The following is a 57,671-nucleotide window of genomic DNA, read 5'->3' on the forward strand; positions in this document are numbered from 1 at the left end:
CGAAGACAATACTACTAGTACCGAACCAATAAACAATAAACTTGGCTTTAACCTATCGGGAAATACAGCCAATGTCAGACACACTCTATTGCAAAAACAAGATGGTAGATTTTATCTGGCACTGTGGCAAGAAGTCGATTCATACGATCGCGTTCGGCTACAGGACATTGCGGTAGAACCCGTAAACTTACAGCTATTTATTGATGAAGATGTCAGGGAAGTAAATTTTTACGATCCCCTACAGCAAAGAAATGCCATTAAGCAAGTTACAGGCGAAAACTCTTTAGAAGTTGCAGTGAGCGATCGCCCGATATTTCTCGAAATTGTTATCGATAATTAAAGTAAGGTGTCAGACTCAGCCTTCTCCGTAGGAATGGGAACCGAGCCTTAGCCTTCGGCTTGCTAAATTTCATCCCAACCACTAACGCCCGATGACATTACATAGCTAGTCACGCCTGCTTCAAAGAAATTCGCCTTAGTATGTCCTGCTTTTTTAGTATCGGAAAAACGTTCTAAATGTTTGTAGGGACTTTTCTGATACTTCTCTTCTGTGTACAGCGGTTCTAAACCGATCGCTTTGGCGCGTAAATTCGCCAGATACTTAGTATACTGTTCGGTACTGGCTGTGGTAATGCCCAAAATATTATCGCCGACAATATGATCCGTCCAGCGACATTCATGTTGCACTGCCGTATCGAACATCGTGTAAATTTGTTCGACTGAATGCGGAAATTGCTGCATCGCTTCAGGCAACAACTTCTGGTAGAGTCGCACGTGAGATAGTTCATCGCGGTTGATCATTTTAAAAATATCCGCGCTACCTGGCATTAGCATTCTCGATGCTAAATTGTAGAAGAAAATGAAACCGTTGTAGAAATATATTCCTTCTAATAAATAGTCGGCTAGTAAAGAAACAAAGTAATTTTCTGGTGTAGGATTATCGACATATTCTTGATAGATTTTAGCGATAAATTCACAGCGGTCTGCTAATACCTTGTCAGTACGCCAAAAATCATAAACTAAATGTCTGCGATCGCTGGGAATGACGGTTTCGATAATATATTGATAGCTTTGATTGTGCATTCCTTCCTGTGACATTTGTTCCGCCATACACAGGCTAATTTCTGGTGCGGTAATGCAGCTTTTAAGATGGGGAATGTTACAGGTTTGTACTGAATCTAAAAAGGTTAAATAACTCAAAATACCGTCATAAGCGCGGCGTTCTTCTGTGGTCAAATTCCAGTAGTCGGTAACATCTTGGGTCAAGTCCAACTTTTGGGGAATCCAAAAGTTCTCTCGCATCTGTTGGTACAAACCAATTGCCCAAGAGTAACGCACATCATTTAACTGCATTAAGTTAGTGGTATTACCAAACCAGATCGAACGATTTTCTACGCGATCGTCACCACTAGGATTAAAAATTGGATTGGCTAACATATTATTTATACTCCTCGGTCATAGTTTTACTTTAAAGCTTCGACTACGCTCAGCTTTAATACCGAGCGTAGTCGAGGTGTTAATTCGCGCACGCTACACACGCATCATTAGACTCTTTAAAATCGTCTTTTTGAACGGTGCGTATATAGTAGATAGCTTTACAACCTTCTTGCCAAGCCATTACTAAAGTATCGAATATATCCTTAGCTTTAATCGCTCTTTCTGGTTCTTCAGGAAAGTAAACTCCCTGGTTGAGATTAAATAGCAGTTCCATAGAAATTCCCGTATCGATCCACTGCTGCATGGTAGCAACGGCTTTAACGACAATTTTTTGATCTAAACTTTTATTTTCGTGATAGTACCAAAAGCGATCGCTAATAAAAGGCGGTGCGATGGGAACGGTGCCTTTTGCCCATTTATCATAAAAGAATTTACTATAAACTGGCAGGATGCTGGCGGTACATCCTTGAACCAGAGAAGATGATGTATTAGGGGCGATCGCAGTAATATGAGAATTACGAATCCCGTATTTTTGAATATTTGCCGCTAAATCTACCCAACGTTCTGGTTGTTTGGAATTAGTCAAAAACCATTCTATCGGCTTGGCTCCGATTAATTTACCCTTACTCCACTCGCTACCAGCAAAGGCAGCATACGCACCTCGTTCTCGCGCTAACTCCATTGAAGCTGTGGTACAGGCAAGAGCTATGTTTTCAAACAAATCGCTAATTTCTGTGAGGCTGGTATAAGTTAGATGGCGTTTTGCCAACCAGTCGGCTAAACCCATACAGCCAACTCCGATTGTACGGTATTTATCGTTGTGTGTTTTACTGGCTGAAAAAGGAGGGTTAGTTAGATCGATGGTATTATCTAAAATTCTTACCGCTAGAGTGGAGATATGAGGAATATCTACTTCTTCGACGTTGGCAAGATTGAGAGATACTAGATTACAACAATGTGCCTCTACCCCTGGTTTGACATTGCTAAAGCTCTCACAGCATAGATTGACACCTGGAATATACCCCTCATGCTGGTTGGGGTTAGCACGATTGATCGTATCTTTAAAAGCTAGATAGGGCATTCCCGTTTCTACCTGAGAACGCATAATGTGCTTGAAAAGTTCGCGAGCATCAACCTGTTTGTAGAGAGCGATCTTATTACCCAATTCGGCTTCAATTATTTTATAAGCTGCTTCAAACTCATCGCCCCAAAGTTCTGCCAGTTCGATACCTAATTTAATTCTGACTTCGTAAGGATCTACCAACGTCCAAAGCTCTCGCTCGACTACCCGACGCATAAATTCATCGACAATTACTAATTGGGGAAAAATGTCGTAGGCTTTACGGCGACGATCGCCATTTTCTGCCTGCATTTCTAAAAATTCGGGTACGTCTAAATGCCAGACATCTACGCCAACCGTAACCGCACCAGCCCTACGCCCTCCCTGATTGACGGCGATCGCCGTATCGTTGAGTAGTTTGATCCAGGGTATAACACCACCCGAAGCGTTGGCTTTACCCATTACCCAGCTACCTGTAGCGCGGATACGAGAAACGTTAACTCCTACGCCACCACCGTTTTTGGAAATTCTAGCGGTGTTGGTAATTTCGGCAAAGATACTTTCTAAATTGTCATCCATGCCCGTAATAAAGCAGCTACTGAGAGAACCGCTAGGTACTCTCAAGTTAGCTAAAATTGGCGTTGCCAGAGAAATTTTTCGTGAGGCGATCGCTTCATAAAATTGCTTGGCGACACTCAGTCGGTTTTCTGGTTTTTCTACAGACGCTAGTAATAGAGCGCAAGTTAAATAGGCTTCTTGTGGCAGCTCGTCGTCGAGCAAATAGCGTTTCATCAGCAAAACCGCCCCTGCCAGATCGTAATCTTTATCCCATTCAGGATTAATCCAGGAGCCAGCTACAGCCAATTCTTCTTCGGAATAAACTAAAATTTTCTTATCGTAGCGATCGGCATTAACCTGCAATTTAACCGTAGCGGGATAATTACCATATCCATAACCCCGACTGACAATAGTATCTTTCCACAGACTCCAAATATGCAGTCTTCCTGCCACATAACGCCAATCGGGTTCTGAGGGACTACACATCGATAGAGCGCAATCGATTAGATTATCTTGAATTTCTCTGGTAGTGACACCGTTTCGCAACCGTGTTGTCAATCCAGCTTCTAAAGTAATGGGATTGACATCTTTTCCCAAACACGCCCATTCTGCAACAGCACGAATCTTAGTAATGTTTAAGGAAGTTGGAGTACCATCTCGTCTCACAACCTGAATATTGGAAGATAAAGTTTTTTCTGAAGAAGAAAGATGCGCGTTGTCTGTGCTGCTGTGAGTTGTTTGTTTAGCATCCTTAATAGATGTACGTTCTGTAGAAAAGAGAGTTGGCTGCATATATCTGAAGAAGAATCGATCGGACTGGATTTATAATATAACCTAACTAAAGCAATATATATAGTGTTTTTAAATAGAAAAATAGCTCCGATCACTCTACATATAGGTTTATTTGAATAATGCAAGCGCACCGAAATAAAGTGAACATATTAAGGTATTATTTGATACATGAGCTTGAAGAGCATCCAGTTTAACTCATCTAAAATGCGCCAAAGTTTTCTTAGGTAGTCATTTTGAGGCAAAGCAAACAAATTTAATAACTAAAAATTTAAATTTATAATAAGTTTAAATTTCTTTGTCTCTAGACTTCTCAAGAATGTCGATAGCTATGGTAACTTTGTCAGAGAGGCTCTTTTAGGAGCTTTTTCTAATTTATTATGGCAACGATAACTATTAAAAAATCTATAGAATATTTTATAAGTGAACACTCAGAGGAACGAAACCTATTTAAACCATCCAACCTTCGGACTGCTTTATAGAATCTGCGCTCTTGATGAAGAGCAGGAAATTTTCACCACTTTGTACGCTCAACGTTTGTTTTTTACAGTAACTATTAAAGTAGACCGCTTTACTTTTGAACCAATGAGTCGTTCTGATGCTCGATTATTAATAGAAACCCGTCTGCGTCGTCTGAGAAACACCTCATCCGAAGAATACCAGCAGCTTTATGAAATATATCAACGTACTTTCCAATAATTTTATTAATGATTGCCAGACAAATTAGTCAAATCGAAGAGCAAATTGGCGATCGCGTTAAGTTAGTAGCTATTACCAAACAGGTGTCGGTAGAACGAATGCGCCAGGCTTATCAAGCAGGAGTACGTGATTTTGGTGAAAATCGCCTACAGGAAGCATTAGCAAAACAGCAGCAGCTTCAAGATTTACCAGACATTTGCTGGCACTTTATCGGTCACATTCAGAAAAACAAAGCTAAAAAAGTTTTAGAAAATTTTGAATGGATCCATTCTGTAGATAGTTTTGCATTAGCAATGAGATTGGAGCGATTGGCAGCGGAGTTATCGCGATCGCCCAAAATTCTACTACAAGTCAAAATGTTACCAGATCCTGACAAATATGGCTGGCACATAGCAGAGTTGTTAGCAGATTTAGCTCGTCTAAATGAATGTCAAAATTTGCATATATTAGGCTTAATGACAATTTTGCCTCTGGGTTTATCTTCCGAACAAACATTAGATGCTTTTCAAGGAGTTCGAGAAGTTGCCCGAGATATAGAAAAACAAAACTGGAGTTCTCTAAAAATGCAAGAGCTATCGATGGGAATGTCTGATGATTATTTACTAGCAGTAAAGGCAGGAGCGACAATGATTCGTCTGGGAAGGGGGATTTTTGGCGAACGTCCGAACTAAGTTTAAATTTTTTAAGCTGCTGTTGCTTAAAATCTCAGAGAATCAGCAATTATTAAAAAAAGTAAAATTATTGGCGCAAAAGGTTTGTACAAATCTGTACAAATAAAGCTTTCTAAAGTAGAATTGAATCGCCAAAACTTAATATCTTACGTTTGGACGATGCAGTTATCTATTATTGTTTTCAGCCAAATAACCAAACAGTAATAACTAATCGTTTTAAATTTTACTTGTGTAATTCGTTGGCAGTAAGTAATATTAATGACAAATATTTGACAGTTTGTTGTTTTAATAGACTTTTATCTCGCTCCGAATTAGACAATTAGTCAAGAGATATTTCACCAACCACCATTGAAGTCGTAAATTAATAGGAGTTTGAAAAATGGGTATTCGAGGAATTTTAGAAGATATTTTGGGTATAGACCATGGTGAAGGAACAGAATACCAAGTAATTGACCCACCGTATGATGATGAAGTAGAAAACACTTCTGTTTTTTCAAATTCAGAATCAGAGCATCCAGAAGTCAGCACCTCAACAGTATCTCAAAGTAGTCGTAAATTTTCTGTAGGAAAAGAAGGAAAAATGAACAACAAAGTAATTGGAATGCCAGGAATAGCCAATAGCAATTCAGAAGTAGTTGTTATCGAACCTCAATCTTTTGAGGAAATGCCCCAGGTAATTCAAGCATTGAGAGAACGCAAATCCGTCGTGCTCAACCTAAACATGATGAATCCCGAACAAGCACAAAGAGCAGTAGACTTTGTAGCTGGTGGTACTTATGCTATGGATGGCCATCAGGAACGAGTAGGAGAAAGCATTTTCTTGTTTACTCCTAGCTGCGTTAAAGTTAGCAGTCTTACAGGAGTAATTCACGACGTACACAATCCCGAAACACACGTTCGCCGCCCTGCGCCCGTTCCCGAAGCTTGGGGAGAAGCGAGCGCGGTAGCTCAGTAAGCAATTCGATCGTATATGACATCTAGTAGTATCCGTCTTGGTATTATTGGTGGCGGGGTAATGGCAGAAGCTATATTGTCCCGCCTTGTCGCACAAAAAATTTATCCAGCAGAGCGAATCTTAGTTAGCGAACCCCAACAACAGCGTCGCGAACATTTACAGCAGCTTGGCATAAAAGTAACATCTGTTAATCACGAAGCGGCTAAAGCTTCAGAGATTTTGCTGCTTGCAGTCAAGCCACAGGTTTTAGATTTGGCGATCGCCAATCTTGCTCCTCATAAAGAAAATATTATTATTTCTATTCTGGCGGGAATACCTTTAAGTAGACTAGAAACTGCTTTTCCTCAAAAACCAGTTATCAGAGTGATGCCTAATACTCCTGCTCTAGTCGGAGCGGGAATTTCGGCACTCGCTCCAGGAACCCATGCTTCTAGAACACACATCGAGCAAGCCAGAGCCTTGTTAGAAGCAGTCGGTGATGTAGTAGAAATACCAGAATCACAAATGGATGCAGTAACGGGATTATCTGGTTCTGGTCCTGCTTTTGCCGCAATTGCTATTGAAGCTCTAGCCGATGGAGGAGTAGCAGCAGGTTTGCCAAGAGCGATCGCCCTGAAATTATCAATTCAAACGGTTTTGGGTACTGCCAAACTAATTCAGGAATCTCAAATGCATCCTGCCGAATTAAAAGATCGAGTAACTAGCCCTGGTGGCACGACAATTGCAGGAGTAGCAGAGCTAGAAAGTGTAGGATTTCGCTCGGCACTGATTGAAGCAGTAAAAGCTGCCAGCGATCGCTCCAAAGAACTAGGTGAATAGTCTTAAAGTGGCAAACACTTTATAGTTTAATCAATCTTAATTTTTTCGGTTTTTCGTAGTCTATAGTTAGCTAAGAGTAGATCGATATAATCTAAATTGTTGGCATTCTGGAAATATGCGCCGATAATTGTCTAAAAGACTGAATACAATATTTAGTTGCCAATTATTGTGGCTTCATTAAATCTTTAGTTTTTATAGTTGAAATTATGCATACGGACTCTGCCAAAATCCTTGTAGTAGACGACGATCCCGCAATTCGCAATTTAATCTTTCGCTTTCTCAATCAGAAAAACTATCAGTTAGAGTCTGCCGCAGATGGCGAAACTGCACTCAAAATATTCGAGCAATTCAATCCAGATTTGGTGATTTTGGATGTTAATTTGCCCGATGCTTTAGGATACAACTTGTGTGAAGAAATGCAGAGTCGTACCGACGTATTTATTTTGATGTTAACCAGCCGTTCTGATGCAGCTGACAAAAAAGAAGGTTTTCTTAAAGGAGCAGACGATTATCTTACCAAGCCTTTCGATCTTTTAGAATTAGAATATCGCGTCAAAGCAATTTTAAAGCGTCAGCGAACGGTTACAACTTCCGAAAAACAGCCCCTTATCTTCAAAGATTTGGAAATCAATCCCGTACGTCGCGAAGTGAAAATTAACGAACGTCTTATCGGGCTTACTGCCTTAGAGTTCGATCTACTGCATTTTCTAGCTACTCGCCCAGGGCGAGTTTGGCGCAGAGAAGAATTAATTCAAAACGTTTGGGATTATGAGTATGTAGGCGATCAGCGAGTAGTGGACGTGCATATCGGTCAAATTCGCAAAAAAATCGAAACCGATCTTGCCGAACCTTGCTATATTCAGACAGTTAGAGGTGTAGGCTATAAGTTTGAAGTTGATTCTTAACTAACCTTCTTTGTTATTTAAAGTCTGTTTTTGCCAATTTTTAAAGCATTTCTTTGCCAATCAGATTGGTGAAACAAGCTTTTTTCGTTAGCATTTTGGATTTGTTTTCATAGCTTTTAAAGTTTTATTTTGCCGAAATATATTAAAGAATAAAGGTAAAACAGGGGTTTGGGAAAAGCAGAGCCTAGCGGCTCAAGTACGGCAGCAAAGCTGCCCGCAAGCGAAGCTTGCTTGGGGCGTAAGCCCCTGTTCGGCGAGGCTTGGCGCGAATGCGCCTGCGTAGCAGCCAGAAGAAAAGGAAAAAAAGATTTAATCGTACCAATGTTTTTTACAGGCAGTCTGAATGCCGAAGGGTTTGAAGGGTTCTTAAGTAGATATTTACTGCCATCGTCAACCAAACCATCAGTATTAATCATGGATAATGCACCGACGAACTTTGTTCGTCCCAGAAGCTTTGCTTCTGGACACAGCAAGTGCTGTGTATCGAAAAAATGTCATCAAATAATTACTCGAAGCGACGGTGCATTAAATAATATTTCTGCCAAAATATTCTCCTGATTTGAACGATATCGAACACGATTTGGCTATGAAAGCTGCGATCGGAGAAATTTACTCTTTACTCTTGCGACTCTGGGAAATCAACCCCGACAATTTTTCCTAACGGATCGAAAATAATCATAAAGCTTCTACTCTCTCTTTCGAACTCAAGATCTACCAGCACGACATCAGAACCAGAAGAACTGTTCGCTACTTGAGTACTCGTACGTTGCTTGAAACCGACATTCCGCAGAAAAGTTTAAGAGAGCAGATAATATTGACGACAATAGGAATTAAAAAACTGAAGAATGTGACTTCGTTCACTAGTAAGATTACTAATTTGTTTGACTCCACCGAAGGAAACAAGATGAACCGACATAAAGCATTGAAAAACCCAACGTAGAGTAGGGGAAGTAGTCGGTTTGCCCAACTGATTAGGAATAGTTTGCCCTGCGGTTGCCAAAGCTAGTCGTAAAGCACGTTGACCCAGACTATAAACTAAAAGAGATAAGCCCATAACTATTGCCAAAGCAGCAATCCGTTTTGGGGATTTAAGAAAAACACTACTGGTAAAGAACAAAGGCTCTTTGAGAAATCGAAAACCTCGCTCAGTAGATTGTTGTGCTTTATACTCAATCAACAATTGGTCATTGCTCAACTGATGTTTGTCCAAGACATTAGTTGCCAGAATAAATCTTCCTGCTTTTCGTTCTTCTAGAGCAATAGCATTTAGATTAGGAATCAAACTAGCATCAATTTGGTAATGAACCTGAGTTGGGAGTTGATTTTGAGGGGGTCTACCAGATTTGCCGTGACTAAAATGTGGAATTAGTTTCACATCATCAAGTTGATAAAATCTTAGTTTTTTTCTCAGATTTTGTACTGCCTTTTCCGCATCAGGCTGACAGGCAAATTTTTGTCGGCATAATTGCTTTAATTGAGTTTGAGCTTGATTTTTCTTTGTTGTTAGACGCTTGGACAATTGATGAAGGTCTGATTGTTTTCGTTTCTTGCTTTCAACGATTAACCAACGTTGTTTTACACTCCCGTAATAGCTACCACATTCAGCAATCAGGTATCCATCTATAGTGCTATGGTCAAACAATTCATCGGGCAATGTCAGTAAAGTAGTAGTTTCTTTAACTGTTGCAGGTACTCGTGAAAGCCATTGTAAAGACTGGATTTGCTGAAGGTTATCCGCGCTATAAAGAGCCGCATCGGCTACGAATAATGTATCTAGATTCCATTCCCGTTTGAATTGTTGAATTAGCTTTGGGAAAACACTTTTGTCTGCTTCATTGCCATCTGCAACTCTGAGGTACAAAGGTACATCTCCATCTCCACTGCACATCAGATCGATAATAAATTGCTTTAAGTCTGGTCGATGATCTCTCGAATAGCCGTATTTGATTCTAATTCTTCCTGGCTCTGGGTCTATTTCTTCTGTTTCAAGATATTCTCCATCGACATGAAATGAACTCGAATCAAGATGTAAACTGTTGAGCTTGACTCCCATCTTCTGGGCTGCGGTCAATGCTACTGTTACAAATACTTTGGTTACTCCCTCTTGGTACAATTTATCCAAGGCTCTACCAAGGCAATCGTCATTAAGATGTTCTGGTAATATTCCTTCCCCCAGTAAATGTTCTGTAGCTTTACCCTCAAAGAATTTTGGGAACAGATATAATGGAGAGCTAATCATGCCCAAGCCATTGATAATCATGGCTTTCACTGCTTGCCCTGTTGTTACTTTTTGGTTGCCATGAGAAGCGATAATTTTGTCTATTTCCTCTACTAGCCCAATTTCATCAATTATTCCTGCGATTATTCCACAGTGATTTAGGTCTTTAACTTTTACTTCTGCTGTTGATGGTGTCATGATTTTTAACATACCATCAACTTTTTCTTTAATTTAACTTGATTTGATATCCAGACTTGATTCTTCCGATAATTATTCAGTTATTTTTTTATTTCTGCGGAATGTCGGTTGAAAGAACCTGTTGTTGCTAAAATCTCCATCCACCGTTGCTCGATAGTTTCGGGCAAAATAGTCTCTTTTAAATCGGCAGCCAAGTATCCTCTTGCTACTCCATAGTTACCATTACTCACAGCATCGACAAACTCTTCTGCATTGTCCTGAATATTGCGAATCCAAAGGAAGTCAACAGCAGTAATTTGGCGATCGCCATTCAAAGTAACCACAAAATCAGAGATAACATTTTCAAAATTGGCAGTTACCAAAACTTTATAGGTATCAAATACTTCTGTCGGACGAATTCTTCTGTATTTGACGAAAGCACCCATGTCATTTACTACTTGTTGCCAAGATCGCTCTAAATCTGTTGCAGACAAGTATTCTTTTAAACTAGTGCTTGTATACTCTCTGGCTTCATCGAATTCGCCTGCAATTAGAGAGTCAAAAAAGTTTTGCGTGACTTCTCTAGCACCAGTTAGCTGGTCGGACTGAGCATTGTCAGATTGAGAAACTTGTGCGACCATCTTTGTTTGTCGGGGAGTTGAAATCGCTCTGTTTGCAGTCGTTCCAAACAGCACTAGGCAGACAGAAAAGTAAAGTAGTCTTTGTATTTTATAGTTCATAATGATCGATGATTTGCGTCTTTTGTCTACTAACAATCACATTAGCTCTGGCTTTAGTATCGACTTGTCTAGCAGCAATATGTAAAACAAAATTATCCGAAAAGCTAAGTAAGTGGGCGTAATCAAATAGAAAATAGTTTTGGCAGGGAACAGGGAACAGGGAACGGGGAACAAAGGAAAATTCAAGTAGTAGGGTTTAATAGATTATTTTGCCTAGCTACTTATTTACTGAGGGAACAAGAGTTGAAATTGAGTTCGCAAAGTCCAATCAGCACCTCCATCTGGTTTAGCAGCATTCCAATAACCTTGAAGAGTTGCATTAACTGGTTGCTTGCCAATGGCAAAAACTCTGCCGAAACCTCCCCCAATAGGTACAGTCCACGTATCGTCAGATGAGGCTTCCCAATTAGCTGTAATAATTGGCGAACTAACGAGATACCACCCATTGGGCAAATTATAGTTAAAGAATGGTTGCAGCAAAAACTGACTTATATCTTCACGGTCTGAGTCGCCTGCAAAAGAGAAAACTTGGTTGACAAGTCCGCCGAAAACCAGATTATCTTTGGTCACCACAACTACAGCACTAGGTCCTATCGACCACTTGCCCGTACCCAAAACATCATCTGTTGCCGTAGGGATTATCAAAGATGGACCTACGCCCCAGGTTATATTACTGGAATTTTTGGGAGAGAAAAAGAAAGTCGGGTTGAGATCGCCCAGACCAAATGCGTCATCTCCACCTGATGACAACTGCGGTTGATAAACTATAGGAAGAATTACACGACTAATTAGCAATAGGTTTTCATTTAGGGAAGAAGGGATAACGGGCTGGATATTAAGAGTGTTCCGAGTGCGATCGAATTCCCCCACACCAAAGTCAGTATTATTTTGAAAGGGTAAACTGATCAAATTTGCTACGGGGTTTTGAGACTGCGATCGCAAGTCTGTATCTCCACCATCGTTATCCTCATCAGCATCTAAATTTGATTGGGCAATTGCTTCTGGGGATCGTCTTTGAACTAAAGTCTCGTTAGGGAAGTCAGATTTAGTTTCTAGAAAAACAGGTAAAAGATCGTTGGCATTAGTGTTTGTAGGTGTGTTTTGTTTTGGTAGATCTTTTTCTAGTATTAAAAAACTAGTATCATCAATAGTGTATTCTTTGGTGTCTGTCAAAAACTGTGGTAGTTTCGCAAAACTAGTTACTGAATTTAAATCTTGCTCCAACGAGATAAGATTTTGCCGTTCAGACTGTACTGCTTCGTTAGCGATCGCTGGTTCTAATAAACTGCTTAACAATATAAAAGCAACCGAAAATTTTAAAGAAAATGGATGAACTCCTCTAACCACGTTTAAAAACTCCTTTAAGCTACCTGACTGATATAAAGCTGAAAAAATTATTTCTTGCCAAACGTTTTTGCCTGAATATCTTCTTTATTTATGCTTTTTAAACTAATTATTCGGTTAAATGGACCTCGTAATAATACGTAAGGGACTATAGAAAGAAGACAAGCAACAATGAGAGCAGTCACCAGATTTAGCGATCGCAAGGCGATAAATTGGTAGATCGAGTCTAGTACTAAAGCGAGAATAAAAACTTTGGAAATTCCTTTCCAGCCATCTTTGAGTAAAAAGCGGCGATGTTCTGGGTTAGTTAAAATCGTCCAACCGTAGGGATCTCGATCTTCCCTGGCATCTGCGCGACCATCGCGGAAGGCAAACAAAGTTGCCATAATTGGCTGGAGGAAAAAGCGAAAGTGCAAAGGACCATCAATACGGGTGACGAGTTCGCTTGCCAAATTTGCCAAAATAATTTTCATAATTAGAGATTTATACTAATGACGGCGATCTCAACCGCTCACTTAAATTTTGATAGCGCGAACTTCCCTAGTCCGCTCATTTTTTTCTAAAATAGAAATTCCCGCAGCGTTTTTTAATGGTAAGCCTACAAAATAATCCATAATTGCCTGCCATTCTTTAATTTCTTTGTTTGCATTATCAGTCGCTGCCATAGAGTTATCTAAGTTAGCATTAGCAGGTAACACATAAGGACTGGTAGATTCTCTTGGGTCGGCAACCGCGTCCGTACGAGTATTAATAGGCGTGCCATCGGCTTTTTTAGGTTGTAGCGGCAACGCACCCTTGCTAAGTTTGGGGATAGCTGCAATAATCGTTCCGCCAAACAGACTAGTGGTAAAGCTGTATAGTGTAGGAAAATCTAGAGCGATCTCTTGATAGCCGTCATCGATGTTGCCCAATTCCAGTGCTGTTACTCGGTCAAAGCGAGGACGATTGGGGTCATAATAAAACCTCAAGCCCGATACTCTGGGAAAATATTCCCCAGGATGGTGGGGGTCATCTACCAGGAAAAATTCCAGGATATTTTTCAATTCCGCTGCTGTAAAATAACCTTTTAATAAAGCACTTCCTGCCGTCGGATCGACAACGCCACCCCCCAGTGGGGCGATAGCAAACACATCGTAAACTGTTTGGACTCCACCACTGTTACCTTTAATTAAACCGGCCCGAATTAGACCGTTGGCGGTTAGAGCTATCTGACTACCTGTAGCTTGGCGTAAAGCATCCGAGACAACATTCGCTAACGGAGTTCCCGATTCAATATCGGGATAATTCATTGGCCAATCTTCCGAAACTACCACCAGCGGTTGCTTAGTTTTATACCCCCTAGAAGCAAAGACAGCTGTTCCAGATTTGCGTAAAAAGTTCTCAACCTGAGCTTGAATGTTCTCATCTCCCTTAATGCGATCGTCGATAGGAATTAACCGATAAGATTCGACCTGAACTCGACCGTTTTCGAGACTGAGTATTAGTTCGCCTAGATTTTCACCGTATTTACCCGTCTGTACTACTGGACGATTATCGACTAATAACGGCTCGTGCAACTCGGTATGAGTATGACCGCCAATCACCAAATCTAGCTCTGGTATGGTTTTTAAGAGGTTAATGTCTTCCCCGGCATCGAACTTGCCGCTCGAACCTTTAGACACCCCTCCGTGATGCAGGGCGATCGCTATATCGACTCGTTCTTCTTGTTTGAGTTTTTGAGCTAGGGATTTAGCCGTTTCAATTGGATCTGCAAAAACCACCCCGCCAGGATCGATAGCGTATCGAAAAGCATCGTAACCAATCAAACCCAACAAACCAAACCGAATACCACCCCGTTCGATGATTTTATATGGTTCGATTGTACCAGCTTTAGCTAATTCTTGAAGGACTTTCAGACGCTCGGAGTCAACACTAAAATCACTATTGGCTGCTAATACTGCTGGTATTGTCCCTGCCATTGTTGACTGTTCGATCGCTTTTCCCAGACCATCAGGACCGAGATCGAATTCATGATTGCCAAAGGTAGTGGCATCGTAGCCCATACGCCCCATTAGCTGGAGTTCGGCACCTAGTTCCCGACAGGCGGCAGCTACGGCAGTTCCCATGCTGAAATCTCCAGCATCCAACACCAGCACTGGTCCTAGCTGCTTCAGTTCCGCTTTGCGTTCGGTAATTAAAGCGCCTAATCGAGAATATCCGCCTTTGGTCTGGTCATCTCCTAAACTGAGAGGTGTATAGTCTTGCAAGGGACCGACACCTACTACATTGGAGTGCATATCGTTGGTATGAAGAATTGAGAAGATCTGCTTACCATGTGTTTGGGCGATCGCTTTAAGCGCATTAAAGTTGATGAGAGCAGTGCTAAACATTAAACTGTTTCCCACGAAAGTCCGTCGAGTCGTCATTGGCAAATCAACTATTACAAGGATAAAGAACTTGCTAAATCCATTTTGGAGATAGGGGGCAATTTTAAAGTGCAGGCTGATATGCAGCTATCGGAAGAGATTAACACGAAGAAGTAAGAGTGAAATAACAACTTATAAGGGAGTTGTAAAGACTGAATTATTATCGATTGTTATATAGATATTTATATTTAGTTACGACTTTCTTATTTCTTAGAGGTATTCTGTCATCTATGCAAGTTTTGAAGATTTATGGTTACTCCTTTGTTTCCTGATTCCTTCTGTCCTCCAAAAATATCGTAAAAAGTTAAGTTGCTTATTAGAAAACAAATAAATTATGAATGTAAAAACTAAAGACGACGAACCAACATCTAAAGCAGAAATATCATTGTTGTTAAAAACGCTTTCTGTATCCCGATGGATTAGTGCGATTCCGGTGTTCGCTTCTTTAGCTGCTTCATTACTTATGCTGCTGTTGGGAATTAAAGAAACCATTGCTGCTTTTGCGATCGCTTTTGAGGGAGGCGCAAATACCATGCCCATAGGTGCGACGGAAGAAGCTACTCTGCGTCTTTTAGAAGCACTGGATGATTTTCTTATTGGTTTAGCATTTCTCTCCTTCTCCTATGGTATTTATGCTCTGTTTATTAACTTTAAAGAAGAAGATTTAGAGATTCCTAAGTGGTTGAGAATTAAAAATATTGCCGCACTCAAAAAAAGTTTATTAGAAGTACTCCTGGTGCTATTGAGTGTAGTATTTGTCAAACGCATCTTAGAAGCTGTCACTCCTAGCGAGATTCAGTGGAAAATTATCATAATTCCCCTGTCAATTGTGGCGATCGCGCTAAGTACCAGATTTATGTCCGAAAGTGAATCATAGCTAAAGATTGAATATATCTTATTAGGAACTTCTTTTTCAGTCCTAAAAGAGCTAATACATTTTTTTTACTCGTCTATCTTATGTCTGATTCCTTTCAATCTCCCAAACCAGAAGAATCTTCCTTTGCTGGAGCGAGCAATAACGAACTTGCTATAACTCGCACCGAGCTTGCCAGCGATCGCACAGATTTAGCAGAAATTCGTACGGATTTGGCAAAAGACCGCAATCGTCTGGCAGCCGAACGCACTTTGATGGCTTGGATTCGTACCTCCCTATCAATGATTAGTTTTGGCTTTGGTATCGATCGCTTTTTTACCTATCTCAAGCAGTCACAAACTGGAACTTCGGTGAATCAGCTTACAGAAGAACGGGTTTTGGGACTGGGTTTAATTGTTCTGGGGGTAGTCGCTCTAGCAGGAGGCACTCTTAACTACTGGCGCGTGCTTAAAAACCTGGAAAGTCCTCGCTATAAATATAATTATGCCTCCACTCGTTCCTTTGCCATAACCATTGCCATCGTTTTGGTGTTTATCGGGCTAGCCAGTTATGTTCCCATAATTACTAAGGACGTGAGCTTCAAGGAGATTATCACCCTTAATAGTCAAATCGTGACAACCTTAGTCTCTTTCTCAGTGTTTGCTATTATGCTCTCTTTGGGTGCGGCATTGTCGGTATCGGACTTATTGGCGTTCTGGCAACAGCCCACTCTTGTAGCGCGATCGCTTCTGGCTATTGTTATTATTCCTCCCATAGTATTGGCAGCTATTCTGTCAGTCACCAAACTTCCCGAAACCTTTGTCTTAGCTCTGATTTTTATGATTGCCGCACCAGGTCCTGCGCTGCTTACTAAGAGGGCGGGAACTGCGGGAGCACGTCTGGACTTTACTCTCAGTCTGCAAATAACTCTGGCACTGCTTGCTATTCTAGTCACTCCGCTAATTTTAAAGTTCTTCGCTGTCTTCTATTCTGGTTCTGAACTAACGGTTAATGCCATGCAGGTTGCCAAGCAAGTAGGACTCGTTCAGTTTTTACCGTTGGGCATCGGCATTGCTATTGCAACTATCTGGAAAGACGTAGCAACAGAAATCGTGGAACTAATAAGCACGGTAGCCAATACGTTATTTATCATTCAGGTACTGATTATTTTCATCATTAGTTGGGAAATCGTTCCAGCATTGGGGACGACAATACTAATTGCAACCGCTCTGATTACGCTACTCGGTTTGGTCATTGGACAAGTTGCGAGTATTGGCTTGGCTCCAAATATTCAGTCGGGAATTGCCGTCGCCACTATCGCTCGCAACGCTGGGCTGGCGATCGCTCTTGCCGCACTTAACGGACAAGCAAACGTTATTCCTGTCATAGTCGGCGTACTAATTGTGGGAATTATAGTTGGTGTTCCTTACTCCGCCTGGATGAAACGTAAGGTACGGACGGCAATGACAGTGGGTACAGCAAGTATATCTTCTTGATGTTGTCAGTCATTCGTTCTTTGGCATTTGTCATTAGTTTTTTATTCTTGGTTTAACAACTAATAACCAACAATTAACGACTAATAATTTAATGGGAAATTATCATGAGCCAACCACCTTTACCATCCAAGCCGCCTAATATTCAAGCCGAACTTGCCAAAGAGCGTAATCGAGCGGCAGCAGAACGCACTCTTATGGCGTGGATTCGTACCAGTCTTTCTCTAATTGGTTTTGGCTTTGGTATTGATAGTGTAGTTAGTGCAATTTTTAGTTTTCAAGCCGTCCAAAATCTCGACAGAGTGCGCTTGACTCGACTGTTAGGATTGGCATTTATTGGACTGGGAATATATGCTCTGGTTACTGCCGCCATCGAACATCGTCAAGAACTGCTAAAAATTCAGCGTAACGCAGATTACTTCTATAAATCTCGTCGTTCTCTAGGTTTGACTGTAGCCATAGGTTTAATTTGTATAGGAGCGATCGCTTTTGTTGGCATTTTATGGAAAGCAATAACTTAAATAATTTAACTTTTATTCTCTGTCATGTGTCTACTGCCAAAACCACTAATCGATAACCAATCCTATGAGTTCAATACCACCTAGACCTACTAATGTTACTACTCAATTAGCCAAAGAACGCAACCGTGAAGCTGCCGAACGCACTATGGCAAGCTGGATTCAAAACTGTATTGGAATTATTGGCTTTGGTGCGGGGTTCGATAGTATTTTGACTGCGCTACATCAGGCGTTTCCCGAACAAGATCGAGCATTTGACCTGAATCTAGTTCACATCATTGGACTAGCGGCGATCGCGATCGGCATCTTATTGTTGGTTCCCATAATTATTGCCTATAAGCAAGAGATACGCTATTTAGAGAGAGAAGATTATTTAGCAGAATTGCCTCGTCTTTCTAATCTCGGCGTTGTTGTCAGTTCTATTATTCTGTATGGTTTGATTGCCTTCGTTGCTGCTTTATTCGTTCTTCCCTGGCGATAGCTGTTAAGTTGACAATACCCGTCGAACAGTTTCTTTAAGTTTTTCGTATTTCACGCTTCACTTTAAATATGACTTCATTATCGCTTATCCCCCTTTTCACAGATTTGCCTTACCGTCTTCTAAGGGAGTAAGCCTAATTATTACGTCAGTTGGGCTTTGGCGAATCAGTTGGATAAAATTAGAGGGTGTTTCCCATTCTACCAGTACGGATATTGGTTGAGGTTCGCTGACAGGTGGGTTAGCAGGTCGGGCGAAGGTTTCACTATCGACCAAACTAAATTTAGGAGGTTTTCTAGTTTGTTGAAGTTGACCTACCGCACGAGAAGGACGACCAAACCTTTGTTTGAGTTCATCAACTAGACCTACAGTATTGCCTTGGGATACAAAAACTATTTCCGATAGCTGTGGTTCACTGCCAATAAAATTAAACAAAACTTCAAATTGATACTTACCCGAATTCCAATCACTTTGTAGTAAAGTTTGTTGTCCGTCATCTGTCATTTTGGGATTTTTCACAGGAACTGCTGCCCCCTCTGAAGCTTGCAAAACTTCTTCAGCACTCATACCCCATTGGGTGTACTCCCATTCTGCTCTAGCAGGGCGAATTGTGAAATACTCGACAGCGGTAAAAATTGGCAACAGTAGCAAGAACGATAATATTTTTTTCATAGTATTGAATCTAATTAGCAATGACTAAATTTAAGCAGCAAATTTATGATACTGCTGGTTGCGAGCGGCAGGGCTATTAAGTTCTGTTAAAATTGCAATTAAAGTTTTTATAAGCAATACAATATGTAATTCATTGTCGTTTATCAAGATAAATGTTAACTAGGCAGGCGATCGCGCCAAAGTAAATCACACTCACACATAAAAATGGAAATATTTTAGACTATTCAAATTTTGCCGAATGCTGAATAATTTAAATGCAGTAGAAACTATTTTGTGAGGAGTTTACATGAAAAAATTAGCGTTATTGTCTATGGTTGCATTGAGCATGGTATTTACATTTAATCCCAATACAGTCAGATCGCAAACCAAATATAGCATCGCTGCTCAGCTTCTAGCGCAATCGCAACCAGAGCCACCATCGCCAGAAGAGTTTATCGATAGCCTCGACCTTGACGACGAACAACGAGAAAATATTCAAGAAATCCTAGATAATTATCGACCAGAAGTCCGTAAAACATTTAATAAGCTTCAACGGGAATTACAGAATTTGAGAGATACTACCGTTCCTACAGCTTCAGCAGACGAAATCCGCATCGCTCGGCAGGATGTCATTCACGTCAGACAACAACTTGGAGATTTGCTGTTTGAAGAGTTATTGGCGATTCGCGGTGAGTTGACAGTCGACCAACGGGGGCAGATAAACCAACGCCTGCAAGAACTCTATAGTCAGTCAAATTAATTAAAGCGATCGCCTACTGACTTTAGAAAAATTTGACTTGTTTAATAATCTAACTGTTAAGTCTTCGCTCTTTTTTGACAATCAAACATTGCTTGTAATCTTCGGCAAAGCTCCTATAGCTCTTAAAGAATTAATAATAAACTGTACGGCAAGTGCCGACTGTAGTACCGCAAAAACCCAGCCAATAATTTGCAGAACTGGAGGTGGTAAAACTTTAAAAATCTGTCGCGCCAATAGCATAAAGATTAGATTTAAAACCATAATTACCAGAAGTAGACCTATAATTGCTGCTAAACCTGGCTGACCTTCATCTTGAGCTAGAGCGACAATTGCCACGATCGCTGCAATGCCTGGAGCGGTAACAATAGTGGGAATAGCCAGGGGAAAAATGGCAATATCTAAAGATGGTGGAGATATTGACTTACTATCAGTACTTTTAGGTTTGGGTGGGAATGATTGATTGACTGCCGATAGTGCCAAGTTAAATAGTATAATTCCACCAGCAATTCCTACAGCAGGAGTAGAAACACCCCACTTACCCAAAATATTGATGCCAACAATAGCAATAACCACTGTAATTATTGTGGCGATCGCCGTAGCTCTTAAAGCCACCGTTCGGCAAAAACCAGGAGCGGCTCCCCTAGTCTGCTGCACGAAAGCACCAATAGTTTTTAGCGGTCCCAAGGTAATAAAAAAAAGCGTAAATATTTCTGATAGCTCTAACATGGATTGAGGTGGCAAAAAAGCAAATTACAGCTCACAATATCTAAACAGCTATTAAAAGATCTCAAGCACAAAGACCGTACCCGTCCGAGCATAATTCTGTGAGTTTTAAGATATTTGTTCCCCAACGGCAGGAGTAGTTTCTCTTACTACACGCGGCTCGGCAAAAACAGTGCGATAAACCCATCCAGCAAGTATTGCTCCTAAAATAGGGGCTACCCAGAATAACCATAGTTGACCGACTAATTCTACTCCAGCAAACAAGGCAACTCCCGTACTACGAGCGGGATTGACTGAGGTGTTGGTGACGGGAATGCTAATTAAATGAATTAAAGTCAAAGCCAGCCCAATTGCCGCGGGTGCAAATCCTACGGGGGCACGAACATCGGTAACTCCTAAAATAATAATTAAAAACATAAAGGTTAAAACTACTTCAGTTATCAGGCAAGACAACAGCGGATAACCACCAGGAGAATGTTCTCCATAACCATTAGTTGCCAGAGGATTGGAACCAGAAAGACTAAATTCGGGATTGCCACTGGCAATAATCAGAATAATTAGTCCAGCCACAATCGCCCCTAACACCTGAGCGATAATGTAAGGCAGTAACTCTCCACCAGAAAACCTCTTACCCGCCCAAAGCCCAAAGGAAACGGCAGGATTAAAGTGTCCGCCAGAAATATGTCCGACAGCATATGCCATAGTCAACACTGTCAAGCCAAAGGCGAGAGCAACTCCGACAAAACTAATTCCAAGAGGGAAAAAAGTATCCTGTCCGATTACAGTATCTTCGGAGGTGAATACGGCTGCCAAAACAGCACTACCACAGCCACCAAGAACGAGCCAAAAAGTGCCAATAAATTCTGCAAAGCATTTTTTAAAAATTGACATGGTTTACCTCTATTTACTTTGTTGCTAACTAGAGGATGAGAACGAACGAAATTCTGTTTATGATTGCAATCGTAACCGCACTCATCCTAAACAAAAAACTGCATCAGTTATCGTGCAGCTTAGAACAAAAAAATAAGAGCGAGATACAAATTTATATGAAAGTTATAAAAAAGATTTTACTAAATCGTTTTCGACCGAGCGTAAAAATATAAGACTTACGCAGTGTTACAAAACAAAAAGGGTTTGAGCGATTTCACCCAACGCAAAATCAGGGTTTCATGTTTTAAGTGCGTAAGTTTTAGAATATTATTTTTGAATTGGGCTATTCATAAGAGCGAAATTCTTTTTAAGCTGTCTTACTCTATTTTTTTCACCAATTTAGTAGCTTGGCAATTTGAGTGGGCAGAGAGACGGGATTAAACGGTTTGGCGATCGCTCCGATCGCCCCAATTTCTTCTAGTTGTTGTTGGGTAAACCAACTAGCTCTGGCTGTAATCAAAACGATGGGAATATATTTCCCCGAAAACCGTTTTAGTTCTTGAAGCAATTGCAAACTATGAGCTTCTCTCGAAAGCCGAACATCTACCAGGATAGCATCGGGTGGCTCGCTGTTTACCCTCGCTAATCCCTCTGGAATAGAAGTAGCTAAAATAACCTTCCAGCCGCCAAAATCCTTCAAACAGTGACTCAAAACCTCTCGAACTCCGACCTCAAAGTCAAACAGTAAAATAGATTTAGTCGCCATGGCTATATTACATAATTTTTTAGAAGTGTTATAAAATAAATCTCAATCTTATTTAGAACTAAAGACAGTTACGACCTGATAAATTAGCGAAACCCGAAACAGAAGTCCCAAATTTTCTAATTCAGCCTACTTTAGTATTTAGTTTTAGTAAAAAAAAATAAGAAACTTATAAGTAAATCTATGATGTCCAACCTAAAAGTGCTGCAACTTGAGTCCAAACGGTAGTCGGATCGAAGGGTTTAGCAATTGACCCAGCAATTTTCATCTGGGCAAATTTGGCGCGATCGCCTGGCGTGACCTTTGCAGTTAGCAAAACGACTGGAATAGCTTCGGTTTGGGGGTCTAACTGGAGACGTTCGACAAATTGAAATCCATCCATTTCAGGCATCGATACATCGAGAATAATGCTGTCGAGTTTTTCGGTTCTAGCTTTAGCTAACCCTTCCTTACCAGAACTCGCCGTCACTGCTTTCCAACCTGCGAAATCTTCAAAAACTCTTTGCAAAACAAATAGTATTTCTGGTTCGTCATCGACAATCAGCACCCGTTTATTCATAGTTCGACAATGGTAAGGTAAAGAAAAACGTACTGCCTATACCCAATTCACTTTCGACCCAAATTCGTCCCCCGTGTTGTTCGACAATGCTCTTACAAATAGCCAACCCCAAGCCCGTACCTTTCTTGTCGCGAGAGTCGGAAATGTTTACTTGTTGAAAGCGATCGAATATGGACAATAATTTATTTTGGGGAATACCCTGTCCTCGATCTTTAACTTGAAACAGGATTGCCTTTGATTCCTCTTCAAAGTCTTTTGATTCTAATTTGAGGAATAGGGATGAGAAACTGTTAGTAATTAGCTCTGCTGTAAGCCAGATAGTCGAACCAGGAGGAGAGAACTTAATCGCATTGGTTAAGAGATTAGTCAAAGTTTGTACGATCGCGTTGGGTGCGGCTAAGATCTCGTAGGAACAGGAATTGACAATAAGCTCGATGCCATCTCGATCGGCAAGTATTTTAACCGACTCAGTTGCCTGGTGAAGCAAAGTAGAAAGATCGCATTTTTCTTTAACCAACTTAAATTTCCCTGACTCCAACCGCTCCAGGTCTAAAATATCGTTGACTAAGCAAACCATACGTTCGCTATTGTTGTGGGCAATTTGCAATAGTTCTTTTGCCGTATCTGATTTATCATTGTAAAATCCCGTATTGAGTAGACCCAAAGAACCATTAATTGCGGTTAGGGGAGTACGAAGTTCGTGGCTGACAATCGAAATAAATTCATCTTTGAGTCGGTCAATTTTGTCGCGATCGCTAAGATCTTGAATTTGAGCGATAAAATAAAGCGGTCGAACTTTAGAGTCTTTTACTAAAGATAAGCTGAGCAAACAGCTAATAGTATTGCCAAATTTATCTACACAGCAGATTTCTCTTTGAGTAACTCGCTCGTTGTCGGCTAACATTTGTTGCCTGATTTCTGAGACTCGCTGTCGATCTTCAAGGGCAGTTATGTCGTGTAGGGTAGCAGTGAGCAGTTCTGATTTTGTGTAACCAACAATATTACACAAAGAACTGTTGACTTTGAGAAACTTACCACTACAGGAAACAATAGCAGTGCCAATTGGCGTGTTTTCAAAGGCACTGCGAAACCGTTCCTCGCTTTCTAGAAGTTCTAGTTCTGCTGTTTTGCGTTCTGTAAGATCTCGAAGCACGATTAGTACATCGTCTTTGTCTAGAGGTACTACTCTTGCCTCTTGCCAAATTACTCGTCCATCGTCTAGCAAGGGAAACTCATCAATTTGAGCTTTGCTGCTTTGTAGTGCCTCTTTAGTAGCTTTGAGGAGCTTTCTTGCCAATTGTGGAAAGAGAATACTGCGGTCGTTCTTTCCTACAGTTGCTGGCAATATCGTTTTTAAAATGGCATTTGATAGCTTGACATTAAGATACGTTCCATCACGATGCATCCGAATTATCGAATCGGGCAGTGCTTCGATAATGGCGCGGTTTAATGCTTCGCCTTGTCGAATGGCTTCGGTTTGACGGGTAACCTGGCACTTCAACTCTTGTTCGTAACCAGCACGTAGTTCTTCTGTATGGCGACGTTCGCTAATATCCTGGAAAACATTAATAGCATAAACCACGTCGCCAGCTTCATCAAAAATGGGAATAGTACGAACTTCTAGCGGGATTCGCTTGCCCTCAACTTCTATTTCGAGATCGTCTAATACAGTTGATTCTCCTTTTAATGCCCTGATTGCAGGTAATTTATTTACAGGATAACTACGGTTAGTTCCAGCGACGTAAATAGGCAAATCTCGCGAAAATTTTGCTGATAATAAGGGATTTAGTATTTCGTTGCGTCCTAAAATTTCTTTTGCTGCTCGATTTAGCAACACTGCCTTGCTATCGCGATCGAAGACGGTAATTCCCAAAGGGATACTTTGCAAAAAAGTTTCAAACTTTTTTTCGCTGGCTTGCAGAGAACCAAAGGTATCGTCTAGTTGCTGTGCCATCCGCTCGAAAGCGATACCCAGTTGCGCTACTTCCCCTACTCCACCTACTTGAATTTGTCGCTTTAATTGTCCTTCGGTAATAGCCGTTGCTGCCTGCTGTAAGCGGTGAATGGGGGTAGCGATCGCCCGTGATGTCCAAATCCCCGTAACTGTCGCCGATAGCAAGGTTAGCCCGCAAAGTAGTAACGTCCGTTGATTGTTTGCCTGGATATCTGCTAAAAAATCTGTTTCGGGAATCGCCGTTACTATTAGCCAGTCAAGTCCATAACTATTCTGATATGGCGTAATTTGCACGAACTGACGCTGCTTGTCTAAGAGAAAGCTAAAACTCTGGCTGGCTCGAATTCGGTTTAAGTCTTGCCATTTAGCGATCGCTTCTTGAGCTACGGCGCGAGTTAACAAGTTCTGGCTATCTGTACTCTGCATTCGGATTAGTTCTTTTCCCTGCCTGTGGAAAAGTCGTTCTTGAGTAGAGCTGGCGATTAATTCTCCTGTTGGCTCGACGATAAACGTTTGACCAGATGGAGAAAAATCTAGAGAATCGAGAAATAAACTAATATCTTCTAGCAGTAAATCCGAATTAAGAACTCCTTGCAATTCTCCGTTTATATAGACGGGAGTTACCGCAGAAATTATAGTAATAGGTAAGTTTAGAGCGGGAAAAACTGGAGTCCAGGTTGGTTTGCCAACTTTTAAAGCAGTTTTGTACCATAAAAGTCGGCGAGAATCAAAATTGGGCGTAACGTGTATTGTTTTTAGGCGATTTCGTTTTTCATCAATTTGGTAAAAGCGGCGTACTCCAGGTGCGGCTCCTCGCTTATCCCAGAGCGTAATAGTATTGGGAGTAGTAACAACACCATGGCGATCGCGACCGACTCCTAGAACTTCTCCGTCAACATTGCCAAAGCTAAGAGTAGTCAGTGAGGGGAAAATTTGTATTTGCTGGTAAAAATACTGTTCTAGTTTGGCAAAATCTGCTACGTCTATTTTTTCCTTGGCTATCGCGACTCGATTTAGTTCTACTATCTGCTGAGGAGTTGCTAAATATAGTTCGAGACGCTCGACAATCCGCACCGATACCTGATTCATTAATTGGTTAGCCAGGTCATTAACCGCTCTTTCGCCACTGCGATTAGATAGATAGGCAACAAGCCCCACTGCTCCCACCAACTGGAGCAGAAAAGGAATTGTCAGTAGTATTCCCAGGGAAATTTTAGTCAAAAATTGCCGCTGAATCTTCATAGAGAATACAAGCAATAGGTGTTTCCGCCTCGCCATTTTGCCGCTTGTAGTGCCTGGTTAGCGGTATTCATAAAAGTGCTAACGCTATTATTGGCTGCGGGAACGGTACCAACAATTCCCAAACTCATAGTCAAGCGATCGCTCAAGGTAGAGCTTTGGTGAGGAATATTTAACTCAAAGATCTGCTGCTGAATTGTCTCGGTTAATCTTACTGCTGTATCTAAATATGTTGAGGGCAAGCAAATGGCAAATTCGGCTCCGCCATAACGGGCTACTAAGCCCGAAGCAGGAATACACTGTTGTAAAATAATTGCCAGTTGCTGCAAACAGGTATTGCCTGCGGCGTAACCACAGTCGGAGTTGTATGCTTGAAAGCAATCAATCTCACTTAAGATAACGGCGATGGTTTTTTGTTCTCGCTTTGACTGTTCCCACCCTTGTTGAAGGGAGTATTGGAAAGATTGGCGGTTTGGAAGTTTGGTTAACGCGTCGGTATCGGTTTCTATAGATTTATTAAAACTTAATTGCTTTTGAGACAATTGCTCTATGCGATTGACTACTCTACTGACTAGTTCGGGACCGAGAATTGGTTTGCTAACAAAGTCAATTGCTCCTGCCTCAAATGCCTGTCGCAAATAATCTGGTTCAGTTCGAGCAGTGAGGACAAAAATTGGTAGACTGCAATAGAGAGCATGGGAACTAACCGCTTGACAGATTTCAATCCCATCGAATGTAGGTACGTCTAAATCTAGTAGGAGTAGCAGAGGTAATTGGGAAAATAGAGCCTTCCACAATTCTTCAGGTTTAGTTACGCAAACTAATTCGATTTTTTTTGTCTCTAATACTCGTTGCAAAGCATCGGAAGTATTTAAGTCTCCGTAAAAGAGTACTTTCGTCCGCGATGGTTCGAGCCGCTGACTTGAGTTTTGCAGAGCATACTGCTGGGAGGCTGGCGACTCTATAGCATATGGCAATACTCTGGCTGTGGTAGCAGTAAGTTTGGGACGATCGCCTGACAAAAACTGCTTGAGAGATGCGAGTTCTCGTGAGAAATCTCGAACTATTGTCAGTTCGTTCTTTCCTTTCTCACTCAAGAGTTGCTCTATCTGGCGAACAAAAGCTACAGCTTCAGGGTAGCCGAATGTCCCCAATCCTCCTACTAACTTGTGTGCCTCTTCTTTGGCTCGCTCTCTTTGGGGTTCGGTTAGGGTATTGGTTGACAATCCCCGCTCTACCTCTTCTAAAACCCTGATTCTTCGTTCTAAACCAGAGTCAAACGAGGCTTTAGCTTCAGCAATCGCTTTAATTCCCGATTGTTTGCTTTTTGACTGGTGATTGGGGACGGGTTTTAATCGATATCCTATGCCAAACACTGTCTCAATTACTTCCTCGACTATACCTACTTTTTTCAGTCGTTTACGTAAATCTTTGATCAGATTGGTTACCGCTCCTTCTGTCGGATAATTATCGCTCGTCCACAGGCGATCGATTATGGCATTACGACTAAAAACTTGGCGAGGATGTTTTAAAAACAACTCTAGCAATTTATATTCTCTTGGTTTTAGCTCGATTTCTTGACCCTGGTAGCTAGCTTGCAACGATACTGGATTTAAAGTCAATTTACCCCAGGACAACAGCGAGGAAAGCCTGGGATTTTTGCCTCTTCTTAACAAAGCTCTAATTCTCGCTAATAATTGCAAAAAAACAAAAGGTTTGGTTAGATAATCATCAGCCCCAGCATCCAAACCTCTTACAATATCATGAGTAGAATTCTTGGCAGTAAGCAGTAAAATTGGCATTTGGTAGCCTTGAGAACGCAGACATTGGCAGACCATAATTCCATCGAGTTTAGGAATCATTATGTCTAGCAAAATTATGTCGTACTGCCACCGATTAGCTAGTTCCAGACTTGTTTGACCATCTCTGGCAAGGTCTACGGTATACCTTTCACCGCTTAAGGTTGCTGAGAGAACTCTGGCAGTAGATAGATCGTCTTCAACTAATAAGATTTTCATGGAAAACTATCTTGACAAGCGTCTAAAAAAAATCCTGAATCGCAGCTATCTTGCAACTTCTAGCTTTTGGTTGTCTTTTCGAGGTAATAGAAAACAGAGAATAAAAGTTAGATATAAAACTAAAGTTTTCTGAATATACAAATATTGTTACTCAGATTTTAATTTAATACATCGGCAGTCGAATTTTAAGCCAATTAAAATTTTTTGTTAGTAAGTTTTTATTCATTGACTCTAATATTTTTGTTTTAAGATAGAGTTATGGCTATAGTAATCTTTGTTTTTTCTTAATTTAGCTTGGGAGTAGAGAAGTTAAAACAAACATAATTTTTATTTAAAACTAAATTAATTTTCTTTGTTCACTAATACTACAACATTTTCATTAATACAATATTAAATGTTAGAAAAATTATATGAGTAGTAAACATAGAAAATAAAAATCAACAATCTCGACCGAATGATAAAATTGATACAGAAAGTTATTAGACTTCTTACATAAATACGATTTTTCATTGTTTCAGCAATTACATAGAATTCTCAAAAACTCTTGTCTTTTAAACTACTCAGAGTTTTCTTAAAATATTTTGTGCAAAAGTCTACTTAATACGTCGATGACGAGACGTTTTGTTGCGTAATAAATATATAAAGTGCCCTGTTAGATATCCCCCCCAACCAGGAATAGCAAGAGAAGTAGCCAAAATTGTGGTTGTGGCACTAAGTCTGCTTGATAGTGTCCTTGCCTCTTCCAAGCCTTGAAAGATAAAACTAATCGTAACAATTGCGGCAAATACTCCTGCTGTCAGTCCACTAACGCTTTTAATAAATTCTTTGGGATGAGGAATACCAGATCTTGCTTTGTTCGAGCTAGAACCCAAAAAAAATCCCGAGACAATACCAGCTATGGCGAGAAAGCCAACCATAGTAACTCGGGTTTCTATTGTATGAGTAACATTTGTCTGAACCTTTAAATAATCTGCTAGTACAGAACCTGTACCGACAACGCTTCCTGCGATCGCTGCCACACTCAGCCACCAAAAAAATGGTTTGTGTAGACGCGTACTGGCATAAGCCGAAAAAGCGATCGCCATGGAACAGAGAATAGCAGAAAGCAACAACTGTAAGTTACTGCCGATGATATAAGCTAAGATACCTCCCGTTACTGCTCCAGCAAGCCTATAAAGGTTAGTTCTGATTGGTTTAAAATGATGGCGTTCATACCCGTTCGTGTTTCGCATTTCATTGGGAATTTTCTGGTTTTGTCAGTAAAAATTTGAGCTTCAACTCTTAAATTCAACCTCGATTTTGATATATTTTCAAAAAACTTTAGAAATTTTTATTAAAAGCTGTCATTAAAAAAATTTGTTTTTCATGATGAAAAAACTATTAATAAGTACAATCGCTACTGGCATCATGGTTAGTTTTGCCACTCCATCGCTGGCGTTATTATTCGATCGCCCCGATTTTTTCGAGGAAGGAAAAGAGCAATTTGACCGAGAAATCGAGCGATTTCAACAACAAGCACCCGAACCAGGTTTGAGTATTGAAGGAGAAGAACAAGAACAAACCTGGCAACATCTGGTTTCGCGAGAGGGAGGCTTTAGTATTTGGGCACCTCGCGGCACTATTGTTCAAGAAACCAAAACCTTACAAACAGAGGTAGGAAATATCGAGTTTAGAGTTTTAGCTACTAATCCCCAAGCTTCGAGATTTGTTGTTGCCTACTCAGAAGAACTATCTTCTACTCAGTTGGAAAACCCCAGGGCTATTTTAGCGGGGTTGCGGGAGCGACTAGTCAGCAACACGGCTTTCGATCTTATCGACGAGCAGCCTATAACCTACAAAGAATATCCTGGCAGGCAACTGAGACTTCGAGATTCTGAAGAAACTATTACCTTTAGAGTTTATTTAATTGATGAAACAATCTATGTTCTAGGCGCGAGCCAGCCACAGCAAGGCGAGCTTTCAGAAGCGGCAACTGCTTTTTTTAATTCCTTTGAAGCGATCGAGTAAGTTACTGTGCTGTAATTTGCAGCAAGAACGAGTGAGTTTGCTTTAACTAATTCAATTGGCTGAGAATATTTTTGTAAATTATCCCATCTTTCATAATTACAACAAAATTATTGCTCGGCTCTTCAATTAACTCGATGTTTTCCAGTGGGTTGCCGTCTACCAGCAATAGATCGGCTAGCGCACCTTCTTCGACAACGCCTAACTTACCAGGATAGGGATTGCGAGGACCAGACAAGGCAAGCAGTTCGGCATTGGTACTGGTTGCCATTTTAAGTACCTCAGCAGAAGTATACCAGCGTATCAGCTTTGCTAGCTTTGCGCCTTGGCGGGCGGCTCCTTCAGTACTGTATAAAGTATCGGTACCCCAGGCTGTTTTTAAGTTGTACTTCTTAGCCAAGTTGTAGGCAGTGTCCGTTCCTGCTGCCACCTTTAGCTGGTTAGCTCGGTTCTCAGATCCCTCTGGATAGGGATTGGCATCCGCATCATCTAAAAAAGGCTGAATACTAAGCCAAACGTCATTTTCTGCCATAATTTGGGCGGTTTCTTCATCCATTAGTTGACCATGCTCGATACATTTTACCCCTGCCCGAATCGCCGTCTGAATCGCCCTGGGAGTATAGGCATGGACGGCGACGTAGGTGTTCCAATTCTCAGCCGCTTCTACCGCTGCTTCAAACTCTGCTTCAGTATATTGACTGACATCGATTGGGTCATAGTCTGAAGCAACACCGCCTCCAGCCGCTAGCTTAATTTGGCTGGCTCCCATCATTAACTGCTCGCGAACGCGGCGCAGCACTTCGGGAACCCCATCAGCGATCGCCCCAATTCCATATTTTTCGCCCAAACTAAGTTCGGAGGTTGCTGTTCTGGGCAGTTCTGTTAGAGAGCGAAAGTCTCCATGACCGCCAGTTTGAGAAATCATGGCACCTGAAGGCCAGATACGCGGTCCCACTACATCACCGCGATCGATCGCCTTTTGTAGCTCAAACACTGGTCCCGCCATATCCCGCGCACTGGTAAAGCCACGCATCAGCATAGCTGTGGCATTTTTTCCTACCTGCTGAAACAGCTTTTCGGGGGACGTTTTGCCCAGCATTATCAGTTCTTCAACCGAACCACTCTCCAAAAATAAGTGGGTATGGGCATCGATTAGCCCTGGCATTAGCACTCGACCTTCACCATCAATCCGAGTTAAACTGTTTTCTTCTGGTATGGAAAAAGGTCTGGTAGAAATCTTCTCTATTTGGTTGCCGACCACTAACACTGTAGACGGAGCAGACAGTCGCTCGGAGATGCCATCAAATATTCGCACATTCTCAAACAAGACATTGGTAGACTGTCGACCTTGACTAGTGCTAGGAGGTGGATTTTGAGCAAAGCTAATTCTTGATATAAACCCGATTAGCAAGATTAGCAATGCTCCTAAGATAATTAAGTGGCGCGATCGCATCTGCATAGACATTTACCAGTATCATGAAATTATCTTATGCTTACATTTACGGGTAAGAGATAAGATCGAAGGAATTAATGGTATATTAAACCATCAAAGCTAGTTTTAAGACGAGATCGAGTTTTTCTAACTACTAAGGCATAATCGGTTAGCCAAAGTTGATGAAGTCTGCCGAGTGAATTGACCAAAACGGAAATTTAGCGACCTCAATGCTATAAAGCAAGACTTGATATGAAATACTTGAATGTTCGCTACGGAAAGGTTCTAAAAAGATTCTTATTTCCTAACTCCTGTTTACTAATTCAAGGTTATGTGTAGCGTTCTTTTTCAGATTTCATATAACAACCGCTAAAGCCGTTTCAAGCAGGTAACACCGTAAATAATGTCTTGAGACTAGTAGCCACTGACGAGCGGTATTTCTAACAGTTGCCTGTTGGAAAAATTGACGATCTTCTTTTTAAGTAAAATTCTAAAGCTATGTGAGAAAAAAAGAGATGGTATCTAAGTTTTGGCTTGTTGGCGGGCTGGCGATCGACATAGTTTTGTTTGTAAATGTGGCAGAAGCAACTGCCAGTGAAACATTTACAAAAATAAGCTTTGTTGAAGTTGCTAACCTGAAAACGGCAGCGGCAATTCCTCAGTTTCTCGCTGCCACCGAACAAAATTATGCAATATCTATATTGTCCGAAAATTGTTGTTCTCGGTTGCCTGCTATTGAGTCTTCGACTATCGAAGCGGTGACATTACTAGCGTTAGAAAACGAACTTTTCTCTCTTAGTCCGCTCCCTGCCACCAAAATTCCCCAAGCGTGGAAATTTAATGAACTCAACATTTATACAAACGGTAATATTAAAGAAAATTTTAAACTTGAAACTGAATCCGAATCAAAGTTAGTAACTCAGGAAGCTACAGAGCCAAAAACTCGAAACTGGTCTTTCAGCTTCACGCCCTATTTTGTGGTTCCCTTAGAACTTTCGGGGGATTCAAGCATTGCCGAAGTAAGTGCCGATCTTGATGTTGGGTTGGGCGATATCATTGGAGCTTTAGATTTTGCTCTTTTTGGACAGTTTGAGGCTTTTTATCGCGATCGCTTAGGATTTTATTTTAATGGTTACTATACTAATCTTAGTTCTGATAGTTTTGAAACTGCCAGCGGTAGCGGATTGTCGGATCTAGGAATTAGCATAGAGGCTAAAGCAGAAAATCAACAAGCCTACTTTGACTTGGGGTTTACTTATCGCTTCGATTTAGATGATAATGCTCCTTCGCTACAGATACGTCGCCAAAAAGGAGATACCTTTTTGGATTTAACAGGAGGGATGCGAATCCAGTATCTCAATCAAACCATCGATCTCGATATAAGCGGTAACGATCCTTTGCTTGAAAGTCTCGGTATCGATCGCGAAAACCGTCTGGGTAGTGATAATACCTGGGTAGAGCCTTTACTCAGAACCCGCTTTGGATATGCATTCAATGAAAAACTGGCTCTTTTTACAGCTGGTGAAGTTTCAGGTTTTGGAATCGGTGACTGGTCGCTTAGTTGGCGAACTTCAGCAGGTATTGACTGGATTTTTGCGGGAGATACTTCTTTTATTGGCGGTTATACTGTCTCTGGCTTTGATTATGAGTCTGGTAGCGGTAGAGAACAGTTTGGACTAGATGCGATCCAGCACGGACCCTTTTTTGCCTTTAGGTTTCGCTTTTAGGTTTTGTTGATTCAACTAAAGCAACCAGATGGGGCGGTAATGTATAAAAAAAATGTTGTAAGTTCGATTGACTTTATCTAAGACTCTGTATTACCAACAATGAGGAAAATCGCCAGATTAATCAAGCTAAATGCAGGGATTTGTATCGGTGTAATACTGCTAACAATTTTAAAAGCCAAGCCTGTTTTCAGTGCGGAGCGAGTTATTTTTTCGATTCCTGTTTTGGGCGATTTTTACGTTTCTGTAGACTCTCTAGAAACTTTTGCCAAAACAGGGGAAATCACTTCAGACTTTGAGTTCTATGCCAAACGCCTCCAGCCGCACGCTCTAAACCAACTGCGTCAGGTATTGCGCCACCGTCTCGATATTTCGCCAGTGACCGTCTCGCGCCTAACCAACATGCCCATGGGTGAAGACTACCTCAAGCGGGTAGGTCAAATCGTCTCTACCCATCGCAAGCGCAATGGGATGTATGCGCTGCGGTCGGCTTTAATTTTAGCTGCTGCTGACCCTGACGGGTTGAGCCTGCTAAATATCATGCGTCAGTTTCCTACTCAAGATATGCGGATCGATAGCAATTTAGTTTTCTCTTTGATTAAAGAATCGGCAAATTACCTGGAATATAACAAAACTACGGTAGAGGCGATCGCACAAGAAGCAGAAGCAGAGTTAAATAAAACGCAACTATCTCAGTCTCAAGATTTGCGACAACGAGGTGCATATCAAGTTGTCAAAGAAACTAGAACTTTCCAAATCGATCGCGTTCGTCAAACCCTAACTGGTCTATCTAGTTTTTATCGCCTGGATGCCGATCTTTATTTTCCTCAAGACTTTGGCAAACCAGCACCACTAATCGTGATTACTCACGGCTTTGGTTCCAATCGCTTCAACTATTCCTATCTAGCCGAACATCTTGCCTCTCACGGTTTTGTCGTTGTCGTTCCCGAACATATTGGCAGCGACAGCGAGTATCAACAGGCTTTCTTAAGAGGTGAATTAAGCGTCGATGTTAGTCCGATTGAATTTATTAGCCGACCTCTCGACGTAACTTACTTGCTCGATGCTTTAGAAAGCACAGCAGCTAAGAATCTTGAATGGCAGGGAAAAATTAAGTTCGACCAAATTGGGGTTATCGGTCATTCCTTTGGTGGAGCTACGGCTCTACTGTTGGCTGGAGCGGAATTAAACCGAGCGCGATTGCGTCAAGAATGCGATCGCTACCAGTTCACCCTAAACGCCTCCCTGATGCTTCAGTGCCGCGCCAGATATTTGCCGCCTGGAGAATATCGCCTCCGAGATCCGCGTATTAAAGCAGCGTTAGCTGTTAGTCCAGTCACCAGCATTATGTTAGGACCAGAAGGGATGGGAGAAATCGAAATCCCAACGATGGTTTTGGGGGGAAGTCAAGATATAGTAGCTCCCTTTATTGCCGAACAAGCACATCCTTTTTTATGGTTGAATGCTACTCACAGGTATTTGGGATTGATGACTAATGGAACCCATTCATCGACCAGCAATGCAGAGGAAGTAGCTAAGATGGCTAAAATAATGCAAGGTCCGCGACCCGACTTGGGCAGAGGTTACCTTAAAGCTTTGAGTCTGGCATTTATGGAAGTGTATGTGCGCGATCGCTCGGATTACCAGCCATATTTGTCTACCTCTTATACCCAAACAATTAGCGGCGATGCTTTACCTTTACATCTTATTAAGTCTCTTACTCCCCAACAGTTAGAAAAAGCCTATGGTGATGTTCCACCCAAACCACCCATACCAGAACCCGTTGTAGCAGTCGAACCCCAAGCCGATGAAATATTGGCAGAAATTAGAAGAACGGGAGTTTTGAAAATAGCGATGAGAAGCAATGCTCCGCCTTTTGGCTATATAGATCCCCAACAAGATCTTTGGACGGGTTATTGTTCCGATCTAGCCGATGCTTTGGGTACTTATCTTGCTAACAAGCTCAACTTAGGCGCAGGAGTAGAAGTAATTAAGCTACCGTCTACAGCAGAAAATCGCTCGGAGTTGGTTAAAGATACGGTTCATTTGGAGTGCGGACCCAATACAATTACTGAAGATGCAGAAGTAAACTTTTCTAATGCTTTTTTTATCACTGGAACTAATTTCTTAGTCGAAACTGACAAAAACATCGAGATTACTCCAGAAGACGAACTGAATGATTTAAGCATTGGGGTGTTGGAAAATACACTTACAGAACAATTTATCAGACAAAATTATCCCCAAGCCAACATCGTATCTTTTTCAGGGGAAAAAGGTCGGGCTGAGGGAGTGAAAGCGATCGCCACAGGCGAGATCGATACTTTTGCTAGCGATGGAGTTTTGCTAGCAGGAGAAGTGGCACGACAAAACCTGGAACCAAAACAGTTCCAGCTAGTTCCAGAGAAACCTTTGACTTGCGACTTTTACGGACTGATTCTGCCCCAGAGCGATCGCCAGTGGCAAAGTACGGTCAATAGTTTTTTGAGCGATCGACAACTAGAACTGAGAGAAAAGTGGACTACTGGCTTTTCTGACAAATTGTTATCCGATCTCGATTATTGTGTGAACCAGCAGAGATAATATTATAGTAAATCTGGCGATCGCAACTTTTAATACACAGCGATATCTATAAAACTTTTTGGGTGAGCGATATGTTGGAAAAACGCTGGAGAACAATTATTCTAGGATTTTGTTTGGCTCTAATTCTGGTAGTTACTCCAAACGGACTCACTCAACCCGACTCAAGATCTTCTCCTGCAACAGAAAACAGTATATCTAGCGTAACGGTCGAGTTAGACGATCGACCTTTGCTTGTTGTAAAAACAAAAGGGCTTGCGCCTTCTATTGATGAGCGAGCTTCGGACATCAAGCGAAGAATCGAGCAGTTTGCTAAATCTACAGTTTCAGTAGAGGCACTTAACACTTTGGATACTGAAGGAGCTACTCTCGTAGGAGCAGAAAATGAATTGCTGTTTGGCATCACTGATGAAGATGCTAAAGCAGTTGGCAAAACTCGCCAGGCTCTAGCTAAAGAATCTCTTCAAAAGCTACGACAGGCTGTCGAACGCTACCGCGAACAACGCAGCATCCAATCTCGAATCAGAGCTTCGATTATAGCTATAGTTAGTACCATCGGACTGTTGCTGTTATTAACTTTGTTAAATAACATAGCTCCGCAAATATATCAGTGGCTAGACGAGCAACGGAATCGCCGCATACCCAATATTCGCATTCAGAGTCTAGAATTAGTTTCTTCCTCTCAATTATCAGGATTTTTAAAAATACTCACCAAACTGATTCTTAGAGTATTGGCGTTGCTAGCTATTTTTTGGTATCTCGCTCTAGTACTTAGTTTGTTTCCTCTTACCCGCAAGCTTGGCACGAGGATGTGGGGGTGGTTTGGGAGTCAGTTAGAGCGGTTTAGCAAAGGTTTTATCGATTACTTGCCAAATTTGATGACCATTTTGCTGATTGTCGTCATTGCCTATTGTGCGATTCGTTTTTCGCGTTTTTTCTTTTCTGCATTGTCTAGAGGAGTCTTTACTCTGCCAGGGTTTTATCCAGAATGGGCGCAGCCAACTCACCAGTTGCTGACTTTTGCGATTGTTGCTCTGGCATTTGCCAGTTCGTATTTCTACTTGCCAAACGCCGAATCTCCAGCTTTTCAAGGAGTTTCGATTTTTTTAGGAGCTTTAGTTTCTTTTGGAGCTACCAATGCCATTAGCAATATTTTTGCTGGCATAACGCTGATTTATACTCGTGCCTTTATAGTAGGCGATCGCGTCGAAGTAGCTGACAAATTAGGGGACATAGAAGATAGAACCCTGCTGGTGACCAGGATTCGTACCGTAAATCGAGAGTTAGTGACAATTCCCAACAGCATTTTGCTAAGTAGCAGTATCGTTAACTACAGTGCTTTAATTAGAGAGACGCATACTTCTCTGACTTTACAAACTACAATAACGATCGGCTACGATGTTCCCTGGCGAGAACTCCACAATGTATTGATAGCTGCTGCCCTTGCCACAACTGATATCTTAGACAACCCAAAACCCTTTGTCCTGCAAACTTCTCTCGACGATTATTACGTCAGCTACAGACTTAAGGCATTTACCAATCATCCAGAAAGAATGCAGTTTATCTATTCAGAATTGCATCAAAATATTCAAGATAAATGTAACGAAGCAGGCATCGAAATTATGTCACCTCATTACACTACTCTTCGCGATGGCAACCGAACCACTATTCCCGAAAATTATTTACCACCAGACTACACAACACCTGGTTTTCAAATCGATTCTCAAATGTCGCCAATAGATCCTTCGAGCAGAGCATCAGATAATCTTAATTCCTCAAATTTCCCATAAGCGCAAGCAACCTAATGTATACTGCTCGGTCGAATGGAAATTTTTAATTACTCAAAGCATTTTATTGCAAGTATAGTAAAACCTAAGATTTAAAACGATCGGCAGTAAATAATGATGAAAAAAGAACGGTTATTGCCCTCTTTTTTTAAGTCCATCATCATAACCTTTATCGTAGTCTGAGGAGTTGCGAGGATTGTCGTACCTTTCGCCGTTGACTCCATCTTGAACGCCTCGGTAATATTCTTGCTCTGGCGGGACTGATTTGTATCTGTCTTCTGTCGCCCGTTGATTATTTTTGTTGATAACTAAGCCAGTTGCGGCTCCCACTCCCACACCAAGCATGACATCACCAAAATCGGCTCTAGCTGGCGAGGGAAGACTAACAATACCGACTGTCAATGTAGTCAATCCGATTAAAGTTGCTTTATTCATGGAACACCTCGAATTTTAATGTAAGTAGTTTATCTATATAAATATAAATCGACTTATGGTTGTTCTGATTCTTCGGTAGAGGGACGCTCGGATAGCCATCCTTCAAGGGTAGCAGAAACAATAGTTGGTTTTTCATTCACCATCCCGAATCTTAAGGTATTGATACTTCCAGATAAGAGTCTCGTTCCCTCTTGGTTGGTAACTTCTCGGAGACGATAAACGGTTGCAATGCCAAATTCGCCGTCAGTCGAAACTGAAATATCTACTTTCTGTTCTAGCGTCTTGCGGTTTTTAAAGCGATTGTACGATTGAGTTAATAAATTGCGATGTTCTTCTATACCGACCACTGTAGTTGTTAGCAAGGTATTTCCCATATTCAAGCTAACTTCAGAATGAGCAAAGGGAGCGACGTGTTCTAAAATTTCATCGACATTCTCTTGCTCTCCAGCATCTTGGATCTGGGTTAATACTTGACGGATATTCTCTGCTGTTAGTTGACCTGTAGCTTCTTCAATAGGTTGTTCTGTTTCTGCTTGAGCTTGCTTAAAATCGCTATTAGTATTAGACTTTATCGATCGCGACGAAAATGTTGGTTTGTTTAGTCGCTCTATTGGAGCGGCCAATGTAGAACTGGTAATGCTACTGACGATGAAGAGCAGACCGATACCTATTATATTTTGTTGCCATTTCCCGTTCATTAATTGCACTCCTCTCAAAAATTTAATCTTTGAGACATTTTTTTAGATAGATAAGAGCATATCTCTAAAAGATAAGAAAGTTATAACCAAATATATGCTGTCTAAATTTTTTAAAGGCTCAAATGAATCGTACTTTTGCTGGTTTATAGTCAATTGTTTTCTTGACACTCTACATTTTTAGCCTTTACAATCGTGCAAACATTTTTTTATTATCTATGATAAAAGACAGCCCTAATTAAAGAATCTGTTTCTAATATTCTGTTCCATAGTCTAAATTTTTTCTTTCAGTATCACGGTGGTCATCATTTCTTATTTGAGACTTTTGTGCGCCTGTTAGTTTGACTGAGTTAACTAAACTTTAAGCGAAAATTTAAATATTGCCTAAATCGATCGCATCTATATTACCAAATACATTAGCCGTTACGCCTACATTTAAGGGTAGAGGTATGTAAAGTAAACTGAATCTATATTTGCCAACCATCATCGAGTTACAAGTTTGAAAAAGGCTCTTGCCCTTTTGGTGTTAGACGTGAAGGAAACGGAACTGGCGTTGTTACGGTAACTAAGCCAAATGGTCATACCCGCGCTATCTTCTTTGAGAATGGAAAGGCAACAAGGTACGAGGTGCCAGAAGTAGATCCTAATGAATTTAGCGTCGAGAAGCAAGCCGATCTAAACGCAATTCGTATCGGTAGGGAACGCTACGAGATCTCCGATGCAGTTATTTTTGGAGGTTGATACTTTACTTTTCAACCGAAACTTGGCAATAATTCTTCTCTTAACCAAATTAAGTGACGAACGAGCGAATTGCTGCGATCGCGGTTTTTATATTCAAATAGGGCAGTATAAGGGAATACGAATTATAGCGATCGCTCTCTCAGATAATTTACTCTACTTTTAAAACTTATTTAAGCTCTAAGCTATTCAGTGCTAAAAATCGAATTAGATATACTGTGGCTCAAACAGATAAATAGGCATCAAGTGATTGTAATAGAAGTCCAAACATAGAGTGCAAGCTATTTTTGATTCACATTAAACGTAAAAGACAAAATTTTAACATTGTTAAAACTTCTTTTATAACTCTCTTACAAGTTCATATGTGAGCTTTATTTCTTTGTCGTATTTTTTTAGGGGTTACGACGACTCAACAATGAAAGAGACATTCTTCTAATGAGATCTATTGCTTTTGCTCATATAACAGTTTCAAAAACTAAAAAACTGCGTATAAAGTTACTCAAAATTTTCAAGATTACGATCGCATCAGCTATATTGATGCTGTTTAATTTTGGTATTTTCAACAGTAACGTAGCTTTTGCAGCAAATTATGCTTCTAGCAATATCAAACCTGCATCGCAGGAAATTGCTCAACTGACGACTACTACTAAAAGCCCCAAAAAACCCAATATTATAATTATCTGGGGAGATGACATCGGACAGAGCGATATCAGCGCCTATACTAAAGGTTTGATGGGCTTTAGTACTCCCAATATAGATCGCCTGGCAAAAGAAGGAGTTACCTTCACCGACTATTATGGCGAGCAAAGCTGTACCGCAGGGCGATCGGCTTTTATTACCGGACAGAGCGTTTTCCGCACTGGCTTGAGTAAAGTAGGTCTTCCTGGTGCTGACACGGGTTTGCAAGATGAAGATCCCACCATTGCCGAAATGCTGAAGGCTCAAGGTTACGCCACCGCTCAATTTGGTAAGAATCACTTAGGCGACAAAGATAAGTTTCTGCCCACCGCTCATGGTTTTGATGAATTCTACGGCAACCTCTATCACCTCAACGCCGAAGAAGAACCAGAACTGCCCGATTATCCCAAACCAGAAGAGTTTCCCGACTTTAAGAAAAATTTCGGTCCTCGCGGCGTACTCCACAGTTTTGCCAAACCTGGTGGCGGACAGGAAATTGAAGATACGGGTCCTCTGACTAAAAAACGGATGGAAACTATCGACGACGATGTTGCCAATCGTTCTGTCGAATATGTTAAGAAGCATGCAGAATCGGGAGAACCGTTCTTTATGTGGACTAATTTTACCCACATGCACTTCCGCACCCATACTAAGCCTGAAAGTTTGGGTCAAGCAGGACGCTGGCAGTCTCCCTATCACGATACGATGATCGACCACGACAAAAACGTCGGTCAGATCTTAGATGCGATCGACGAGGCGGGTATTGCCGATAATACGATAGTCATGTATAGCACCGATAACGGTCCTCACATGAACTCCTGGCCCGATGCGGCAATGACTCCTTTCCGCAGTGAAAAAGATACGGGCTGGGAAGGTGCTTTTCGCGTTCCTGCTTTTGTACGTTGGCCAGGTCATATCGAACCAGGTTCCATATCCAACGAGATTGTCTCTCACCTAGACTGGATGCCTACTCTAGTGGCAGCAGCAGGAGAGCCAGAAATCAAAGACAAACTATTGAATAATTACCGAGTAGGCAACAAAAGATTTAAGGTACATTTAGACGGTTATAATATTTTGCCCTATCTCACGGGTCAGGAAGAACATAGCCCTCGCAATGAGATGTTCTACTTCTCTGATGACGGCGATTTGTTGGCACTGCGATATGACAACTGGAAAGCCCATTTTGCCCAGCAAAGAACTCCTGGGACTCTAGCTCTCTGGGGTGAGCCATTTGTAGCAACCAGACTTCCCTGGCTCTACAATCTCCGTACCGATCCCTATGAGAAAGCTACGATTACTTCCAATACCTACTGGGATTGGTATCTCGACCACGTTTATTTATTGCTACCTGCAAATAAATATGTAGCTAACTTTCTAGAAACCTTCAAAGAGTATCCTCCACGCCAAGAGGCAGCTAGCTTCACAATCGACCAGGCACTTGAGAAGTTAAAACCTCCCAGTAGCTAGCAATAATGATTTGGTTGTTGGCTATTTGTCATCGATCTTTTGTCATTAGTCACTCGTTTTTTAAATAAAGCCTAAAAGACTAATGATGTTTAAAGCAGGAAAATGAGAAATCTCTTTCCTGCTTTGTCTATAAGTCGCGATCGCCACTATATTCTTTCTCTGTACTTATAGTGCTGGAATGAGAGAAATTATCCCTTTTGTATTACAAGTCGAATTGTAAAAATGTTTATCAAAAACTATTTTTCGAGCCAATTAGTTGGCTTAAGTATCGCTATGGCGATCGCTCTTGTAGGTTTATTGAGTTTTCCTTTGTCAGTTCGGGCTAGCAACACCTCTTCCTGTCCAGAGGGGATGGTGTTTATTCCAGGGGGTTCTTTTACCATCGGGGCAGATAATTCTGAATTTATCGAAGAAAAAGCCGCTAAAGATGTTTCGGTAAAATCTTTTTGCATCGATAAACACGAAGTAACCAACGCCGAGTTTGCCAAGTTTGTCGAGGCAACAGGATACATAACTATAGCCGAACGTCCCCTATCTAAAGAACAGTTTCCCGACTTGCCCGACGAACAAAGGACAGCGGGTTCTTTGGTTTTTCAGCCTCCTGCCGAAGATAGCCGACAAATAGCGTATTTAAGTTGGTGGCACTGGACTCCAGGTGCCAACTGGCGACATCCTTTTGGAGTGGGTAGCGACATCGAAGGTAAAGAAAATTATCCCGTAGTTCACATTGCCTATGAAGATGCCGTCGCCTACGCTGAATGGGCGGGAAAAACGCTGCCTACTGAAGCCCAATGGGAATTTGCGGCGCGGGGAGGATTAAAAAATAAGAAATTTACCTGGGGGGATGAGTATTCTGCCAAGAAAGCCAATACCTGGCAGGGAATCTTTCCCTTTTTCAACACTAAAGAAGATAACTACGTGGGAACTGCTCCCGTTGCTTCCTTTCCCCCCAATCGCTATGGCTTATATGACATGACGGGTAATGTTTGGGAATGGACTTCTGACTGGTTTGCAGTTAGCCATGCCAGCAAAGCCCACAGCAGCGATCCTACAGGACCTGCTAAAGAAGTAAGTTTCGATCCCAAAAAACCTGCCGACGGAGCCATGCACGTAGTCAAAGGCGGTTCATATCTGTGTGCCAAAAACTATTGCAGTCGCTACCGCCCTGCGGCAAGAGAATCCCAGGCACCCGATACGGGAACTACACACATCGGGTTTCGCGGAATTGTAGCTTTGAGCGAATCGTAATGTTGTTAAACTCTTTAGCTCCATAACTATAAATTAGTCAGGCGATCGCTATTACGTAAATCAAAATGTTTTCTCTAATACATTTATCCTCAATCTGCTACGCTACTCGCTCATTAAAGCTTTAGATTTACTTACAAAAAGAATATTTCTGTCAATAAATAAATGCCCGAATCGTCCTTGAAATCGGTGTTTTTGTTGCAGTTGAATTAGCGATCGCTCTCTTTCTTTATAGGTTCTTATATAGCTCTTATATCTTTGTTCTAGTCTAGATAACTGTAAAAAGATGCAAATGAATTGCTCTAGCACGCAGAGTAACACCTATTGTTGGTTGAATTTTAAATCTACAAAGTTAATACAATAAAATCTTCAGTCCATGAAACATTCATTTTTCTATCGGTGCGGCAAATCGCTTGTGACGATCGCTCTAACTATAGCCTTAGTACTGATAGGTAATTTGCCTTTTGGTAGTGTTGCGATCGCGGCTGACTATTCTGCCAACAAATTTAATTTCAATAAAGCCCCTCAGACGGTTACCCAACTCCCCAAACCCGACCCCGTATTTAAAGGTAGAGTCGGCAAAACCTATAAAGATTCCGTTCCTAGTTATCCCCAACCGTTGGAGGCTCCCGAAGGAGATCCCAATGTGTTGATAATTCTGCTAGATGACGTAGGTTTTGGTATGACCTCTACTTTTGGAGGACCCGTACCTACTCCAAATCTAGATAAGTTAGCTAGTAACGGAGTTTCTTACACTCGCTTCCACACTACGGCTCTGTGTAGCCCCACTCGCGCCGCCTTGCTAACAGGACGGAACCATCACAGCGTCGGCACGGGAGTCATTACCGAGATGGGTACGGGCTATCCAGGCTATACGGGCATCATTCCCAAAAGTACCGCTCTAGTCTCAGAAACCCTCAAGGACAACGGTTACGCTACGTCTATGTTTGGCAAATGGCACAATACCCCAGAGCCAGCCATCAGCCCTGCTGGACCTTTTGACCGTTGGCCCACTGGACTGGGATTCGACTACTTTTATGGGTTTAACCAAGGAGAAACTAACCAATATTATCCGACTCTTTACCGCAACACAGTTCCTGTCGATCCTCCCCAAACTCCCGAAGAAGGCTATCACTTTACTGCGGATATAACCGATGAAGCGATCGCCTGGATTCGTAACGTACGAGCTGCCGATCCCGATAAACCTTGGTTCACCTACTTCAGCACGGGAGCAGTTCATGCGCCCCATCACGCGCCCCCAGAATGGCGAGAAAAATTCAAGGGCAAATTTGACTATGGCTGGGACAGGCAGAGGGAATTGACCTATCAAAAGCAATTAGAAATGGGCATCATTCCAGAAGGGACTCAATTAACCCCCCGTCCAGAGGAAATACCTGCCTGGGATGAAGTGCCTGACGAAGCCAAAACGGTATATACCCGACTAATGGAAAACTATGCTGGATACATGGCGCATACCGACTATCACGTCGGTCGATTGATTGACTCTCTGGAGCAGTCTGGAGAATTAGACAACACGCTGATCTTCTATATCATCGGCGATAACGGAGCCAGTGCCGAGGGGGGACTAGAAGGAACCTTTAGCGAACTTGCCAGCTTGTTTGGTATTCAGTTGGGACTAGAAAGCACCATCAATCGCCTTGACGAAATCGGCGGACCAAAGAGTGAACCTCACGTGCCTGTAGGCTGGGCATGGGCGATGGATTCTCCCTTTCAGTGGACGAAGCAGGTCGCCAGTCACCTTGGCGGAACTCGTAACCCGATGGTGATTCACTGGCCCAAAGGTATTCAGTCTAAAGGCGAAATTCGTAACCAGTTTCACCACGTTATCGACGTAGTGCCAACAATTTTAGAGGCAACTAAGATTGCCGAACCAACAGAAGTAAACGGTATTGCTCAGAAGCCAATTGAAGGAGTCAGTATGGCTTACTCTTTTGACGAGCGAGCTGCTAAGGACAAAAGAACCACCCAATACTTCGAGATGTTTGTCAATCGGGCTATCTATGATGATGGCTGGATGGCTTCGAGTCACTTTGGTGTGCCTTGGGATACGGCGAGTCGCTATGGCGATTTCCAAGATGCCCCTTGGGAGCTATACAACCTGGAGGAAGATTTTAGTCAGGCTAATGACCTTGCCGCAGAAAATCCCGAAAAACTCAAGAAATTACAGGCTAAATTCGTCGAAGAAGCCCAGAAGTACGATGTTTTTCCCCTCGATCCCCGATTTTCCGAACGGCTCGATCCCAAACTCCGAGTAAGCGGCGAACCGCCAACTAGCTGGACTTACTACGGTAATAATGTGCGTATGCCAGAGCCAGTGGGACCGCAACTGTTCCCCAGAGGGCATACTATCACTGCCGATGTAACCATACCCCAAAAAGGAGCAGAAGGGGTTATTACCTGTGCTGGTGGTTTTTCCGTTGGCTGGTCGCTGTACGTCAAGGACAATAAACCAAACTTCCGCTACGCAGTGGTTGATATTGGAAATGTCACCATTCCAGGAACGGTAACTTTGCCCAAGGGCAAAGCGACCATTAAAACTGAGTTTACCCCCGACGGCTCTCCAGAAGGAGGCGGCACCCTCAATCTATTTGTCAATGACAAGCCAGCAGGGGAGGGCAAACTAACTCGCTCTTTGTTCCGTCACGGTTTAGAACCGTTTGAGGTCGGTCGCGACTCGATTACGGCGATCGACCCTGCCTATGAAAATAAGGGCAAGTTCGAGTTTACAGGCAAGATCGATGAAGTTAACTTTGCGTTGAAGTAACCTGCGATCGCGCTTGGGGCGGGTAATAAATTTCCCGCCCGATTTCTTTGCAGGTTCTTATCGCTAATTCAGTAAGATCTTCCGACCCATGAAACTGACTCGCTCTCAGTGCTTAAAGGTCATTACCTCCGCAAATAAATCTATATCTATGGCTAATCCTAACGATCTGGTAGCTACATCAGATCCTCTACCATCCTGGCGAGAGGGACAGATTAAATCCGCCATTTTAGACTTCGTGCAGCAAGCCACGACAAAGGAAAGTAAAGGTTATATTCCTCCAGGCGATCGCACCGCTACTTTCGACAATGATGGTACTCTTTGGTGCGAACAACCCTTGGCACAGGGCATGTTTGTTATCTCTTTGCTTAAAAAACAGATTAAGACGCAGCCAGAATTGGCAGAGCTACCTGTGGTAAAGGCACTACTAAAAGGCGACTACAGCTATTTCGATCGACCCGAAGCGATGGCAGAGCTGGTCAGGCTCCTAGCTGAGATAAGTGCCAACATATCCCAAGCAGAGTTTGAGCCAAAGGCGCGAGCTTTTCTAGAAACTGCCACTCATCCACAGTACAAAGTCAAATATACCGAACTAGCCTATCAGCCACAGGTCGAACTGCTGACCTATTTACGTGCTAACGGGTTTCAGACCTGGATTTGCACTGGTGGCGGTATCGACTTTGTACGGTTAATCTCAGAGCCTATGTACGGCATCATTCCCCAACAAGTTATTGGCAGTTATTTAGAAAAAGAATATCGCTCTATTAACGGCAGTAATGTCATCTGGCGTTTACCCAAAATTGTCCATATTAACGATCGAGCAGGTAAGCCAGTCGGAATCGATCGCGCCATCGGTCAACCCCCCGTTTTTGCCTGCGGTAACGTGCGTAATGGCGGCGATATTGCCATGCTGACCTACAGTCAGAGTTCGCCCTATCCTAATTTTCAACTTTTGATCGACCACGATGATCGGGAGCGCGAATTTGCCTATAGCGAACCCAACAATGCTTCACTCAACGCTGCCCGACCACAGGGCTGGCAGGTAGTCAGCATGAAAAACGATTGGCGACAGGTTTTTGCCTGGCAATAATCATGCCGACCGATTTGTCGAACAGGTAGCCTTTTAGCACCCTGGGTTGAAATTATATTATCCGTCTCTATTGGTCTCGCCCACAAATCCTCGATCGCTTCTGGACATTTCCCAAAGCCGAGCCAATAACATCTTTATGGTGTTTTGAGATGATGAGAAGCCTGCCGTTCTTCTTCCTTTTTTCTTATAACAACTAATGTTTGGACAAAAATAAAAATGATTAAATCTTTTTCCAAGACCATTGCCTCAATGACGATCGCAATTATATTCATGCTGCAAATTGCAGTATCTCCTGCGATCGCCTTAGAAAAAATTCCCCATCCACCCGAACCCTTTGCAGGAAAAATCAATCTGACCTTTGAAGGCTCGGAAGCAGTTAAGTCCGAACTCAAATTGCCTGAAAATCTCGGCATCGACAATGCACCGAATATCTTACTGGTGCTAATTGATGACGTGGGTTATGGTCAATACGGTAGCTTTGGTGGCGGCATTCCCACCCCGACGATGGATCGGGTGGTTAAAAATGGATTACAATACACCCAGTTCCATACCACTGCCCTCTGTTCTCCCACTCGCGCTGCCCTGCTGACGGGTCGCAATCATCACTCGGTAGGTACTGGTGTCATTGGTGAGTTAGGTACTGGTTTTCCTGGTTATTCGGGTGAAATTCCCAGTAACGCCGCTACTTTTGCCAAAATTCTGCAAGAATACGGTTATGCCACTTCTTGGTTTGGCAAAAACCATAATATACCCGACTGGGAAACGAGTCTTGCTGGTCCCTTTGACCATTGGCCCCCAGCGGTAGGATTCGACTATTTCTATGGCTTTGTTGGTGGCGATACCGACCAGTTTAGCCCTGCCTTGGTAGAAAATCTCAATCGTATTGAAGCACCAAAAACCAATGCCGATGGCTCACCCTACCATCTAACAACCGATTTGGCAGACCACGCCATCAACCACATTCGCCAAGTTAAAGAGATCGCGCCACAAAAACCTTTTTTTGCCTACTTTGCTACTGGTGCTACCCATGCACCCCACCAGGTTCCAGAACAGTGGATCGACAAGTTCAAAGGGCAATTTGACATGGGTTGGGATGAGTATCGCCAACAAACTTTTGAAAGACAGAAACAGCTTGGAGTTATTCCCGCAAATACTAAACTTACTCCCCGACCCGATTCTCTACCAGCCTGGAATTCTCTCTCGGCTGAAGAACAAAAAGTCTATGCTCGGATGATGGAAGTGTTTGCTGGCTTTACCGCCCAAACCGATTATGAAGTTGGACGTGTCGTGGATGCCATAGATGACCTGGGAGAGTTAGACAATACGCTGATTTTCTATATCGCTGGTGACAATGGCTCTAGCGCCGAAGGAGGTTTAGAAGGACTGTTAAATGAAAACACAGTTTTTAACGCCTTAAGCGAACCCTTAGATCGCAAACTAGCTGCCGTTGATGACTTGGGTGGTCCCAAATACTTCAACCATTTCCCTGCTGGTTGGGCTTGGGCGATGGATACCCCCTTCCAGTGGACGAAACAAATTGCTTCCCATTTTGGTGGTACTCGCAACGGTATGGCAATTTCTTGGCCCGCCAGAATTAAGGACAAAGGCGGCAAACGCTATCAGTTTAGCCATGTAATTGACCTGTATCCTACCATTCTAGAAGCGGTAGGAATTGAAACGCCTTTAGAAGTCAATGGTATTGCCCAAAAGCCAGTTGAAGGAACCAGTATGGTCTATACCTTTGATGATAAAGATGCCCCGTCTAGACATACCAAACAGTACTTTGAAATTGTCGGCAACCAAGGTATTTACGATAATGGTTGGATGGCCAGTGCTTTGTTCTCGATTCCTTGGAATGCTAATCCACCAAAAGATAAAGATATTCTCAACGGAATGGATTGGGAGCTATATCACATTGACGAAGATTTTTCTCAGGCGAACAACTTAGCTGAGGAAATGCCCGATAAAGTTTTAGAAATGCGCGAGCTATTCTACGCCGAAGCTGCTAAATATAATGTATTGCCTTTAGACGGACGTAGAACCGAACGCTTTCGGGTAGAACTTCGTCCGAGTTTAACTCAAGGACGTACTAACTTTGTTTACCCCGATCATCTGCGAGTAACTGAAGGAGCGGCTCCCGATCTCAAACACAAAAACTACACCATTACTGCCGAGGTAAATATACCTGAAGAGGGTTCTGAAGGTGTCTTGGTCACTCAAGGTGGACGCTTTGGCGGTTATGGTCTGTTCGTGAAAGATGGCAAATTAGTATATGTTCATAACTTAGCTGATGTGGAGCGTTATCAGGTAGTTTCCGATAAACCTCTACCGACTGGTGATGTGACCCTCAAGGCAGTCTATAAGTCCGATAAAGACGTGCCATTTTCAGGCGCAACGGTAACTCTCTACGCCAACAATCGCAGAATTGGCGAAGGACGAGTTGAAAAAACTTTACCGAACCGCATCTCTATTGATGAAACGTTCGATGTTGGTTATGACACGGGTACTCCTGTTACCGAAGACTACGAAACTCCCTTTGACTTTACAGGCAAGCTTAAGGAAGTGGCGATCGATTTAAACACTTAATTTTTAAATTTGAGTAAGGGAGAAGCTTTTTAGTTTCTTTCTTACTTATCTAAACTGTTGATTCCAGCCCAGAGCTATGTAGCAGATTTTCTTAACAGTTTTAGAGGCAGATCTAGCGAAGATATTGTTGGCACATGCTCTACAATAATATTACTAAAGTCTTACCAATGACTAAAGTTAATACTTTACGTTGTTGTAGCACTATTAAGATCCGTAAAGGTTACTTTCACCAGTAATATCCGAGCATCTTAAAAATAAAATTGAATTCTATAGATAAAGTTACGATCTACAACCGCGATCTCTAAGCAAAGATTTAGCGATCGCCTCTATTGGTGATTAAGCTAACCCCGAAACAGGGTAATTACGAGAGCGGTCGGTTTCAACTTCACTCTCAACTGCTGCTCGATAAGTATCCACTACGTGATTGGGCATAAAATCTCCATTCTGAGATAAAAATGACCACTCTTGCCCTACATGAACATAGGTTCCTACAGATTGAGTAGGAGGCATTAAGGGCATAGGATCTGCTAAATTAACTATGCGGTAGCTATTGGGGACTTGCTGAGCGTGGAGTGTGGCAAAAGAAGGATTGCCGACACGAGAACAGGCATAAGTATAGAGCTGTATTTGCTCCCTTATTTGAGGAGTAGTGAGAGCGATGTCTAAAGCCGCTAAAACTGCCAAAGCTGCCCCCAAACTGTGTCCCGTAATGTAGCAGGGGATAGTGGGATCGAGTTTTTGGGCGACTTCACGGGGGATAGGATCGACAATCCTTAAGTAATTTTTAATAAATCCTTCGTGAATTTTGCCGAAATATTGCCTGGAAGTAGGCTCGGTGTAATCTTTTTGAACGGCAGTGACATTATTAATCCATTCTACTCTGGTTTGGGTTCCTCGAAAGACAATGATATTGTTTTCTGGAGAAGATAAGACAAATCCTAAATAAACGGGAATTTCTCTGGTCAGTTTTACCATTTCCTCAATTGCTTCTTCCACCTGTTCTTCAGCCTTGTCCAAATTTTCTTGAAGCAGATCTGAGGAATTGCTAGAGTCAGAGTTGGACACATTGACCGCAACGGTTTCTGATATCTGTGCCTCTTTGCCTTGAAAAGAAGCTACTTGAGTATAGCGATCGAGGCTCGGTGTATAAGCGGCAAGCTCTTTAATCGAACCATCATAGGTGGGGATAGTCTTGCCCGTTAAATATTGTTGCGTAGCTATCTTACTACAATTGATTAAAATCTTTGATATCTCTCGATCGTAAGGAATAGTAGGCGGAGTTAGGGTTAAAGAATCTATAATTTTCTGCCCCTGGTAGATTTTCTCCGCATCAGCTTGAAAAGTAGCTTCTAAAAGGCTTTCTCGATCCGCAGGCATCTGGTTTTCTGCCAAAGCTCGTAACTGCTTTTGCTTTTGACGAGTTCGATAATTAGTTACTGTGGTAGCGGCAATTCCCGCTCCCACTCCACCAAGTAAAATCTGTCTGCGGTTGAATCTCATACTAAATCCGATTTGCAAAACATACTTAATAGACATGAACTTGAAAAAAGTTCAAAATCTTTTTACCTTACATAACCTAATAAGTAGCATATCTAAACAGGATTTAGTATCACTTTACTATCTCCCGACCGATCTTATTTGACTACTAGCATAAAATTGATTAGTGCTTTGTCCTACTATCCAAGTTAAAGTAAACAAAGCAGCAGCCAGCTTAAAGCTGCTTACATAGGGAACGTATAGTCCAACTGCCACCAAAGTTAACCAAGCCATAAATGCCATAGCTAAAGCACCAAGCAAACCAAAAATATAACCAGCGATCGCCAGAATATCTTGTCCTCCAGCAAATTTCCACTTCGCTCCCAGATCCCAGAGCATCTTAAGGAGCAAACCTAAAGCCACTAACAATTTTGGTGTCAGCAGATCGGAAATTGGTATTAGTCCTAAAATAGATATGCCCAGAGCATAATCTAAAGCTAAATTGCGAGTTTGCTTTTCGCGACGGAGATAATTGGGAATTTCCTTCATAAGTTATATGATTTAGCCTCTTAGGGATTTCGATTATTATTGAAGATTGCTATTAATGAGGAAAACCAGAAATTTTTCTTAGTTTTATTAATCCCAAACCTTTTCGAGTTCTCCGCTGTCAATTTTTTCGTAGATTAGCTTTCTAACCAACTCAAGTTCTTCAGAACTTACTTTTTTATCTGCGCGTATGGCAGCCTTAATAGTCTCGAATTCTACTCCCGTCAGCTTGCCATCTGCTTAAAATTTATAACTTAAAGCTCAACGGCGGACTTATAATGCTAAGAAATTGAATTTTCATCGTCAGTTTTCTTTTTTTCTAGCTCGTATTCTGTTTCTAGTTCCTTACCTAGGAAGTAGTTGAGAAACGTTCGGATTATGGCAATTAATCCCAATTTACCCAACTCTTCAAGTGAAGGAGCGACCGTTGTTGCTAGAATGTCAGCCCCTAGCTGAAACTCTAACGCTAGAGCCAGCCAGATACCGAAGCGAAGCCGAATTTGATTGAAAGGAAAGGGAGTATGACGGCGGTGGCGGCGAGAAAGAGCGATCGCCAACTGGATCGTTTTAATCAGCCCTGTAATCACACAGATAACCGAAATTGTTTCTAAAACAAACTCGGTCACAGTTACTAATCTTTCTAGGTTAAAAGTTAAAAATTCAATCCATTCCATTTTTAGCGCTCGCCCAACAAATTTCACAATAAAACTAAAGATTGGGAAGAGATGGAGTTTCTGGTTCTCGATTTTCGCCGCCATCTGAATTAGGCAGTTTAGGAAGATTAGCTTCTTTCTTGCGGCATTTTTTAGTAACGCTATCGCAGATGTAGGCAGTACATTTTTCTGTAATACTGCTTTCCTCGGAGCATTTTTTACAGATTATTGCTGCTGCACTTGCCGCTTGACAGTCGTAGCCTAGTTTATCCAAGACAGAAGTAGTGACGTTGGTAACGCCTTCTAATTGGTCTAATTGAGCGATAGTAGTCGAACTCAGAGTTTTATTAGGTGATAGAAGATTTACAGAACTAAAGCCTAGTACTAAAGTTAAAAAATATAGTGTTTTCATAAATATATTAAATGGGTATTTTTTTTGTAAGGACAAATATCTTGCTGAATCTATTTTGGTAATAGTCATGTAAGCGTTAAAGCCGTAGGCTAAATTCAGCTAATTTTTTTACAGCTATCTCAGAAAGGTTAAGTCAAAAAAGTAAGAGCGAGATAAAAATTTATAAGAAAGTTATAAAGACTAGATCTTTATACCAATTTAAATAGGGCGTGTAATCAATTAAGCCAGACGACAGAAGAAGCAAGATAGATAGAAGCCAAAAAGTTGACTGCTGTTTTGTCGTAGCGAGTTGCGATCGCTCAGTACTGTTTGAGCTTGGCAAAAAAGTTTTCAATTAGGTGACGAGCCTGATTGCCTGACACATCTCAGTAAAGATCAGTTGGAATGACATCTAACTTCTTGTATCCGACTAAACCAAATAGCATCGTAGTAATGTTTCTTGGCTTTTCGGGAAGCAAAGCAAGGTTGAACATCTTGGGAAAATAAAGTGGTAGCAGAGAACAAACTACGACCTTTAGACAAAACACCCTTAAGCCACCTGAGACCAATTTTTAAGTAGCTAAGACCTCTTTTCCAGTGAGGATCTACCTGAGTTCTCAGTCCTTTCAATTGAAGTGCCATACCATGACAAGTAGCAAACAGAAGAGCTAGTGCGACAATTAAATACAAGCGTTCTAATGCTTGAGCATGGCGGATTTTTGAGTCTTCTAATTGAAATACTCCTGATTTGGAATCTAAAAATAATTCCTCGACACGAAAACGCAGTCGGATTGCCTTCGGCTGGCAAATCGCTCCACGCGATTGCCAAAGAGTCTGTAGCGATGGATTTTCATCGGTAATTACAGCCCAAGGCTCTTTGACTCCCCTAACATTTGCTAGAATAACATTGCAACGGTATTTACCATCGAGCCATAAGCCAACATCATGACACACGACTGCTTCAGCTTTTTGCGGAAACAGATACTTCAATTCAATCGGATGTTTTCTGACTCCATGTAAAATTACATCGCAAGGCAACCGTAGGCAATAATGCCATTTGCTGTCTTGCAGCCAATACATATAAGCTTCGGACGCGAATTCGCTGATTACTGACAAATCTTTGCCATCTTCGCTCAAAACTTTGGGCTTTGGTCGCCCGACTAGGAATGTAGCATTCCCACTCACTCAGGCTAATTTTGTCATTGGTCAAAACACAGAATTTATCTAGCATTAGACACTACCGTATTGTGGAATCGATATTGCATGATTCATCTTTCTTTAGTCTGTGGTGGCAGAGCCATTCCGTTTCTGTGGCAAGTAGAAGAACATAACAGTGCCACAATTGCTTTTGCTGCCTATCAGCCATTGCTGAGAAAAAAGCATCTTGGTTGTTGCATCATCACCATGACGTAATGCTCTTGGCAGACTGAGGCTTTGCCCATCAAAAACTATTACAATGGCTCAAGCAAAGAACATGGCACTATTGCCTTCGCATTCCTAGTAACACTTTAGTTCATGGAGTTCACCGTTGGCATGCTTGTCCTGTTGGAGCCGCAGAACCTTGGACAGTTATTACAGATGAATGAAATTCCAACTCTTCAGACTTTGAGGCAGTATGGTCTGCGTTTTCGAGTTGAAGAGCTGTTTTTGGATAGCAAATCTGGTGTTTTTGGTCTGGCTGATTCTCGTCTACGTGATGTTTCCAAACTAAGTCGTCTTTACTTAGTTGTTGCCATAGCAATTCTCTACAGCACGGTGATGGGAACTACAGTTCAATTATCGGGATTAAGGACACAGGTTGATGTTCATTTTCGTCGGGACTTAAGTTATCTCAAAATTGGACTACGTTGGTTAAGAGGAGGTATTTACAAAAATCGGAGGTTACTCCGTTTATTACCTCTGCCTCATCGAGAGCTTGAACGATGTTTTGCCAGTCATCGCTCTAAAATTGATTACTATGAACGACTGCTATTTTCTCGTATACGCTCTTTACATTGTTCTGTTTGACTTTTGACTATCATCTAGATGAATCCATCAGTCAGATTACCGGAGTTAGAAGCAAACTTCTACTTATTTTTATAAAATTGTTTTATTGTTAAGAGTAAATCGATAGTGCAATTATTAGTGATGACTGGCTTACTTCAATTAAACGTTACTTCTACTTCAGTAGGCACTCAAGTTTTTGTGGTTTTAATTGTTGGTTTGTTAATTGCTTTTGCCGTTCAACTATTACTAACTAATCTTGGATTAACTTTAGGTATTACTGCTTTAAAATTGTTGCCTTTTAAAAAATCACAAGAACCTTCTGAATTGAATAGTTCTAAACAATCGAGTAAGGCGGTCGCCAAAATTAGTTTTTTAGCAGGTATTGGTATCTTATTAACATTAAATTCAGTTTTATTTATCGCTTCTTTTTTAGCAATTAAATTTAGTCAAGCTAGCGAACCAATTGCAGGGGCAACTTTAGGTATTGTAATTTGGTCCGCATATTTTATTATTTTAATTTGGTTTGGTTCTAGTACAGCAAGTTCGGTATTAAGTTTGATTTTAGGTTCTGTAAGCAAAGGAGTAAAGCAATTATTAGATACAATAGCAACATTAATTAACCGAGAAGAAGATGAACCACAGGTTTTGACAGAGGCAGCAGCAGCAGATTTAATTCAACAAGAAATTCAAATTGCTTTCGATCGGTTCGATCTGCAAAAACCAATCGAAGATTATTTAGAAACAATTCCTAAGTCACAGCTAAATTTAGAAGAAGTAGAACAAAGCTTTGAAGAGTTGTTAACTCAAAAATTCGATAAATTTATTTTGGTAGATAGTCAGATCGATAGTCAGATTATAGAAAATTTAATTAACGATAATAGTAATTTACCAGACTCAGAACGAGAATTACTAATCGAGAGATTAAAAAATGTTTGGCAAAAAATTATCGACCGCAATGCAGAGACAGATGTTAGTGCAGAATTATTAAAATATATAGAATCTAGCAATCCAGAAGATTTAGACTTGGAAAAATTTAGCGAGCGCTTAGAAAAAATATTAAATAAATCCGATTCCACTAATATTGTTTGGCAAAATTTACGTCAGTTTAATTGGAGCAAAATTAAAAATTATTTACTAGATAGAGCCGATCTTAGCGATTTAGATTTAGAAGACATATGGCAAAAATTACAAGCTTTTTCTGATTTAGATGTTGAAGGTAATAACGAGAGAGAATTGTCAGAGTTTAATACTAATACAATTAAAAACGATCTTGAGAATTATTTATTAAACTCCTCTACCTGGTATCTTAAAACCGAACGAGGACTCGAAGATTTTAAAGAGGTAATTTACGATCCACAAGCCAATTCAGAGCAAGTGCGATCTCAATTGAACGAGATTACCAAAGACGATTTAGAGGGATTTTTACAACAACGAGAAGATTTAAATTTAGAAGAAGTAGAACAAATTGCCGAAGCTTTAGAAGCAGTCAGACAAGAAGTTTTTGAATTATTAGAAAATAATCCAACTGATGGGATAGATATTAAAGAGCGGGTTATCAACTATTTACAAACGATAGATAAAGAAACACTACTCAATCCTAATTTACCAGATGAAATAGAGAAAGTTTTAATTGGTTCTGGGGTAGGAATGGTAGCAATAAGCCAATTTGTAGAAGGCTGGCATCAAATTGATTGGCAAAATTTACTTCAACAAAGAAACGACCTCAAACCCAAGCAATTACAGCAAACTACAGAAAAATTATCACAAACTAAAAATCATCTTGAAAAAAAAGTCCAACAATTTCAAAAAGAAATCATTTTTACTTCTAAACAGCTACAAAAAAAAATGGAATCTTATCTCCGTTATACAAATCTCGAACTAATTACTCCAAAAGCGATTGAAGATAAGTTAAACCAATTATTGCCAGAAAATTCCAATTTACCCGAACTACCACCAATTAAAAAAGAAAAGCTAGAAGCAATTTTAGCAAAGAGAAAAGGCGTAAACAAATCAAAAATTGAATCCATCGGCGAACAAATTGAAACCAGCTGGCAAAATTTAACTACTACTTCAGAGCGAACCTTAAACAATATTCAAAATGAATCAGTCGCTCTAACTAAAGATATTATCGATCGCGTACAAACAATAATAGAAGAAAATTCAAATTTAGCGCAGATAAAACAAGATTTACAGCAAGTAATCAAACCTGAATTACTTCAACAAATCTTAGTTCTAGATTGGGATGAAATTACCGAAAAAATTCTAGAAAATGAGCAATACAGTGAGACTCAAATCAAGAACGCTATCAAAAAAATCAAACAAGTCCTTCGTAAACTATTGAAAATGCCACGAAGATGGGCGATTCGTACACAGAAACAGTTTAAAAATGAACTAGAAGATTTTCTCAGTTATGGCGACAAAAACGATTTAACGCCACAACAAATCGAGCATAATCTCGCAAAAATACTCGATTTTTCTTTGGGAAACGAAATTAGAAAAAATATAACTCAACAGACTCCCGAACATATTCATAAAATTCTCTCGCAACGAAGCGATCTCAGTGAAATTGAAATTCAACATATTAGCGATCGCGTTAATTCGATCGTTCGACAATTATCTTCTCAAATCGAACAAACCAAAGCTCAAAGCAACGAACTTTTAGCACAAATTAATGAATATCTAAACTCTTTAAACCTATATCAACTTGACTACGATCGACTTAAAACCAATTTAGCTAATTTTGATTTTAAACCTTTAAATAGCTCTGTAATTCAAATTTTAAAAGATGTTCCTGTTGAAGAAATGAGCGATCGCTTAGGAAAACTGAGTTATGAAGCTTTAATTAATCTTATCAAAGCAAATAAGATTGTCACCGAAGCAATTCCCGCTCCGATCCTAAATCAAATTCAAGGCGTTGGAGATTATGTCACTCAACAAATTGATACTACGAAGCAAACAGCTTTAGATAAGGTAGAAGCCCTTAAACAACAAATGATTAAACAAGCAGAAGAAACTCAAAAGGCAATCGCAGTTGCTACTTATTGGTTATTTGCGATTACTTTTACCTCGATTGTTAGTTCGGTTGTTGCAGGAGTTTTGGCAACTAAAATTGCTTGGTAGTCCTTACAGATATGACGGAGCAAGCAGCGCTCGCTAGAAAATACGAAGATTTACCCACCTTGGGCTAGAGCATATTCCAAACTTTTTTCTTCTTGCCATAAACCGAGAATGCTAATTCTAGAGCCATATCTTTTTGCGGTTTGTTCCATCAATTTTTTAAGTTCGTTCTTCTTGAAGACAAGTTTCTATGTATTCGATATCTTCTGCTTTCCACTTTACTTTTGCTCCTCGCCCTTTTGCTTCCCATAACCCTGCTAGACCCTTTGTTTCCCAGCGTCTAATTGTCCCTCTGACTGTATGTTCGTGACAATTAAATATTTTCGCTATCTCTGGTACATTTTTCCCTTGAGCATTCAATTTGAGCATCTGCGCTCGGTCGCGAGTTCGATATGGAACTGAACTTGCCTTTCTTAATTCGGGCGTTGGTAATTTAAGATATGATTTTTAGACATGCGATCGCTAACTAAATAATCAACCATAGTTAAATGTCAATGCAATGCCCTGAATGTAAATTTACTCATATAAACAAAAATGGCAAAAAGAAAGGTAAACAAAACTATATTTGTGTTGATTGCCAAAGGCAGTTTTTAGACTGTTATCAAA

47 protein-coding genes and 4 pseudogenes (2 of these 51 cut by a window edge) are annotated in these 57,671 nt (G+C 41.3%); 26 read left to right on the forward strand and 25 right to left on the reverse strand.

All coding sequences use genetic code 11. The features are described from left to right. Positions 1 to 340: the end of a hypothetical protein gene (locus KV40_RS17055; protein ID WP_036484021.1), read on the forward strand. 1,031 nt of this gene lie to the left of the window's left edge; the window shows 340 of its 1,371 coding nt (coding positions 1,032-1,371); its start codon lies off the left edge, out of view; the stop codon is at positions 338 to 340. A gap of 62 nt (positions 341 to 402) precedes the next feature. Here KV40_RS17055 and KV40_RS17060 read toward each other — a convergent pair whose 3' ends face one another. After that, positions 403 to 1,437, reverse strand: a complete 1,035-nt coding sequence (locus tag KV40_RS17060; RefSeq protein ID WP_036484022.1) for a ribonucleotide-diphosphate reductase subunit beta — start codon at positions 1,435 to 1,437, stop codon at positions 403 to 405. A gap of 79 nt (positions 1,438 to 1,516) precedes the next feature. Continuing rightward, positions 1,517 to 3,847: a ribonucleoside-diphosphate reductase subunit alpha gene (locus tag KV40_RS17065; protein WP_036484026.1), complete on the reverse strand. Its 2,331-nt coding sequence runs from the start codon at positions 3,845 to 3,847 to the stop codon at positions 1,517 to 1,519. Positions 3,848 to 4,267: 420 nt separating this feature from the next. On the opposite strand from KV40_RS17065, the gene pipX reads away from it, so the two are divergent. From pipX to KV40_RS35005, 6 genes and pseudogenes are all read left to right on the forward strand, one after another. Continuing rightward, positions 4,268 to 4,543 carry a transcriptional coactivator PipX gene (gene pipX / locus KV40_RS17070; RefSeq protein ID WP_036484028.1) on the forward strand — a complete coding sequence of 92 codons (276 nt, stop codon included), beginning with the start codon at positions 4,268 to 4,270 and terminating at the stop codon, positions 4,541 to 4,543. Positions 4,544 to 4,551: 8 nt separating this feature from the next. Then, positions 4,552 to 5,214 carry a YggS family pyridoxal phosphate-dependent enzyme gene (locus KV40_RS17075; RefSeq protein ID WP_036484031.1) on the forward strand — a complete coding sequence of 221 codons (663 nt, stop codon included), beginning with the start codon at positions 4,552 to 4,554 and terminating at the stop codon, positions 5,212 to 5,214. Positions 5,215 to 5,593: 379 nt separating this feature from the next. Further along, on the forward strand, positions 5,594 to 6,169 hold the full coding sequence (locus KV40_RS17080) for a cell division protein SepF (protein WP_036484035.1): 576 nt from the start codon (positions 5,594 to 5,596) through the stop codon (positions 6,167 to 6,169). A 15-nt stretch (positions 6,170 to 6,184) separates the two neighbouring features. After that, positions 6,185 to 6,988, forward strand: a complete 804-nt coding sequence (proC, locus tag KV40_RS17085) for a pyrroline-5-carboxylate reductase (RefSeq protein WP_036484038.1) — start codon at positions 6,185 to 6,187, stop codon at positions 6,986 to 6,988. Between the two features lie 206 nt (positions 6,989 to 7,194). Further along, positions 7,195 to 7,893: a response regulator transcription factor gene (locus tag KV40_RS17090; protein WP_036484041.1), complete on the forward strand. Its 699-nt coding sequence runs from the start codon at positions 7,195 to 7,197 to the stop codon at positions 7,891 to 7,893. 279 nt (positions 7,894 to 8,172) lie between these two features. After that, positions 8,173 to 8,325 (forward strand): annotated as a pseudogene (locus KV40_RS35005) (IS630 family transposase); the annotation flags it as partial. A 364-nt stretch (positions 8,326 to 8,689) separates the two neighbouring features. Here KV40_RS35005 and KV40_RS17100 read toward each other — a convergent pair. The 5 genes from KV40_RS17100 to KV40_RS17120 form a co-directional block, all read right to left on the reverse strand. Further along, positions 8,690 to 10,309, reverse strand: coding sequence for an IS1634 family transposase (locus KV40_RS17100; protein ID WP_036484208.1), 1,620 nt, complete (start codon positions 10,307 to 10,309; stop codon positions 8,690 to 8,692). Positions 10,310 to 10,389: 80 nt separating this feature from the next. Beyond that, a complete protein-coding gene (locus KV40_RS17105; protein ID WP_036484045.1) occupies positions 10,390 to 11,028 on the reverse strand; it encodes a DUF3887 domain-containing protein in 639 nt (212 codons plus the stop codon). Between the two features lie 225 nt (positions 11,029 to 11,253). Beyond that, positions 11,254 to 12,375 carry a hypothetical protein gene (locus tag KV40_RS17110; RefSeq protein WP_052055714.1) on the reverse strand — a complete coding sequence of 374 codons (1,122 nt, stop codon included), beginning with the start codon at positions 12,373 to 12,375 and terminating at the stop codon, positions 11,254 to 11,256. 47 nt (positions 12,376 to 12,422) lie between these two features. Next, a complete protein-coding gene (locus KV40_RS17115) occupies positions 12,423 to 12,845 on the reverse strand; it encodes a hypothetical protein (RefSeq protein ID WP_052055715.1) in 423 nt (140 codons plus the stop codon). A gap of 42 nt (positions 12,846 to 12,887) precedes the next feature. Continuing rightward, positions 12,888 to 14,741 (reverse strand): bifunctional UDP-sugar hydrolase/5'-nucleotidase, encoded by a 1,854-nt coding sequence (locus KV40_RS17120; RefSeq protein ID WP_052055716.1) that lies wholly within the window; start codon positions 14,739 to 14,741, stop codon positions 12,888 to 12,890. Between the two features lie 370 nt (positions 14,742 to 15,111). Here KV40_RS17120 and KV40_RS17125 point away from each other — a divergent pair, with 370 nt between their 5' ends. The 4 genes from KV40_RS17125 to KV40_RS17140 all read left to right on the forward strand — a co-directional run bounded on the left by KV40_RS17125 (position 15,112) and on the right by KV40_RS17140 (position 18,122). Then, on the forward strand, positions 15,112 to 15,654 hold the full coding sequence (locus tag KV40_RS17125; protein ID WP_052055717.1) for a YqhA family protein: 543 nt from the start codon (positions 15,112 to 15,114) through the stop codon (positions 15,652 to 15,654). Between the two features lie 80 nt (positions 15,655 to 15,734). Then, positions 15,735 to 17,126, forward strand: a complete 1,392-nt coding sequence (locus KV40_RS17130) for a DUF202 domain-containing protein (protein WP_036484047.1) — start codon at positions 15,735 to 15,737, stop codon at positions 17,124 to 17,126. A gap of 104 nt (positions 17,127 to 17,230) precedes the next feature. Then, complete coding sequence (locus KV40_RS17135) at positions 17,231 to 17,644, forward strand: YidH family protein (protein WP_036484050.1); 414 nt, start codon at positions 17,231 to 17,233, stop codon at positions 17,642 to 17,644. 64 nt (positions 17,645 to 17,708) lie between these two features. Further along, positions 17,709 to 18,122 carry a YidH family protein gene (locus KV40_RS17140; RefSeq protein ID WP_036484051.1) on the forward strand — a complete coding sequence of 138 codons (414 nt, stop codon included), beginning with the start codon at positions 17,709 to 17,711 and terminating at the stop codon, positions 18,120 to 18,122. 96 nt (positions 18,123 to 18,218) lie between these two features. Here the strand turns inward: KV40_RS17140 and KV40_RS17145 are convergent, their stop codons facing one another. Beyond that, entirely contained in the window at positions 18,219 to 18,791 is a 573-nt protein-coding gene (locus tag KV40_RS17145) for a hypothetical protein (protein WP_036484053.1), read from the reverse strand. Between the two features lie 325 nt (positions 18,792 to 19,116). Between KV40_RS17145 and KV40_RS17150 the strand changes: the two genes are divergently transcribed. Further along, positions 19,117 to 19,530, forward strand: a complete 414-nt coding sequence (locus KV40_RS17150; protein ID WP_172657303.1) for a Spy/CpxP family protein refolding chaperone — start codon at positions 19,117 to 19,119, stop codon at positions 19,528 to 19,530. An 81-nt stretch (positions 19,531 to 19,611) separates the two neighbouring features. Here the strand turns inward: KV40_RS17150 and KV40_RS17155 are convergent, their stop codons facing one another. The 7 genes from KV40_RS17155 to KV40_RS17185 all read right to left on the reverse strand — a co-directional run bounded on the left by KV40_RS17155 (position 19,612) and on the right by KV40_RS17185 (position 28,888). Then, the gene (locus tag KV40_RS17155) at positions 19,612 to 20,256 is read right to left on the reverse strand and encodes a MarC family protein (RefSeq protein WP_036484059.1); all 645 of its coding nucleotides are present in this window, start codon (positions 20,254 to 20,256) and stop codon (positions 19,612 to 19,614) included. 105 nt (positions 20,257 to 20,361) lie between these two features. Beyond that, positions 20,362 to 21,144 carry an aquaporin Z gene (aqpZ, locus tag KV40_RS17160; RefSeq protein WP_036484062.1) on the reverse strand — a complete coding sequence of 261 codons (783 nt, stop codon included), beginning with the start codon at positions 21,142 to 21,144 and terminating at the stop codon, positions 20,362 to 20,364. 370 nt (positions 21,145 to 21,514) lie between these two features. Continuing rightward, a complete protein-coding gene (locus KV40_RS17165) occupies positions 21,515 to 21,889 on the reverse strand; it encodes a response regulator (protein WP_036484064.1) in 375 nt (124 codons plus the stop codon). Positions 21,890 to 22,067: 178 nt separating this feature from the next. Then, positions 22,068 to 22,445 carry a response regulator gene (locus KV40_RS17170; RefSeq protein ID WP_036484067.1) on the reverse strand — a complete coding sequence of 126 codons (378 nt, stop codon included), beginning with the start codon at positions 22,443 to 22,445 and terminating at the stop codon, positions 22,068 to 22,070. After that, entirely contained in the window at positions 22,438 to 25,641 is a 3,204-nt protein-coding gene (locus KV40_RS17175; protein WP_036484069.1) for a PAS domain S-box protein, read from the reverse strand. The genes KV40_RS17170 and KV40_RS17175 overlap by 8 nt, the downstream gene beginning before the upstream one ends. Beyond that, the gene (locus KV40_RS33465) at positions 25,638 to 27,656 is read right to left on the reverse strand and encodes a response regulator (RefSeq protein WP_036484072.1); all 2,019 of its coding nucleotides are present in this window, start codon (positions 27,654 to 27,656) and stop codon (positions 25,638 to 25,640) included. The genes KV40_RS17175 and KV40_RS33465 overlap by 4 nt, the downstream gene beginning before the upstream one ends. A gap of 593 nt (positions 27,657 to 28,249) precedes the next feature. Next, positions 28,250 to 28,888 (reverse strand): hypothetical protein, encoded by a 639-nt coding sequence (locus KV40_RS17185; RefSeq protein ID WP_036484074.1) that lies wholly within the window; start codon positions 28,886 to 28,888, stop codon positions 28,250 to 28,252. A 133-nt stretch (positions 28,889 to 29,021) separates the two neighbouring features. Here KV40_RS17185 and KV40_RS17190 point away from each other — a divergent pair, with 133 nt between their 5' ends. Continuing rightward, complete coding sequence (locus KV40_RS17190; protein WP_156114064.1) at positions 29,022 to 29,663, forward strand: hypothetical protein; 642 nt, start codon at positions 29,022 to 29,024, stop codon at positions 29,661 to 29,663. A 46-nt stretch (positions 29,664 to 29,709) separates the two neighbouring features. Here KV40_RS17190 and KV40_RS17195 read toward each other — a convergent pair whose 3' ends face one another. Continuing rightward, positions 29,710 to 31,113 carry an amidohydrolase family protein gene (locus KV40_RS17195; RefSeq protein ID WP_036484219.1) on the reverse strand — a complete coding sequence of 468 codons (1,404 nt, stop codon included), beginning with the start codon at positions 31,111 to 31,113 and terminating at the stop codon, positions 29,710 to 29,712. Between the two features lie 494 nt (positions 31,114 to 31,607). Here KV40_RS17195 and KV40_RS17200 point away from each other — a divergent pair, with 494 nt between their 5' ends. The 3 genes from KV40_RS17200 to KV40_RS17210 all read left to right on the forward strand — a co-directional run bounded on the left by KV40_RS17200 (position 31,608) and on the right by KV40_RS17210 (position 37,183). After that, the gene (locus KV40_RS17200) at positions 31,608 to 32,819 is read left to right on the forward strand and encodes a hypothetical protein (protein WP_036484079.1); all 1,212 of its coding nucleotides are present in this window, start codon (positions 31,608 to 31,610) and stop codon (positions 32,817 to 32,819) included. Between the two features lie 99 nt (positions 32,820 to 32,918). Further along, complete coding sequence (locus tag KV40_RS17205; protein WP_052055718.1) at positions 32,919 to 35,396, forward strand: alpha/beta fold hydrolase; 2,478 nt, start codon at positions 32,919 to 32,921, stop codon at positions 35,394 to 35,396. Between the two features lie 71 nt (positions 35,397 to 35,467). After that, positions 35,468 to 37,183, forward strand: a complete 1,716-nt coding sequence (locus tag KV40_RS17210) for a mechanosensitive ion channel family protein (protein WP_036484082.1) — start codon at positions 35,468 to 35,470, stop codon at positions 37,181 to 37,183. A 129-nt stretch (positions 37,184 to 37,312) separates the two neighbouring features. Here the strand turns inward: KV40_RS17210 and KV40_RS17215 are convergent, their stop codons facing one another. Together KV40_RS17215 and KV40_RS17220 are read right to left on the reverse strand one after the other, a co-directional pair. Continuing rightward, entirely contained in the window at positions 37,313 to 37,615 is a 303-nt protein-coding gene (locus KV40_RS17215) for a hypothetical protein (RefSeq protein WP_036484086.1), read from the reverse strand. Between the two features lie 53 nt (positions 37,616 to 37,668). Continuing rightward, positions 37,669 to 38,313, reverse strand: a complete 645-nt coding sequence (locus KV40_RS17220; RefSeq protein WP_036484088.1) for a hypothetical protein — start codon at positions 38,311 to 38,313, stop codon at positions 37,669 to 37,671. 715 nt (positions 38,314 to 39,028) lie between these two features. On the opposite strand from KV40_RS17220, the gene KV40_RS35010 reads away from it, so the two are divergent. From KV40_RS35010 to KV40_RS17245, 6 genes are all read left to right on the forward strand, one after another. Next, the gene (locus KV40_RS35010; RefSeq protein ID WP_156114065.1) at positions 39,029 to 39,214 is read left to right on the forward strand and encodes a hypothetical protein; all 186 of its coding nucleotides are present in this window, start codon (positions 39,029 to 39,031) and stop codon (positions 39,212 to 39,214) included. A 371-nt stretch (positions 39,215 to 39,585) separates the two neighbouring features. Continuing rightward, positions 39,586 to 41,193, forward strand: a complete 1,608-nt coding sequence (locus KV40_RS17225) for an arylsulfatase (RefSeq protein WP_172657304.1) — start codon at positions 39,586 to 39,588, stop codon at positions 41,191 to 41,193. A 273-nt stretch (positions 41,194 to 41,466) separates the two neighbouring features. Then, positions 41,467 to 42,441: a formylglycine-generating enzyme family protein gene (locus KV40_RS17230; RefSeq protein ID WP_052055723.1), complete on the forward strand. Its 975-nt coding sequence runs from the start codon at positions 41,467 to 41,469 to the stop codon at positions 42,439 to 42,441. 373 nt (positions 42,442 to 42,814) lie between these two features. Then, entirely contained in the window at positions 42,815 to 45,223 is a 2,409-nt protein-coding gene (locus KV40_RS17235) for an arylsulfatase (RefSeq protein ID WP_036484093.1), read from the forward strand. Positions 45,224 to 45,371: 148 nt separating this feature from the next. Next, positions 45,372 to 46,310, forward strand: coding sequence for an HAD family phosphatase (locus tag KV40_RS17240; protein WP_052055719.1), 939 nt, complete (start codon positions 45,372 to 45,374; stop codon positions 46,308 to 46,310). A 216-nt stretch (positions 46,311 to 46,526) separates the two neighbouring features. After that, positions 46,527 to 48,896, forward strand: coding sequence for an arylsulfatase (locus tag KV40_RS17245; RefSeq protein WP_036484097.1), 2,370 nt, complete (start codon positions 46,527 to 46,529; stop codon positions 48,894 to 48,896). Positions 48,897 to 49,232: 336 nt separating this feature from the next. Here KV40_RS17245 and KV40_RS17250 read toward each other — a convergent pair whose 3' ends face one another. The 6 genes and pseudogenes from KV40_RS17250 to KV40_RS36725 all read right to left on the reverse strand — a co-directional run bounded on the left by KV40_RS17250 (position 49,233) and on the right by KV40_RS36725 (position 53,147). Further along, a complete protein-coding gene (locus tag KV40_RS17250; protein WP_036484232.1) occupies positions 49,233 to 50,396 on the reverse strand; it encodes a DUF2974 domain-containing protein in 1,164 nt (387 codons plus the stop codon). A gap of 117 nt (positions 50,397 to 50,513) precedes the next feature. Further along, the gene (locus tag KV40_RS17255; protein ID WP_036484100.1) at positions 50,514 to 50,921 is read right to left on the reverse strand and encodes a hypothetical protein; all 408 of its coding nucleotides are present in this window, start codon (positions 50,919 to 50,921) and stop codon (positions 50,514 to 50,516) included. 278 nt (positions 50,922 to 51,199) lie between these two features. After that, positions 51,200 to 51,592: a DUF1622 domain-containing protein gene (locus KV40_RS17260; RefSeq protein WP_036484103.1), complete on the reverse strand. Its 393-nt coding sequence runs from the start codon at positions 51,590 to 51,592 to the stop codon at positions 51,200 to 51,202. A 34-nt stretch (positions 51,593 to 51,626) separates the two neighbouring features. Next, positions 51,627 to 51,983: a hypothetical protein gene (locus KV40_RS17265; RefSeq protein ID WP_036484108.1), complete on the reverse strand. Its 357-nt coding sequence runs from the start codon at positions 51,981 to 51,983 to the stop codon at positions 51,627 to 51,629. A gap of 215 nt (positions 51,984 to 52,198) precedes the next feature. Then, positions 52,199 to 52,333, reverse strand: a pseudogene (locus tag KV40_RS35015) (transposase); the annotation flags it as partial. Positions 52,334 to 52,358: 25 nt separating this feature from the next. Next, positions 52,359 to 53,147, reverse strand: coding sequence for a hypothetical protein (locus KV40_RS36725; RefSeq protein WP_253274292.1), 789 nt, complete (start codon positions 53,145 to 53,147; stop codon positions 52,359 to 52,361). 78 nt (positions 53,148 to 53,225) lie between these two features. Here KV40_RS36725 and KV40_RS35020 point away from each other — a divergent pair, with 78 nt between their 5' ends. The 3 genes from KV40_RS35020 (at position 53,226) to KV40_RS17280 (ending at position 57,068) form a co-directional block, all read left to right on the forward strand. Beyond that, positions 53,226 to 53,375 carry a hypothetical protein gene (locus KV40_RS35020; RefSeq protein ID WP_156114066.1) on the forward strand — a complete coding sequence of 50 codons (150 nt, stop codon included), beginning with the start codon at positions 53,226 to 53,228 and terminating at the stop codon, positions 53,373 to 53,375. Between the two features lie 165 nt (positions 53,376 to 53,540). Then, the gene (locus KV40_RS36730; RefSeq protein WP_052055720.1) at positions 53,541 to 53,969 is read left to right on the forward strand and encodes a hypothetical protein; all 429 of its coding nucleotides are present in this window, start codon (positions 53,541 to 53,543) and stop codon (positions 53,967 to 53,969) included. 105 nt (positions 53,970 to 54,074) lie between these two features. Continuing rightward, a complete protein-coding gene (locus KV40_RS17280) occupies positions 54,075 to 57,068 on the forward strand; it encodes a hypothetical protein (RefSeq protein WP_156114067.1) in 2,994 nt (997 codons plus the stop codon). Between the two features lie 156 nt (positions 57,069 to 57,224). Here KV40_RS17280 and KV40_RS17285 read toward each other — a convergent pair. After that, positions 57,225 to 57,446, reverse strand: a pseudogene (locus KV40_RS17285) (helix-turn-helix domain-containing protein); the annotation flags it as partial. 113 nt (positions 57,447 to 57,559) lie between these two features. Here KV40_RS17285 and KV40_RS37345 point away from each other — a divergent pair. Beyond that, positions 57,560 to 57,671, forward strand: a pseudogene (locus KV40_RS37345) (IS1 family transposase) (it continues 693 nt past the right edge of the window).

Origin of the sequence: Myxosarcina sp. GI1, assembly GCF_000756305.1 — a bacterium.
In the GTDB taxonomy this organism is placed as follows: Bacteria; Cyanobacteriota; Cyanobacteriia; order Cyanobacteriales; family Xenococcaceae; genus Myxosarcina.

Coding starts and splice junctions, on each gene's coding strand:
- KV40_RS17060 (WP_036484022.1), bottom strand. CDS start 1,437: ATGTTAGCCAATCCAATTTTTAATCCTAGTGGTGACGATCGCGTAGAA.
- KV40_RS17065 (WP_036484026.1), bottom strand. CDS start 3,847: ATGCAGCCAACTCTCTTTTCTACAGAACGTACATCTATTAAGGATGCT.
- KV40_RS17075 (WP_036484031.1), top strand. CDS start 4,552: ATGATTGCCAGACAAATTAGTCAAATCGAAGAGCAAATTGGCGATCGC.
- KV40_RS17080 (WP_036484035.1), top strand. CDS start 5,594: ATGGGTATTCGAGGAATTTTAGAAGATATTTTGGGTATAGACCATGGT.
- proC (WP_036484038.1), top strand. CDS start 6,185: ATGACATCTAGTAGTATCCGTCTTGGTATTATTGGTGGCGGGGTAATG.
- KV40_RS17090 (WP_036484041.1), top strand. CDS start 7,195: ATGCATACGGACTCTGCCAAAATCCTTGTAGTAGACGACGATCCCGCA.
- KV40_RS17100 (WP_036484208.1), bottom strand. CDS start 10,309: ATGACACCATCAACAGCAGAAGTAAAAGTTAAAGACCTAAATCACTGT.
- KV40_RS17105 (WP_036484045.1), bottom strand. CDS start 11,028: ATGAACTATAAAATACAAAGACTACTTTACTTTTCTGTCTGCCTAGTG.
- KV40_RS17115 (WP_052055715.1), bottom strand. CDS start 12,845: ATGAAAATTATTTTGGCAAATTTGGCAAGCGAACTCGTCACCCGTATT.
- KV40_RS17120 (WP_052055716.1), bottom strand. CDS start 14,741: ATGTTTAGCACTGCTCTCATCAACTTTAATGCGCTTAAAGCGATCGCC.
- KV40_RS17125 (WP_052055717.1), top strand. CDS start 15,112: ATGAATGTAAAAACTAAAGACGACGAACCAACATCTAAAGCAGAAATA.
- KV40_RS17130 (WP_036484047.1), top strand. CDS start 15,735: ATGTCTGATTCCTTTCAATCTCCCAAACCAGAAGAATCTTCCTTTGCT.
- KV40_RS17135 (WP_036484050.1), top strand. CDS start 17,231: ATGAGCCAACCACCTTTACCATCCAAGCCGCCTAATATTCAAGCCGAA.
- KV40_RS17140 (WP_036484051.1), top strand. CDS start 17,709: ATGAGTTCAATACCACCTAGACCTACTAATGTTACTACTCAATTAGCC.
- KV40_RS17145 (WP_036484053.1), bottom strand. CDS start 18,791: ATGAAAAAAATATTATCGTTCTTGCTACTGTTGCCAATTTTTACCGCT.
- KV40_RS17150 (WP_172657303.1), top strand. CDS start 19,117: ATGGTATTTACATTTAATCCCAATACAGTCAGATCGCAAACCAAATAT.
- KV40_RS17155 (WP_036484059.1), bottom strand. CDS start 20,256: ATGTTAGAGCTATCAGAAATATTTACGCTTTTTTTTATTACCTTGGGA.
- aqpZ (WP_036484062.1), bottom strand. CDS start 21,144: ATGTCAATTTTTAAAAAATGCTTTGCAGAATTTATTGGCACTTTTTGG.
- KV40_RS17165 (WP_036484064.1), bottom strand. CDS start 21,889: ATGGCGACTAAATCTATTTTACTGTTTGACTTTGAGGTCGGAGTTCGA.
- KV40_RS17170 (WP_036484067.1), bottom strand. CDS start 22,445: ATGAATAAACGGGTGCTGATTGTCGATGACGAACCAGAAATACTATTT.
- KV40_RS17175 (WP_036484069.1), bottom strand. CDS start 25,641: ATGAAGATTCAGCGGCAATTTTTGACTAAAATTTCCCTGGGAATACTA.
- KV40_RS33465 (WP_036484072.1), bottom strand. CDS start 27,656: ATGAAAATCTTATTAGTTGAAGACGATCTATCTACTGCCAGAGTTCTC.
- KV40_RS17185 (WP_036484074.1), bottom strand. CDS start 28,888: ATGCGAAACACGAACGGGTATGAACGCCATCATTTTAAACCAATCAGA.
- KV40_RS17190 (WP_156114064.1), top strand. CDS start 29,022: ATGATGAAAAAACTATTAATAAGTACAATCGCTACTGGCATCATGGTT.
- KV40_RS17195 (WP_036484219.1), bottom strand. CDS start 31,113: ATGCGATCGCGCCACTTAATTATCTTAGGAGCATTGCTAATCTTGCTA.
- KV40_RS17200 (WP_036484079.1), top strand. CDS start 31,608: ATGGTATCTAAGTTTTGGCTTGTTGGCGGGCTGGCGATCGACATAGTT.
- KV40_RS17205 (WP_052055718.1), top strand. CDS start 32,919: ATGAGGAAAATCGCCAGATTAATCAAGCTAAATGCAGGGATTTGTATC.
- KV40_RS17210 (WP_036484082.1), top strand. CDS start 35,468: ATGTTGGAAAAACGCTGGAGAACAATTATTCTAGGATTTTGTTTGGCT.
- KV40_RS17215 (WP_036484086.1), bottom strand. CDS start 37,615: ATGAATAAAGCAACTTTAATCGGATTGACTACATTGACAGTCGGTATT.
- KV40_RS17220 (WP_036484088.1), bottom strand. CDS start 38,313: ATGAACGGGAAATGGCAACAAAATATAATAGGTATCGGTCTGCTCTTC.
- KV40_RS35010 (WP_156114065.1), top strand. CDS start 39,029: ATGCAGTTATTTTTGGAGGTTGATACTTTACTTTTCAACCGAAACTTG.
- KV40_RS17225 (WP_172657304.1), top strand. CDS start 39,586: ATGCTGTTTAATTTTGGTATTTTCAACAGTAACGTAGCTTTTGCAGCA.
- KV40_RS17230 (WP_052055723.1), top strand. CDS start 41,467: ATGGCGATCGCTCTTGTAGGTTTATTGAGTTTTCCTTTGTCAGTTCGG.
- KV40_RS17235 (WP_036484093.1), top strand. CDS start 42,815: ATGAAACATTCATTTTTCTATCGGTGCGGCAAATCGCTTGTGACGATC.
- KV40_RS17240 (WP_052055719.1), top strand. CDS start 45,372: ATGGCTAATCCTAACGATCTGGTAGCTACATCAGATCCTCTACCATCC.
- KV40_RS17245 (WP_036484097.1), top strand. CDS start 46,527: ATGATTAAATCTTTTTCCAAGACCATTGCCTCAATGACGATCGCAATT.
- KV40_RS17250 (WP_036484232.1), bottom strand. CDS start 50,396: ATGAGATTCAACCGCAGACAGATTTTACTTGGTGGAGTGGGAGCGGGA.
- KV40_RS17255 (WP_036484100.1), bottom strand. CDS start 50,921: ATGAAGGAAATTCCCAATTATCTCCGTCGCGAAAAGCAAACTCGCAAT.
- KV40_RS17260 (WP_036484103.1), bottom strand. CDS start 51,592: ATGGAATGGATTGAATTTTTAACTTTTAACCTAGAAAGATTAGTAACT.
- KV40_RS17265 (WP_036484108.1), bottom strand. CDS start 51,983: ATGAAAACACTATATTTTTTAACTTTAGTACTAGGCTTTAGTTCTGTA.
- KV40_RS35020 (WP_156114066.1), top strand. CDS start 53,226: ATGATTCATCTTTCTTTAGTCTGTGGTGGCAGAGCCATTCCGTTTCTG.
- KV40_RS36730 (WP_052055720.1), top strand. CDS start 53,541: ATGAATGAAATTCCAACTCTTCAGACTTTGAGGCAGTATGGTCTGCGT.